Below are 42,526 nucleotides of genomic sequence, written 5' to 3'. Positions count from 1 at the left end.
AGTTTTGTAATTTATTTTTTCTTTTTCATCATTAAGTTTTTTAGGATCAAGTAAAGACGGATAAGGATGGTTTTCTTTTTTGTATTTTTCATTAAAATCATTTGACAATAACCATTCTTCTATAAGGTTAAAATTCTTTATAAAATAATCAAAATTATGAAAGATATTTTCTATAATAGGTTTATAATCTTCATGGGTTTTTAATAGCTTTTCTATTTTTAAAATTTTTTCCAAAAATAAAGATTTGTTGCTTAAAAGATCTTTAGGAATTTCTACATCATATATTTTAAATTGATCAAATGTTTTTTTAAATATTTGAAATTCTTTATTGGCTTTTTTTACATTTTTAGCCAATGTAAAAATACTTCCTTTATACCAAGTTTTAAAAGTTTTGATTAGAACTTCACCTAACATATAAGATAAATGAAATTGATATTTTAAAGCTTGTTTATAATCAGAACATTTTTCTAAATTGGGATATTTTAAAGAAGGAAAGACTTTAACAGTTTCTTGATAGATTAATTTTTCTTTTTTATATTGTTTTATAATGCTATAAAGCTTTTTAAATAAGCTTAAGCACCCCCCCCCATTTTTATTATATTCGATCATAGCTTGACCGAGTTTATAAGCTAAATGGTTTTTAATTCTTTCTGTGGCTGATTTTGGGTTTTGCATGGTGAGGGTCCTTAGATTAGATATAATAAATTTATAAACAAAGATATTATATAAAAATTTAGTTTAAAAAATAGGCAAATAAAAGCCCTTTTTTATAGGACTTTTATTTTTTTAGTTTTTTAAATTGCTCCAATGCATCTAGTTTTTCCCAAGGATAATCCTTTTGACCAACTTGCCCTCTAGCTGCAACATCAGCATATAAAAAAGTTTCTTTACTTGGTTTATCTAAGCCAAATTTATCGCGTATCCAATTAGGTGTTAAAGAGAAATTTTCCATTACAAAATCGCTTAAAACCTCATCACTCACACTTGTATTAGTCCCCATGCAATCCACGCTTACAGAAGTTGGTCTTGCAACACCTATAGCATAACTTAATTGAACAATGCACTTTTTAGCAAGTCCAGCTGCTACAATATTTTTAGCAAGCCATCTACCCGCATAAAGTCCGCTGCGATCAACTTTAGTATAATCTTTACTCGATTGAGCACCTCCACCGATTGGAGAATATCCACCAAAACTATCCACAATAAGCTTTCTTCCTGTTAAGCCACTATCATGCAATGAAGAGTGATTGACATATTTTCCAGTAGGATTGATTAAAATTCTTGTTTTTTCCGGATTAAAAAGTTCTTTTGGCAAATTCGTATCTAAAATAAGTTTCATCACCAAAGATCTTAAATCTTCAATTTTCATGCTTTCCACACAAGGAGCTGAAACAACTATAGTATGAATGCTTTGTGGCATACAATTTTCAAAATTCTCTTTTGTGTCGTAATCAATAGTCACTTGAGTTTTAATATCGACCCCAAGTTCGTGTGGATGAGACTTTGCATAAGCATAAACCTTATCACAAAGCATTCTTGCGTAAGAAATGGCCGCAGGCATATATTCATCAGCTTCACAACTTGCAAAACCAAACATTATACCTTGATCTCCGGCTCCAGTTTCCCCATCTTCTTGATCAACGCCTTGATTGATATCAGGGCTTTGTTCATTTAAAAATACCATAACATCAATTTCATCAGGATGTAGGCATTGTTCTTTGCTAAAATGCCCTGCTCCATCATAACCAATATTTTTCAAAACATCTCTAACTAAATTATCGTAATCAGATTTACTGAGTTTGTGATTTGATTTTACTTCTCCTCCAATCACAATCTTATTTCCTGCGACAAAAACCTCACTCGCCACCCTTGAATTTTTGTCATTTTTCAAGAGTATATCCACTATTGTATCAGCGATTATATCCGCGCATTTATCAGGATGACCTGCGCTTACAACTTCAGAAGTGAATAGATACATAAAAAAATCCTTTAATTTTAAAATAAAGCACATTATTATAACTAAAAATAAATTTACACTACGTTAATTCAATAAAATTTATAAATATTAAGAAAAATTTCGATAAAATTAAGAATATTTTTTAGCTTAAAAATTTTAAAATTTTTGTTGATTTTTAGCGAGGCGAGCATGAGACATCTTATCACAACAAAAGATTTTAGCAATAATGAGGTTATAGAGCTTTTTCAAGAAGCTAAAGAGTTTTTAGATGAAAAACCTAGAGACTTTCTTAAAGAAAAAAGCATTACGACTATTTTTTTTGAAAACTCTACTAGAACCCTTTCATCTTTTGAAAGTGCAGCTAGAAGATTAGGAGCAAGGGTTTTGCGCTTGGATGTTTCAAGATCGAGTTCAAGCAAAGGCGAAACACTTTATGATACTGCTGCAAATTTAGATGCAATGCATCCTCATGCTATTATTGTAAGGCATGCAAATTCTGGAGTACCTCGCATTTTATCTTCATGCGTTCATTGTCCTGTTGTTAATGGTGGAGATGGAAAACACGCTCATCCTACTCAAGCTTTGCTTGATTTATTTACCATTTATGAACATTTTCAAGGAGATATTGAAAATAAAAGAATTTTAATAGTTGGAGATATAAAAAATTCTCGCGTTGCCTCTTCAAATATTGAACTTTTAAGTCGCTTTGGTATAAAAATTACCCTAGTAGCTCCGCCACATTTTATGCCAAATACATCCTTGCCAAAATCTTATCATTTAAACGAAGAATTAATCGAAAACGCAGACATTATCATGAGTTTAAGAACTCAAGTTGAAAGACATGAAAAGATAGTTTATGCATCTCTAAAAGATTATGCTAATGATTTTTGCATCAACCCTAAGCTTATAAAAGATAAAAAACTCATTTTACTTCACCCAGGCCCTGTAAATAGAAATATTGATATCAGCGATGAAGTTATGAAAGATCAAAGAGCTTTGATTTTAAAGCAAGTAAAAAATGGTGTTGCAATTAGAATGGCTGTTTTAAAAAAACTAATTTTAGAAAACTAAGGAAAAATAATGACTCAATGGGATCTTAGTATACTTTTTCAAAATGAAAAAGAATTAGAAAATTACACATCTTGCTGCATTAATGAAACAGAATTATTTAAAGAAAACTATGAAAACAAGTTAGAATCACTCACAGCGCAACATTTTTTAAACGCTCTTAAAGAATATGAAAATTTAAATTTAAAACTTTCCAAAATAATGACCTATGCTTATTTATGTTTTGCAAAAGACACTTCTAGGGGTTCTTTTTATGCTAAATATGAGCAAGAATGTCAAAAAGCAGAAGAAAATTTATTATTTTTTGAGCTTGAATTTTGCACAATTAGCGAAAATAAAAATCAAGAATTCATAACATTTTGTCAAGATTATCATTTTTATCTTACAAATTTAATCAAAAATAAAAAATATAATTTAAGCCAAAAAGAAGAACGGGTGATGCTTTATATGTCTAATACCGGAGCAAGTGCTTTTGGTCGTCTTTTTGATGAGAGTATAAGTTCTTTAAAAATATCTTTTGAGGAGCAAGAATTAAGTGAAGAAGAAATTTTAAGCAAACTCTATGATCATGATAGAAAAATCAGAAAAAAAGCAGCAAAAAAATTTACAAAAGCTTTAAATAAAAACATAAATTTACTTACTTTTATTCTCAATATGGTAAAAACTGAACTCAAAAATATTTGTACTTTGCGTGGCTATGAAGATGCAGAAACACCAAGACATTTAAAAAATCAAATTTCTAAACAAAGCGTTGATTCCCTTATAAAAATAACTCAAAAAAATTTCTCACTTGTAGAACGTTTTTATAAAAAGAAAAAACAAATCTTAGGGTATGATACTTTAAAAGATTACGATCGTTATGCTCCAATCGGAAAAGAAACCAATTTTAGCTTTGAAGAAAGTAAAAAAATTATCTTAGAAGCTTTTTATGATTTCTCACCTATTTTTGGAGATATAGCAAAAGAAGCCTTTGAAAAAGGATGGATTGATGTTTTTCCTCAAGATAAAAAGCAAGGAGGAGCTTTTTCTCACTCCGCTACACCAGATTCTCATCCTTTTATTTTGTTAAATTATACCAACAAAAGAAGAGATCTTTTTACACTTGCTCACGAGCTAGGACATACTATTCATCAAAAATTATCCTATAGCGTATCTTTTTTAAATCAAGATACCCCACTAACAACAGCCGAAACGGCTTCAGTATTTGCAGAAATGCTAGTTTTTGATTATGTTAAAAATAAATTAAAAAAAGAAGAACTCATCGCTCTTTATGCTGCAAAAATCGAAGATATTTTTGCCACACTTTATAGGCAAATTAATTTTACTTGCTTTGAAAGACGTATTCATAATCACAAGCACGAATTAAGCAGTGAAGAAATTTCTAAAATTTGGATGGAAGAATCCCAAAAAATGTTTAAAGAAAGCGTGGATTTAACTAAAAATTATGCACTTTGGTGGAGTTATATCCCACATTTTATCCATACTCCATTTTATTGTTATGCTTATGCATATGCACAACTTTTAGTACTTGCATTTTATGGACTTTACAAAAGAAAAGAAAAGCAAAATTTTAAAGAGCTTTATATCAAAATGCTTTCTTTAGGAGGAAGTGTTAGCCCAAAAGAACTTGTATCAATGTTTGGTTTTGATATAGAAAATGAAAATTTTTGGGAAATTGGTATGGCTGAAATTAAACAAATGATCGATGAATTTATGGAGTTGTGATGCTAGAAACTATTTTAAAAAATGAAAATTTTATCAATTTAATGCAAGATAATTGTTTTCGAGTTATACAGAATTTAATCCAAAATAACATAGAATTTTCAATAGTTGCCAATACTCAATTTCTAGATTTTAATCCTATTTTACCACCTGAATTAGATGTTAAAAAAAATCCTTATGCACTTTTTGTTTTGGGTGGTTATACTTTTAGCTCTATAGAATTAGAAAAAGAATACTTGCAATTTCACGCTGGATTTGGTCCTAATGATTTTGACAGCTATGTTAAAGTTGATCTTGGAGCTATCACTCAAATTCAAGTTGAAAATAGCGTTATCTTTGTTAATTTTAGCCTTTATAAGCGTAAAAATAAGCAGAATTTACAAAATTCTAAAAATATTTTTCTACAAAACCCAAATAATTTAGATCTTTTAAAAAAATGAACTTATTTGAAGGTTTAAATTCTAGCCAAATAGAGGCAGCTTCACATATTGATGGAGCTATGCTTATTTTAGCAGGTGCTGGTAGCGGCAAAACAAAAACCATTACAACTCGCCTAGCCTACCTCATAAAAGAAGTAGGAATTCCAGCCTCAAATACCCTCACCCTAACCTTTACCAACAAAGCAGCAAGCGTAATGAGAACAAGGGCTTTGGCTTTAATTAATAATCATGCTAATCCACTCCTATGCACTTTTCACAAATTTGGACTTATGTTTTTAAGAATGCATATTGAAAAACTTAACCGACAAAATGATTTTATTGTTATAGATAGCGATGATGCAAAAAAAATTTTAAAAGAAATGGTTGATAACTCCAAAGAAAATATTTCTACTATTTTACATTTTATCTCCACTTGTAAAAATATCGCTAAAAATCCTGATGAAATTTTAAAAGATTTAAAAACAATAGAAAATTCAGATAAAACTTATATAAAATATTATCAAAAATATCAAGATTATTTAGCAAAATACAATTTTGTTGATTTTGATGATTTATTACTTTTACCCTATCAAATTTTGGAAAATGATTTAGAATTTGCCAAAGCTCAAAGCAATATTTATCAATACATCACCGTTGATGAATACCAAGATACCAATACTTTACAATATAAAATTCTAAAAAAACTTTGCAGTTCTCATGAAAATATTTGCGTTGTAGGGGACGATGATCAAAGTATTTATGGATGGAGGGGCGCTAAAATAGAAAATATTTTAAATTTTCAAAGCCAATTTGATAATGTCAAATTAGTAAAACTAGAACAAAATTATCGCTCCGTAGGATCGATTTTAAATGCTGCAAATATCTTAATTGAACACAATAAAAAAAGATTAGGCAAAACTTTAGTTTGCACTAAAGATCACGGAGAAGAAATAAAACTTCTTTATAGTGATGATGAAAAAAAAGAAAGCAATAGCATCTGTGAAAAAATCAAAGAATTACTTAGCAACAATACTCCTGCAAATGAAATCGCTGTTTTGTTTCGAGTTAATGCACTCTCACGCGCTATCGAAGAAGCTTTCATGCGTGAAAAAATTGCTTATAAATTACTTAGCGGTATGCGTTTTTACGAAAGATTAGAAATTAAAGATTTAATCGCTTATTTACGCTTTCTTGCTAATACCAATGATGATTTTTCACTAAAACGCATTATCAATCGTCCAAAAAGAGGTATAGGAGAAAGCAGTGTTAAAAAATTTGAAGAATATGCCAAAAAAGAAAAAATTTCTCTTTTTGAAGCATTATGCAATCCCAATATTATCAGCTCAAAAAAAACAAATCGTGAAATACAAAAATTTATCCACGTCATCCATGAATTATTAGAATGTAAAAATTTAAAACAACTCATTGATCAGTTTGAAGAAAAAATTAAATTGAAAGATTTTTATAAAGAACAAATCGATACAGAAGATAGAGTTGCTAATATTTGTGAATTTTATGCCAATCTTAATGATAAAATCAAACAAGATGAAGATCTTAAATTAAATGATTTTTTAAATGAAATTTCGCTTTTGAGTGATCAAGATAATTTGGATGGTAATTGTGTTTATATTATGAGTATTCATGCAAGCAAAGGCTTGGAATTTGATCATGTTTTTATCATAGGCCTTGAAGAAGGTTTTTTTCCGGTAGATAATTCAGATATAGAAGAAGAAAGACGTCTTGCTTATGTTGCTATAACAAGAGCAAAAAAACAACTTCATTTAAGCGTTTCAAACTCAAGATTTTATCGTGGATCGAGAACTAAACTTTTTCCTAGTAGGTTTTTAGAAGAAAGCAAACTTAACCAAAACAAATCTCCTTATTCTATTTCTCAAAAAAATACATCAAATTATCAAAAAGGAGATTTGGTAAAACATAAAATTTTTGGTATAGGGAGAATTACAGGTGTTATTAAAAACGGCAGGGAAGAAAGATTAAAAATCAATTTTGGCGGCATAGAACGCACCATTTTATCAAGTTTTGTAGAAGGTGTAGTGTGAATAGAATTTTTGCCGCATTTAAACCCGCGGAAATAAGCTCTAATCATTTTTTAAATCAACTCAAGAAAAAATACAATAATAAAAAAGCGGGATATTCTGGAACTTTAGATCCTTTTGCTAAAGGTGTTTTAATTGTCGCTTTTGGGCAATACACTAAACTTTTTCAATTTTTAAAAAAAACTCCAAAAATTTATCGAGCAACCTTATGGTTTGGTGTAAAATCTTTAAGTCTTGATAATAAAAACATACAAGAAATAAAGACTTTAAAACCTTTTAATTTATCAGCTCTTGAAAAAATCAGTGAAGAACTTTTAGGCTTGATTGATTACTTCCCACCTCAATTTAGCGCTAAAAAAATTGAAGGAAAAAGGGCCTATGAATTTGCAAAAAAAGGAGAAAATATTGCGTTAAAATCTTGCACAATGGAAATTTTTTCTTGCAAAATTTTACATTATAATCATCCCTTTTTAAGCATAGAAATCAGTGTTAGTGAAGGATCTTATATTAGATCTTATTGCGAAATTTTTGCTAAAAAATTAGGCATTAATGCCACTTTAAGTTCATTAGAGCGCATAAAAGAAGGAAAATTTGTCTATAATAACGAAAAAAAAATTAATGTGTTAGAATATCTTGATTTAAAACCTAATTTCATTTGTGATCTAAGCAAACTTGAAAACGGATCTAAGCTAAGTTTGGATGATCTTAAATATCAAGATAGCGGAAATTATTATATAGAAAGTGAAAAATATTTTAGCATTATTAATATTAATGAAAATAAGGTAAAATATCTTTTAAATAAGGTTGAAAAATGTTAATATTATCAAGAAAAGAAAATGAAAGTATTATTATCGGTGAAGGCATAGAGATTAAAGTGGTTCAAACCGGAAAAGGCTATGCAAAAATAGGTATCGATGCTCCAAAATCACTAATGATTTTAAGAAAAGAATTGATGACTCAAATTAAAGATGAAAACTTGCATTCTGTAGTTAAAAACGATATCAGCTTAGACGATCTAAGTAAAAAACTAATCAAATGAAAGCATACGCTAAAGCAAATATTTTCTTAAAACTTATTGGATTAGATACTAGAAGATACCATCTTTTAAGCTCTCGCTTTATATTACTTAAAGATCTTTATGATGAACTTTATTTAAGCGATGAAAAGACTCAAGAAGGTTTTGAAATCATTAGTGATTTTCACTGTGAAGACAATATTATCAAAAAAGCTTATCATTTATTATGCGACTATGGCTATAAAAATCAACTTGAAGAATTATTTAAAAATAAAAGCTTAAAACTTATAAAAAATATACCAACAGGTGCGGGACTTGGTGGCGGAAGTAGCGATTGTGCGAGTTTTTTAATTTTAACGAATGAAACTTTAAATTTAAAACTATCCACTCAAGAATTAATCAATCTAAGCACAAAACTAGGAAGTGATATTGCCTTTTTTCTAAGCGGATTTCACTCTGCAAATGTTAGCGGATGCGGAGAAATTATCAACGCTTTTGAAGATGAAATTCCGAGCCTCAATTGGACTTTTCCACAAATCTTTTGCGATACAAGCAAGGTTTATAAAGAATTTGATAAAAAAAGACATGATTTTAATCTCAATTTAAAACAAGCTAAAATATATGAAAATTTAAGCACTAAAGAACTTCTTCAAGACTATAAAAACTTAGAACTTAATGATTTATTTACCCCTTGTGCATCTTTATATCCTAAAATGTTAGATTATTTAGAAAATCAATATTTTTTAAGTGGAAGCGGAAGTAGTGTTTTTAAGGTTGATAAGTGAAAATTATCGCTAGAAATAAAAAAGCTTTATTTAACTATAGCATTATAGAACGTTTTGAGGTTGGCATTGTTCTTAAAGGCAGTGAAGTGGTGGCTTTACGTGCTGGAAGGGCTAATCTAAAAGATTCTTTTGTTCGTATTATCAAAGGAGAACTTTTTCTTTTAAACGCTCATATTGCTTTATTAAATACGACTCATGCTTTTTACAAACATGAAGAAAGAGGCGCTAGAAAGCTATTGATGCACAGAAAACAAATCGATAAGCTTTTTGGTAAAGTTAGCATTGAAGGATATACGCTTGTTGCATTAGATCTTTATTTTAACAATAAAAATAAAGTCAAAGCAACCCTAGCTTTAGTTAAGGGTAAAAATTTACACGATAAGCGTGAAACCTTAAAAAAGAAACAAGCTGATTTAGATGCTAGAATGGCTTTAAAAAATATCAACAAAGGGATGATTAAATGAAAAAAATTTTAACTCTGGTTTGCGCAAGTGTTATTTTTTTTCTCAGTGCTTGCTCTCATGAAGAAGATGTGAAAAATGATTATATGTTTGAAGAATATAAAAAAGGCGATGAGATCGTTTTGAAAAATATCAATGGTGGTGCTACTAAAACCCTTATTCGAACTGATAAAGGATTTGTTGTTAAAGGGGAGGAAAATAAGGTTTTAATGATTGATTTTTTTGGCACTTTCTGCACTCCTTGCAAGGAAGAAGCTTTAAATCTTAGCAATCTTTGGAGAAATAATTCAGATAAACTTATTATCATCGGTTTAACACACTTTGAAGATGTTAGCGATGATGCTGTAAAAAAATTTGCTAATGACTATGGAGCTTATTATTTTTTAAGCAATAACTCTCAAAATGATCGCATTATTGCCCAAATCTTAAAAGATATTAATTACCAAAGTATGGAGCAACTACCTTTTAAAGTTGTTATGAAAAATGGAAATTATCAAAATCTTAGCGATTATTGGAATAACAATACTCCTGTGAATTTTTATCTTGGAAAAATTCCAACTCAAATAATTCAAGATGATTTAAATAGAATTTATAAAGAAAAATAATGCCAAAAGTTAAAACTCTAGAGCAAAGCAAACTCCAAGAACCTAAAATGTTTAAGGTTATATTATTAAATGACGATATAACCACGATGGACTTTGTTATAGAAATTTTAATGAGTATTTTTCATCATAATTTTGAAAATGCAAGCAAAATTATGCTAGAAGTTCATTTAAATGGTAGTGGAGTATGCGGAATTTATACGCAAGAAATAGCGCTTTCAAAACAAAAAAAAGTTTTTGAAGCTGCACAACTGGCAAATTTTCCTTTAAGAGTAAAAGTGGAAAAAGAATGAAATATCAAGAAAATTTACAAAAGTATCTCGAACATGCTAGACATTTAAGCTTTATTAATAAGCACGAATTTACAACTTGTGAGCATTTGATTTTTGCTCTAGTTAAATTAAGCGTGGATTTTAAAACCATTTTCAAAGAATGCACCGATAAAGACTTAGAAATTTTCGAAGAAGAGCTTAAAAACCACATAGCAAAAAATAATGAAATATTAAATGAAGAAGTTACACCTACTAATTCTATTATTTTGGATGAAATTTTAGCGGATAATTTTGCCGAAATGAAAATCATTGATTTTCTAGAAAAAATTTTACAGGACGAAAGAACAATATCAAATTATTTATTAAAAAAATACGATATCAATCTAGAAAAAATACAAGAACTCAAACAACACACTCAAGTAGAAATTTTAAATTCTTATACAAATAATCTAACTCTTTTAGCAAAGCAAGGAAAAATCGATCCCTTGATAGGTAGAAAATTTGAACTCGAAAGAATATTACAAATTTTATCTCGTCGCAAAAAAAACAATCCTATTTTAGTTGGCGAAGCCGGAGTTGGCAAAACAGCTATCATTGAAGGACTTGCTCTTGCTATTGTCGAAAAAAAAGTTCCTAAAAAATTACAAAATGCTCAAATTTTTAGCTTAGATATGGCCGGATTACTTTCTGGGACAAAATATCGCGGAGATTTTGAAAAACGTATTAAAGAAATTCTAAATGAACTAGATAAAATACCTAACGCCATTTTATTCATTGATGAAATTCACACTATAGTTGGAACTGGAGCAACGGGAGAATCACACGCTGATTTTTCAAATCTTTTAAAACCATCGCTTAGCAACGGTAACTTAAAATGCATAGGGGCTACCACTTATATGGAATATAAAAATACTTTTGATAAAAACAAGCCTTTGAGTCGTCGTTTTGCTAAAATCAATGTAGATGAACCAAGCCAAGAAGAAGCCTTTCAAATTTTACAAGGATTAAAAACAAAGTATGAAAAATTTCATCAAATCAAACTCGATGATGAAATTCTCAAACAAGCAGTCACTTGGGGTAAAAAATTTTTTAACGACAAGTATTTACCAGATAGTGCCATAGATCTTATTGATGAACTTGGAGCCTCTTTTGCCTTAAATCCAAAAAATAAAAAAAATATCACGCTTAAAGATTTGGAGCTTGTCTTAGCTAAAATGACTCGACATCATAAAATGTTTGAATTTGATCATAATAAAGCTTTGGCTAACTTAAAGACGAATTTAAAAACGAAAATTTTTGGACAAGATGAAGTTATTGATGGGTTGGTATCTACGTTAAAACAAAGTTTTGCTGGATTTAAAAATTCTAATTCTCCAAGAGGAATTTTTTTATTTACAGGATCTAGCGGGGTTGGAAAAACAGAACTTTGTAAAACTTTGGCAGAATTTTTAGGACTCAATTTAGAACGTTTTGATATGAGTGAATACGCAGAAAAACACTCTCTTAGTAAGCTTATAGGCTCTCCTGCTGGCTATGTTGGCTATGAAGACGGTGGGCTTTTAAGTAATGCTATACGAAAAAATCCTTTCAGCTTGGTGCTTTTTGATGAAATAGAAAAAGCCCACCCTGATTTAAGCAATACCTTTTTACAAATATTTGATAATGCCGAACTTACAGACAATAGCGGACTTAAAATAGATTTTAAAAATACTATTATCATAATGACATCAAATCTAGGCTTAAAAGAGAGTAATGAATTGGGATTTTTAAGTAAAAATGAATCAAAAAGTGATCGCGCTATAAAAGATTTTTTTGCTCCTGAATTTATCAATAGAATTGATAAAATATTGCATTTTAATGATTTAAATGATGAGATATTAGCAAAAATTGTACAAAAGGAATTGGATGAAATTTCTGCAAATTTAAAAAATATCAAAATTACCGCCGATGAAAAAACTAAAATTTATTTAGCTAAAAAAGCCTATAATAAAGAATTTGGCGTCAGATTACTTAAACGTATCATTTGCGAAGAAATTGGAGAAAAAATTAGTGATGAAATTCTTTTTGGCAAACTCAAACAAGGCGGAATAGTTAAAATCAAACTCAAAAAAAATGGACAGCTTGAATTTATATTCTAAATTATTAAAAGCTCCTAAAGATGCACCTGTATTTTTAAGTGCAAAATTAGAAGCAAATTTTATCTTAAAAGCTTATCGTTTTGGACTTTTTCCATGGACTAGCAATCCAGTTACTTGGTGGTGTCCTGATCCTAGATGTATATTAGAGCCTAAAGAAATTCATATACAAAAAAATATGAAAAAATTTTTAAATCTTTACGAAGTAAAGCTTGATTATGATTTTTTAAAACTCATCACTTCTTGTAAGAACGCACGTTCTCAAAGCTGGATCGATAATGATTTCATCCGAGCATACAATACTCTTTTTCAATTAGGATATGTTCATACTTTAGAACTCTATGACCATGATGAATTTGTAGGGGGAATTTATGGATTAATCATAGGAAAAGTTTTTTTTGGAGAAAGCATGGTTAGTCTAAGAAAAAATGTTTCAAAAATCGCAATGATAAAACTTTGCGATCTATTATCGCCTTATAATTTCATAATAGATTGTCAAATTTATAACAAACACTTAGAATTTATGGGTGCAAAAAACATCCCTAGAGAAGAATTTCTAAAGATTATTGAAGAAAAATGCTGTCAAGAAAGCGGCTTTGAAAATTTTAAAGATTTAAAAAAATAAAATTTATAAATGAAAAATATCCTTTAGTCCTATTACAATCATCTTAAACCCCATAGCCGCGATAAACACTTGAGCGATACGAGAGAAAATATGCAAAATAAGTTTTCCAACTATTTTTTCTATAGTTGCTGCAAAATGAAACAAAACAAACATAAAAACAAAAGCTATAACCATACCTCCAAGAGCTATATCAATCCCACAATCTCCAGAAATCACAACCACGCTTGCCAAAGCTCCTGGCCCAACAAGCATAGGAAAAGCCATAGGAATTAAACTTTGACGCAAAATTTCTTTATCATCCATTTCTTGATAAAAACTAAAATCTTTCATAATCATTTTTGTAGAAAAAAGTAAATTTTTAATCGCCATGATGATTAAAACCAATCCCCCAGAAACCCTTAATTCATCCAATGAAATTCGAAAAATATATTGCATAAGCAAAGGACCCAAAAATAAAAATACAAGCATAATAACAAGTGCTGTATAAAGTATATATCTAAACAACCTTTTTCTAAGGTTTAAAGGCAAACCATCACTCATAGATAAAAATTGAGTTAAATTCCCAAATGGATTTAAAATAGCAAGCAAGGTTATACTAGAAAAAAACATTAAATAAAATTCAGAACCTAAATTTGATAACACGATCAACCTTTTACAAATTCTAATGAAATTGAATTTACACAATGTCTAATATTTTTCTCAGTAAAACCCTCACCTTCAAAAACATGCCCAAGATGTGCATTGCAATTTGAACACACTATTTCTGTACGCACCCCATCTTTATCGAGGATTCTTTTTACAGCTCCTGAAATTTCATCATCAAAACTTGGCCAACCACATCCTGATTTAAATTTATCCTCTGATTTATAAAGCTTAGAACCGCATTGCTTACAAAGATAAATCCCTTTTTCATAAAAATCATTATACTTTCCACTAAAAGGGGCTTCAGTGCCCTTTAGTAAAATAATTCTTTTTTCTTCTTCGCTTAATATTTTCATTATCATTTTCCAATCTAAAAAATTAAAATTATAACAAAATTTATTTTTTTTAAATATAATTAAAATAAAAATTTAGGATAAAAATGCATCAAGAATTCTTTTCTAATTTGGAAAAAATTTTATACGAACAAGATATTGAAGAAAAATTTAAACAATTTTCTGATTTTTATGATAATTTTAAAAGTCAAAAAATTGTCTTCAATCATGATCAAAATAGCATTTTTAAGGAAAATATATATTCTAATTTAAAACTTATTCATCCAACAAGAATCAGACGTCCAAAATTTGTAAATTCTACCCATTCTTTAGCTAAAATAATCCATTCTATAGCACATATTGAATTTAGTGCTATCAATCTAGCTTTAGATGCAAGTTATCGTTTTAAAAATTTGCCAGAACAATTTTATAAAGATTGGCTAGAGGTTGCTGAAGAAGAAATTAAACATTTTAATTTCTTAAATTCAGCATTAAAAGAACTAGGTTTTAAATATGGAGATTTTAGTGTACATGATAATTTAGAAGCTGCGCTAAAAGTAACCCAAAATTCTTTAAATTTTAGAATGGGTGTAGTTCATCGTGGCTTAGAAGCAAAAGGGCTTGATGCAAATCCTTTTGTAGTTGCAAAACTTGAAAGTTCAAATCATCCTATAAAAAATTTATTAAAAGAAATCTTAGCCATCATTTTAAATGACGAAATCAACCATGTAAAAAAAGGGGATTATTGGTGGAAATTCTCAAATAAAGAACAATATAGCTTTTTAGATATTTGTAATTTATTTCATCAATTTTCCCTTGCTGGAAAAAAACTTAATATAGACGCAAGATTAAAAGCTGGATTTAGCAATGAAGAATGTGAAAACATTGCTAAATTTTACACTTAACTTCTTTTAAATTTAGAATAAATAATCGTATAAAAAGCTCGTATAATTCCATAAAGAACATACAAACTCGCTAAAGTGATTAAACTTCTAAGAGGATAAAGATACAAAAATGAAAATATAATGATTAATATAATTAACACTTTTAAAACACTAGATCGATTAAAATCCAATTTTTTAAAACTTGGATAGCGTATATTACTTACCATCAATAAACCTAAAATTGCTTGCAAAATTAAAAAAGCAATACCGTAGGTTTTTAAAAAATCATAATGATAATAACTATAAGTCCAAATCGAACTAACAACAGCTGCTGTAGGTATAGGAAGACCTATGAAAACAGAGGGCTCGTAAGTTCCGGTTGTTACATTAAATCTTGCCAGACGTATCGCACCAAAAACCACAAAAAAGGCCGCGATCAAAGAACCATATCTTCCATATTCAGAACCTATTACCATGTAAAAAAGTATAGCAGGAGCAACGCCAAAAGCAACCAAATCGGCCAAAGAATCAAATTCGATTCCAAATTTTGAAGTGGTTTTTGTTAGTCTAGCTACCCTTCCATCGAGTCCGTCACAGATTAAAGAAAAAATGATATAAATTAAAGCCTTGTAATAATTTCCTTGTATGGAGCTAATGATAGAAATAACACCCAAAAAAATAGAAGCAGCGGTAAAAAGGTTTGGTAAAATATAAACAAATTGCGGTTTATTGCTATTCATAACAATCTCCTTAAATCAAATAACCCAACAAAGATCCAGATTTTATTTCATCTCCAAGTCCTGCTTGTATCCGTATATTTTTCGGAAGTACCAGTTTTATCTTTCCATCAATTAAAAAACCTAATCTATCCCCAACTTTTAAACCATAAGAAATATTATCAAGTCTTAGTTTTCTTCCTAAATTTCCAGCATAAATTTCCAAAATTATTTTAGATGAATTACTTACAGCATTGATAGAAATTTTTTCTTTTAAAAAATTTAAATTTTGAAATCCTTTATCTATAAAAAGTCCGTATCTATATTTAACTTCATCAATATTCATTTCAAAAGGAGCATAAAAAGAACCTGCATTGCAAAAAGAATTGGCGATACTTATTTCTATACATTCTCCAAAATCTTTTCTAAAAGTATTTTCTATTTGAATAATTTGCCCATTTATAGGAGATAAAATTGCTTTTTTATCATGACAAATTAAAATACGATTTGGATTTCTAAAAATAAATAAAAATATCAATAGTGCCAAAAAAAGCACAAAAGAAAAGCCATTTAAAATCCAAAAAAATATGATTAAAAATACAATCAAACCTATACTAAAATAGCCCTCTTTTGCGATATATTTCATTATTTTTCTTCTTTAGTATTTTCTTCAATGTCTTGCAAACGACTTGAAAGATTATTTTCATTTTCATAATTTTTAATAATCTCTCGCACTTTTGCACCCTCTATTGTTTCTTCCTCATAAAGTGCTGCAACCATAGTTTCAATAGCACCCTTATATGCACTTAGTGTATCTTTAACATCCTTGTAACGTTCATCTAAAGTTTTTTTAACATATTCATCTAAAGACTCTGCTGTTTTCTCAGAATAGTCTTTAATGGTTTGTCCACCACTTAAAAAAGTATTTCTTTGTTTTTCAAGCACCATCAAACCTGCGATTTCACTCATACCATACATAGAGATCATTGCTTTTATGATATCTGTAGCTCTTTCTAAATCATTACTTGCCCCTGTTGAAATTTCTCCTATAAACACTTCTTCAGCTGCTCTACCACCTAAAAGCACATCAACTTCAGCAATGAGTTCATGTTTTTGCATTAAAAATTTATTCTCTTCAGGAGTATTGAGTGTATAACCTAATGCTGCTAAACCTCTTGGGATAACAGATACCTTACTTACTTTTTTTGCACCTTTTGTGGTTTCAGCAATTAAAGCGTGACCACATTCATGATAAGTTACAATTTTTTTCTCTTTATCACTAATACGACGCGATTTCTTTTCAAGTCCAGCTATAGCTCTTTCAACCGCTTCTACAAGATCATTTTGTTCTACATGTTTTTTAGAATCTCTTCCCGCTAATAACGCAGCTTCATTGATAATATTAGCCAAATCAGCACCAGCAAGTCCTGCGGTCAATCTTGCAATATCTTCAACTTTTACTTCAGGAGAAATTTTAACATCTTTCATATGAACTTTTAAAATATCACATCTACCTTTAAAATCCGGCTTATCCACCAAAACTTGTCTGTCAAATCTACCTGGTCTTAAAAGCGCAGCATCTAAAACTTCTGGACGGTTTGTAGCCGCTAAGACAATAACAGGAGAACTTTCCGTTCCAAAACCATCCATCTCTGCCAAAAGCTGATTTAAGGTTTGCTCTCTTTCATCATTTCCACCCATCATACCACTAGCTGCACGACTTTTTCCTATAGCATCAATCTCGTCGATAAATACAATAGCAGGAGCTTCTTTTTTTGCATTTTCAAATAAATCTCTCACGCGAGATGCACCAACACCCACAAACATTTCAATAAAAGAAGAACCAGAGACGCTAAAAAATGGAACATCTGCTTCACCAGCAACTGCTTTTGCAAGTAAAGTTTTACCTGTTCCTGGAGGTCCAACAAGCAATAGTCCTTTCGGGATTTTAGCCCCAAGTTTAATATATCTTTCAGGGTACTTTAGAAAATCAACTATTTCCTTAACCTCTTCTTTAGCCTCTTCAACACCTGCAACATCATTAAATTTTACTTTTGGCTTTTCAGAATTGACTAATTTTTTAGAACTTCCTATACCTAAAATAGATCCCCCCATATTTTTTTGCATACGACTAGCCAAAAACATCCAAATTCCAAAAAATATAAACACAGGTAGCACCCATGAAAACAATATATCAGTAAACCAATTTGTTTCAGAATAAGCTCCATAGGCGATATTTTTACTATCAAGCAAACTCACAAGCTCTGGATCATTAACCTTTTTAGCACTATAAACCGTATTTTGGGAACCTGAAACAGCTTTTATAGTGGTTTGTCCTATGCTGACTTGATTAATCTGACCACTTTCTATTAATTTTTTAAGTTCAGAATAAGGAATATTTTTATGAGTTTCTCCGCCATTTAGCATACCGCTAAATGAGGAATTTCCATCAAATAATCCTTTAAAAATGACTATCATTACAATAGCAAAAACCGCAAAAATAAAAATAGGATTTTTATTAAAAAAACCGTTATTTTGCGGATTGCCTTTATTGTTTGAAGAATTATTCATTAGATTTCCTTTTTATTTTTATATACAAAAGAGCACCATTCATTGATTTTAATTTCATCAATAAGCTCCAAATCTTGAAATTTTTCTTTAATTCTTGTCTGATATTTGTCTAAAATTCCAGACAATATAAGTATAGCATTATCTTTTAAATGTTTTTTAATATCTTTTTCTAAAATCAAAATAACATCTGCAATAATATTTGCTACAATTAAATCATATTTATGTTTTGCCTGATCAATAGAACCTTTCCATGAATTTTCAAAACAAACCTGATTGAGTTTGGCATTTTCTAAAGAACTATGAATAGCTAATTCATCAGTATCACATATTTCAACCTTGCAACCTAGTTTTGACATTGCAATACCTAAAATCCCACTACCACAACCCAAATCTAAAACTAAATCATCTTTTTTTGCAAATTTTTGTAAAAATTTTATACAAGCATAAGTACTCTCATGGTGACCCGAACCAAAAGCCAAAGCAGGATTTATTTTAATATTAATATAATTTTTCTTTTCTTCTTGCCAAGTAGTATGAATATAAATTTGATCAATTAAAATAGGTTTGATATTTTTTTTATATTCTTCTATCCAATTTTTATTTTCTTTTTCTTCGACAGTTTTGTTGTAGAGAATTTCTTCTTTTGTGTTAAATTTTTCTTTCAGTTTTTGAGTAAAAATTTCAAGAGCCCATGAGAGTTCTTCTAAACTCTCATTTGAACGTATATAAATACCTTCATCTTTTTCTTCTATGGCTTCAATACCTAAATCAAAAACAAAATCAAGAAATAAATTTTTATATTGTTTATCTACTTTAAAAAATAATTCATAATAAATTTTTTGCATCATAGTGCCATAAAAAAGGCTTTATTTTTATTCAGCTGAAGCCTCATTAGAACCTGTTCCTAAAACATCTTCAAGTTTTTCTTTTAATACCTGAGGAGTAAAAGGCTTAACAATATAATTATTAACACCAGCTTTTAAAGCGGTAATTACTTCGGCTTTACCACCTTCTGTAGTTACCATAATAATTGGCATATCTTCATATTTTTTTTCAGCACGAACTTTTTTAACAAGCTCTAAGCCATTCATTTCTGGCATATTCCAATCGGTAATTAAAACCTGAACATCTTCATTCTTAACAAGTAAATCCCAAGCCTCAACTCCATGTTCAGCCTCAAGAACATCATTATGTCCAAGTCTTGTTAGGGTATTCTTAATAATCCTTCTCATGGTAGAACTGTCATCAACAACTAACAATTTCACAATTTGTCCTTTCAAAAATTTATTTTGCTATTGATTTTTTAATTTCATTAACCTCGTAAAAAAATAATTATAACATTTTTTTCCTTAATTATTCTTATATTTTACTGCAAATAAATATATACTAAGTCCTATTAAAAGAAGATTAATGCCTCCAATAAGATAAAATACATAAAGCATTTGCGATAAATCACTCGAAACAAGTTTAAAAACAAGCATTAAAGCCTCTATAGCTAACGCTATAATAATAGATCCTAAAAATCTCACCATGGTTTTTTGAATCCCATTAATCTCTTTTTTTGTTTTTCCAAAAACCTCTTCTTCTATAATTGTTTTTGTTAAATCAAAAATAGCCAAGGCTAAAGTTATAGCAATGGTACTTTGAAAAATAACCTGTATGCCAACTTCTCCTTGAGGATGAAATAAACTAAATAAGCCTTTTTGAAATAAAAAACAAGTGATGATAAATAAAACTGCAGCAAAACAAAAATAAACTATACGACTAAAATAGGTAAAAATAGTTTCAGAATAGCCAGTTTCTATCATTTTTAAAATATTTGTTAAGCTGATATCAATGCAAACAACAAATAATAAATTATCCTTGTTATCATAAATAGGCATTGAAGCGGTAACACATAACTCATTGTTTAAAATTGAAGGGTAAGGATCACTAAGAGTGCATCGCTTAAGATTAACAGCTCTATAAAAATAAGCTTTTGAACTCTTATCTTCCCCATCTCCTATTTCAAATTCTTTTTTTAATGCTATAGCGTTTCCAATTTGTCTTCCAGAAGTATCAAGTATATACAAAGCATCAAAAACTGAAATATCATGCTCGATTTTGTCTAAAGCAGCTCGTATGCTTTCAAGACGAATATCGGGAAGTTTATTGGGTAAATTTCTTGTTAGAATATAAGTCATATAAGCTCTAGCTTTATAACGATTATCTTCAAATCTTTGCATGTCTTTAATAAACATGTTTAATTACCTCCAGCATTGTGTTTAAATTCAGGCACTATTTCTTTTAAAAGACTAATTATATCTTTATTTTGCTTAAGCCTCTCAATTTGCACATTTAAAATATTTAAATCGATTTTCTCATTTTTTACCACAAAAATACTTTCATACTTTGTTTTAGCGTCATTTTCATCGATCAAAAGCTCTTCAAAAAGCTTTTCCCCTTTTCTAAGTCCTACGATTTTAATTTCCAAGTCAGGACGATTTGAAAGCAAAAGCATTTTTTTAGCTAAATCCATAATCTTAACAGGTTTTCCCATATCAAGCACAAAAAGTTCTCCACCTTTTGCAATAGCCCCAGCCTGCAAAACAAGTTGCACAGCTTCATTTACAAGCATAAAATAACGCACGATATCAGGATGTGTTAAGGTTAGCGCTTCTCCATTTTCAATTTGAGCTTTAAATTTAGGAATCACACTTCCACTCGATCCTAATACATTACCAAAGCGCACACAAGCAACTTCAAAATCAGAACTCGAAGAACTTAGTGTATAAAGCTCACAAACTCTTTTAGTACATCCCATGACACTTGTTGGACGCACGGCTTTATCTGTGCTAATCATTACAAATTTCTTAACACCGTTGGCCTTAGCACAATCGGTTAAAATTTTTGTTCCTACTATATTATTGATCACAGCAGCATAAGGATTTTGCTCGCAAAGTGGGACATGTTTATAAGCAGCAGCGTGTAAAATCAATTCAGGTTGATATATTTTTAATGCTTTATCAAGAGAATCTTGATCTAAAATGCTCATCATCAAAGGAGTGATTTTTTCTTTGAAATTTTGCAATTCCTCATTGATTTTATAAAGATTAAATTCGCTATGATCAAGCATTATGAGATGCTTTGCACCAAATTTAATGCATTGTTTGCAAAGCTCACTTCCTATAGTACCACCTGCCCCGCTTACCAAAACGACCTTATCTTTTAAAAATGCCGCTACAGCTCCATCATCTAAATCTTTTGGCTTTCTAGCTAAAAGATCTTCTATGCTAATATCTCTAGTTTTATTTTGGGTAAAAGAAAATATTTTAACATCTATAATGCCATAGTCTATTAATTCTTCAAAAAGCTTTTTTAAAGATTCTTGCTCTAGCTTCAATGCAATAATAGCTGTTTTAATGCCATCTTGAATATATTCTTTGATTTTGCTTTTATCTTGAACGATAAATTTGTCACAATAAGTTCCTATAAGCTCTTTTCTCTCATCGATCACCCCAACAGGATAAAATCCTAAACTTCCCTCTCTTGCACCTTTTAACAAATGCAAAGCCTTAGAAGTTGCCCCTATAACGATGCAAGGATTTTCCTGCTCGGCTTTGGAAGATTTAAAATCTACAAGCATTCTTTTGCTGATCCTTAAAGTTCCTATAAACATATAAGATATAACAAAATCAATCCCTACGACACTTCTTGGAAAGGGGTTGAAAAAATCACTAAAAAAATAAAAAATGATTAAAAAACAAAACTCAGCCAAAGCTAAAGCAAAAAAAATTTTTCTTGCCTCACTTAAAGAAAAAAATCTCCAAGCAACCTTATAAATTCTAAAAATAAATAAAAAAGCTATTTTCAAAAAAAGTAAAATAATTCCTGCTTTAAACATGCCTTGATAGAAAATATTTGCAATATCTCCACTAAAACGTAAAGAGAAAGCCAAATATATAGAAAGAGAAAACAAAACAATATCAAAACATAAAAAAAAGATTAATCTTTTGCTTTTATAAAAATCCATATCATTCCTTTATACTTTTAAGGATTAATTCTGAAATTTCTTTTACATCATTTTTTTGCATAGCTGTTCCGCTTGGCAAACAAATTCCTTTTTGAAAAAACAACTCACTATTTCCATTAATATAAGCTTTACAATCTTTAAAAACTGCTTGAGTATGCATAGCCTTCCAAAGTGGGCGTGTTTCAATCTGCTCTTTTTTTAAATCATCTATTAATTTAGAAATTTTTGGATGTAATGGTATATTTTTTTGAGAAATATTGATATTTTTTTCGCAAGAATTAAGCTCTTTCATATCAAAATCAATCAAAGCAGTGCTAAGCCAACGATTACTTCTTGAATCTTTTAATTCATCCAAAAAAGTTAATTTATCTCCTAAAAATTCTTTATACCAATTATAAATTTCTCTTTTTTTAAGTACTCTTTGTTCTAAAACTTCCATTTGTGCTAAACCGATAGCACCTAAGACATTGCTCAATCTATAATTATACCCATAATCTAAATGTTCATAATGCAAACAATCTTCCCTTGCTTGAGTGCTATAAAATCTTGCTTTTTCGACTTTTTCTTTATCTTTGCCAATAAGCATACCACCGCCTGAAGTTGTGATAATTTTATTACCATTATAAGAATAAACTCCAAATTCTCCAAACGTTCCTAAAGCTTTTTCCTTGTAAAAACTTCCTAAAGCTTCAGCAGCATCCTCGATTAAAATAATATTATTTTCACTACAAATTTGCACAATCTCATCCATCTTTGCAGAATTTCCATAAAGATGAGTTAAAATCAAAGCTTTTGGTTTCTTTTCACATTCTTTAATAGCACGTTTTAAAAGACTTACATCAAGATTATAAGTTTCATCACAATCTATAAAAATAGGCTTTGCCTTAAGATAGCAAATAGGTGCTACTGAGGCTATAAAAGTAAAAGATGAAGCTAAAACTATATCATTTTGTTCTACGCCTGCAACCCTTAAAGCTAAATGCAAAGCCGCAGTAGCGGAGTTAAGCGCCAATGCATTTTCACTCTTGCTATATTCTTTAACACTTTTTTCAAAACGATTTACAAATTCACCCAAAGGAGCAATATAATTACTCTTAAAAACTTCTTCAATATATTTTAATTCATTACCACTCATATGAGGAGGAGAAAGAAAAAATCTCATTTTTATCCTTTTTATAAAGAGCTTTGTATTTGTTATGCATTGTATCTAAAATAATTTACCAAAAATCAAACATTAAAAATTCTTTTTGCAGGTAAAATTTATTTTGCACCACTTTTAAAGTTTTTTAAATCTTCTTTTTATACATAACCTTTAAAACACATATTTTTTTATATTTAGTTTTTATAATAAGAGTTGGCGCTTCTTTTTTGCAAAATAATCAAATTTCACCGTTTTATAAATTTCTACATCTTCTCATTTTGCAAAATGCATATAAAAAAGATTAAATTTGCGAGTTATATAAATTCACTTACACAGTGTTTTTAAATTTTTATTTTCCAATTCAGTTGACAAAAGCCTTCGAATTTATATTTAGAGAGTTTTTCAAAGGATATGATATATATTTACTAAATTTATAAAAATCCATCCTAAAAGATGAAAGATTTGTTATATCCTTCTTGCAGGTACTCCTACAAAAACACCTTTTTCATTTTGACTTTTAATCAAAGTTGATCCTCCACCTAAAATACTATCATCAGCTAAACTTAAATTTGGCAAAACACAAGAATTAATCCCCAAAAGACAATTTTTTCCTATTTTTACATTGCCTGCACACTTAGCCCCAACACTAATGTGTGAAAATTCTCCAATTTCACACTCATGTTCAATTACACTTGAGGTATTTAAAACAACCCCTTTTGAAATTTTTGCTCTTGCATTTACCACAACATAAGGCATGATTAAAATTCCAGCATCTTCTTTTATAAAAGCACTAGGACTAATGATCGCACTTGGATGAATGAGATTGACTATTTTAAAACCACTTTGAGAAACTTTTTCAAAAAAATCTTTTCTTAATTGATTATTCCCTATAGCGATAAAAAAATCATATTTTTCTAAATTTGGATCAAAAGGCTTTGCTTTGAAATCATCTAAAAAAATGCATTCTTTATAACCTAAACTCAAAGCAACATCTTTGCAAACTAATCCATGCCCACCCGCGCCATAAATGTAAATTTTTTCAGTTTTTGCCATTGAATTTCTCTGTAGTAACGTGTCCTTCTTTGCTCACTCCGCTTCTTTTTAAAACTTTTAAAGCGGTTAAAAACATAATCTTTAAATCAAAGAAAAAACAAAGATTTTCTACATAATAAACATCAAGCTCAAATTTCTTTTCCCAAGAAATAGCGTTTCTGCCATTTACTTGTGCCCATCCTGTAATACCGGGACGCACACTGTGACGCAATTTTTGTTTTTCATTATAAAGAGGCAAATACTCCACTAATAAAGGACGAGGCCCAACAAAACTCATATCACCTTTTAAAACATTGAAAAGCTGTAAAAGCTCATCCAAACTTAAAGATCTTACAAGTTTTCCAAAAGCCTTTAAACGCTTTTCATCTGGCAAAAGTTCTCCATTTTCATCTCTTTCATCGCTCATTGTTTTAAATTTATAAATTTTAAAAATTTTTTCATTTAAACCTGGTCTATCTTGAGTAAAAATAACACTTCCTTGAGTTAGTTTTAAAAGCAAAGCTGTTATAAAAATAATTGGAGAAAACAATACAAGCAAAAATAAAGCTAAACAAAAATCAAAAATTCTCTTAAAAAAATGATTATACATTACTAATTGCCCTTTTATAAATTTCCAAATAATGCTGCGCTATGATATTTTCATCATATTTTAAAGCATCATTAGCTGCATTTACACCTAAATTATCTCTTAATTTTTCATCATTCAATAAAAGTTCGATCTTATCACTTAAATCTTTAGCATCTCCCGTTTGAAACCAAAGTCCATCATAAGCATTTGAAATCGCCTCCACACATCCTTCACAATCACTCACTACAATAGCTTTTCCACAGGCTTTAGCCTCTAAAACACTCACAGGAAATCCTTCTTTATAGCTTGGCAAAACAAAAATATCGCAATTTTGCAATAATTCTACTATATCATTTCTAGAACCCAAATAATGCACACAACCCGAATTTAAAAAATCCAAACTCGCGCAAGAAGGATTATCATCTCTTCCACCTACTAAAATAAAATTGGCTTGTTCTTTTAACAATCTTGCGCTCTCATAAAATTCTTTAATTCCTTTATGCCACAAAGCCCTTGCTATCATTAAAACGATGGGTTTTTCGTCGATACAAAAATTCTTCCAAAAAATTCTTTTTGACTCGTGATTGATTTTTATAGGTAAAAATTTTTTAAGATTAATACCAACTGATTTAATGATAAAAATTTTTTCTTTCTTAAGTCCTAAATTTCTCATAAATAAAGCATTGCTTTCATTCACAAAGATAAAGCCATTAGCAAGCTTAAAAGAAATTTTATATAATAAATTAATATTCCATCTTATCATCTTACTTTTAAAATTATCATCGATGTAAAAAGAACCAAGGCCTTCTACTAAGCCAAAAATATATTTAATTTTGGCTAATTTAGCAGCCATAATTCCAAAAGTATTGCTTTTGTGTGCAGCGCACTGAATAAGATCTAAATTTAAATTTTTTAATACCTTTTTCAAATGAAAGAAATTTTTAAAAATCACAAAAGGATTTAAACTAGATCTTGAAAAATCATAAATAACAAGATTTAAATCTAATTCTTGAAGTTTTTGCGTGTATTCATCCTTTGGAACTATGATAAAAATCTCATGACCTTGTTTTTTTAAAGCTTTAATAATTGGCATTCTAAAATGATAAATACTCGCCCCAGCATGAGATAAAAAACCTATTTTCATATCAATAAAACCTAAATTTTTAATTTAAAAACTTTAACATCTTGTGTATTAATCACCAAATCAAACAAGCTCTTATCATAATTTCCTAAAAAAAACATTTGCACAAAAGCACTATTAAACATAGTCTTATCCATCAATATAAATTGTATATATGGAATAGGACTATTTTTGATATAAAAAAGATAATATTGTCCGTTTGGATCAATTGGAATTTCTTTATAATCATTTTGCTGCACCGAATTTAACTCTATAAAGCTATGGATCATTGAAACATCATTATCGATTTTTAAACTTCTAAAATCATCACTCAAAGCAACGCCATTGCTTAAAATGATTTCTCCATTTTCCCTACCCAAAGGATAAGCTGTACTGAAAACAAAAGGTTGGTCTAATTTTCCATTATTAAGATTAATCAAAGAAAAACTAGCAATTGTTGAAAAAATAGACGCCATTCTAAAAGGCATATATATATAAACATCTCTTGTTTTTGGAGTATCGATTTTAAAATCCGGCTTAGATAAAGAATATAAAAACAAATCAACATTGCTCTCGTTATAATCCTTCATCATCGCCTGCAAAATATCTTTTCTTAAAAGACTATCATTAGGGGCATAAAAACTTTTTTCCGTATATTCAACGCTCAATCTTGCCATATTAGCCGCAGATCTTTGATCCTTGGTTAAAGCAAATGAAGGAAAGAAATTATCTTTTCCTAAATGCTTACCACCATCAACCAAAGTTTTAACATCACTATAATAACGGATAGGATAGCCATAATCCCACCAAGCCACAACATAATCTTCTCTATTTGCAATCTTTTTTAATTGATCTAATTGTGTTGCTTCATTTTTAGAAAAAACCGTTGGCGCTCTATAAACATAAATGTGAAACAAAGCTGGAGTTAAAGATAAAAAAACAAACAAAATGATAACAAAATTTACTGCCATTGCTTTGTATTTTTTTAAATTTATCTCCCTTAAAGAATAGACCAAATAGCCAAAACCAAAAGCTAAAACAGGAACGGCATAAATTGTAAAACGAAGCCCACTTTTTAAAGCTAAAAAACCTAAAAAAAGCATAGGTAGAGTTAAAATAATACTTTTATGCTTTATAATAAACCAAATAAAACCTATACAAGAAGCAAGAAAAACAATTTCACTAGAACTGATTCTTTTCATAAAAACTCTCGAATCAATACTTTCAACCTCTTGTATAGTTTGATTAACGTTAAAATACATAAAACCATGCGTTAAATTAACGCTTTCATCTGATCTAAAAATATAAAATTTAAGTTGATAAAGTATAGGATCTATTCCGCCACTGATAATTAAAAAAATAAAAGTGAAAATTCCTAACAAAATTAAAAATTTTATTTTAAAGTATTCACTTTTAAGCGCATAAAAGCTAAACAATAAAACAACAATAGAACTTTGATAATACCAAGCAATATTAGGCAAAGTCATCAGCATCAAAATGATACTCATATAAAAAATAGTTTCTTTTCTATGAAAAATTAAAGAATATAATAAGAAAAATCCTATCAAGCTAACATTTAAAGTATAACTTGAAGGGTACCACCAAAGATAAACCCTAACAAAAAATGGCAAACATATCAAAGAAAATAGATCTTTTCTTAAAACCAGTCGTATCATAAAAAATAAAATAAAAAGCGGCAAAACAACGACAAGCATATCTGTATCATAATATCCAGCCATAGTTCTATTATAATAACTATTAGCTATACTTGCTAATAATGCGGCTATAAAACCAGCAAGAGAGCATTTGTATTCATTTGCGATTAAAATAATAGGCACAACAATCAATGAAGATAAAAAAACACTCAAGTATAAAATAATTGTTTCAAAACTAAAAGGAGTGATTTTATAAACCCAATAAGTAAATGCTGATAAAGAAGCATCATAATATGATAAATCATTAGGCTGATGAAATCCTGCTATCATATCTCTTGCACCTTCTGCAAAAGCATAGCCATCGTTTGAAGTTATCATAAGTTGGTTATTGAAAAAGTACTCATTAAACTGACTCGCCCAAAAAATCCAATAAAATCTACAGGCTATACTAAAAATATAAGCACTTAAAATCATTAAAAATAAAATTGTATAAGGGTTTTTAAAATATTCTTTTTTAAACATACATTATCCTATTAAATATTCTAGAGCATTTCGTGCAATTTTAACTTTATCAAAATCAAGAGCTCTATTTTTGGCTTTATTTTTATAAGCTTGTCTTAAATTTTCATCCTCAATCATGGTTTTTAAACCTTGAAACATAGAATTTTCATTATCCACTTCTACCAACAAACCAAACTCATCATTTCCAAAAAGCTCTTTAGCACCACTTTTATGATCGGTGCATACCACAGCACACCCACAAGCCAAACTTTCAATTAAAACATTAGAAAAGCCTTCAAATACCGAAGCAAATGCAAAAAATTCGCATTTACTCATATATTTATAAGGATTATTATCAAAGCCTAAAAGTAAGACTTGATTTTCCAAGCCAAGTTCCTGTATCAAATTTTCTAATTCATTTTTTAAAATTCCCTCGCCTAAAATAACAAGCTTTAAATTTGTTTTAAGTCTTGCATAAGCACGGATAAGCAAAGCGTGATTTTTCCCTGCATCTAATCTCCCAACGCTTAAAATAAATTTATCTTTTAAAACAATTTCCTCTTGAGATTTTTTTTCTATATTTTCTAAATCTATAGCATTATATAAAATTTTACATTGTTCTTTTTGGATTTTAAAATTTTGAACTAGATCTTCTAAATTTCCTTTAGAATTTGGTAAAATCAAATCCGCCTTAGGATACAAACAAGAAATCAAAAATTTATTCGCCCAAGAATTAAAATTCTTTTTTTTATACATCACGCTTGGAGTGGTACATTCATTGATAACAAGGCGGGTTTTATTGCCAAAAATTCTTGCCATTAAAGCTATATAATTTGGACGATTTAAGAATACAAATTCGGTGTTTATATTTAGTTTTTTACACATTTTTTTATATTTTAAAGCCAAAAATGGAAGTTTAATCAATTTTAAAATCGCATTTTCACTAGGCTTGGAATGTTCTAAAAAATGGATATTGCATTTTGGTATCTCATAAGAAATTTTCTCATTCATTAAAATCAAATGCACTTCAAATTTAAGATTTAACATAGGAAGTAAAGTTGCCACAACTCTTTCAGCACCACCACTTCCTAAAGAATAAATAAAAATTGCTAATTTTTGCATAAACTCGTCCGTATTTTAGATAATTTTTTAATCATACTACTTGGAATTATACTTAAAATGAGTAATATTAAAGCAGGTGTATTTATCTTGATGCTCAAACTTTTAAATAAACAACGATAAAGCTCTTTAAATTTTCCTCCAAGTTTTGCATAATATGCCGCCATCTTATAATAACTTGCACACATATTTTTATAATCTTCATCGCCAGTTTGCTCTAACTCATTTTCCAAAATTCTAGCAAGTTCTAAATAACCAAGATAAACCCTAATAGCATTTTTACTTGCCGCTAAAGTTACACTATCGCTTCTATTTAAACGATAAATTCGAAAGGCTTGATGAATATAAAAAGTTTTTTCCTTGTATAGGTGTATCCAAAGTGTTGCTTCATTTCCATAAAATTCTTCATTAAAACGCTGATTTTTTAGTAAAGATTTTTTAAAAATAGAAAAAAACTCTCCATGAAATTTTCCCATCAAAAAATCTTTCTTACAAAGTTCTTGATCTTTATTTAAGCCCTTTCCGCTAAATTCTTGAGTGAGTTTTCCTTCTTTTTCTATAAAACAATTTCCAATAACATGAGAATAGCCCTCATCAATTTTTTGCATTAAAATTTCTAAAGCATGAGGTAAAAGCTCGTCATCATCATCTAAAAAGCTTATAAATTCCCCATTAGCATGATCTAAGCCATTATTTTTGTTTCCATTAGGTCCTGCTTTGTATTTATCGTTTAAAACATATTTTATGCGATTATCTTGCTTTTGCATTTCTTGCACTATATCTTTTGTTTCATCATCTGAATGATCATCGCTAATGATAATTTCTAAATCTTTATAATTTTGCATCTGTATGCTTTTAATGGCTTTTTTGAGTAAATTTGGACGCTTAAAAGTAGGAACGATGATTGAAATTTTAGCCATGAGAAACTTCTTTAATCAATTTTAGCCATTGTTTTTTTATCTCATTAATATCAAAATTGATACATCTTTTTTTGGCATTTTGTATTAAATTTAATCTAAAATCTTCATTTTGTACAATCCATTCAATTTTTTTTGCCAACATTTCTTCATTATCACATTCTACCAAAATACCATCTTTATTATCTTCGATCAAATCTTTAGAGCCATCATGATACAAAGTTGAAATTCGGCACACATTAAAATACAAACTTTCTATAAGCACAGTTGGCAAGCCCTCAACAAAAGAGCAAAGACAAAGTATTTTAGCCTTTTTATAAAGCTCTTTAACATTTTCTACTCTGCCTAAAAATTCCACCCAAATATGCATTTCTTTGGCTTTTTTTTCAAGCATAGATCTTAATTCCCCATCACCTGCTACTACAAAACGATAATTTTTTTGTATATTTTGATCTAATTTAGCGATTGCTTTTAAAAACATCATAGGGTTTTTATTTGTATCCAAGCGACCCACAAAAAGGACTAAATTTTCTTTTTCAAAAGAAGAATCGATCGGAATTTCAGTGCTAAAATGACAAGGGTTTAATAAAAGTTCAACCCTTTTGACAAATTTTTGATAATAAAATTTATCACTACTACCTAAAACACTTAAAGCATCACAATAAGGATAAGTCAAACGCCTTAAAAATCTCCAAATTTTAGATTTTAAATAAGCTTGATTGCTATGCTCACTAATAATAAGCGGGGTATTAAGCCCTATTTTAGCGATAATACAAGCGATATTTGTAGTATCTAAAAAAGAAATAAATACATCGCTTGGAGTTTGTTTTAAAAATTTTCTCAATGTAAAAAATTTCTTAAAACGACTTGCAATTTTATGATAAATCGTATCAAATCTAAACTCTGGCAAGGTTTTAAGATTGATATTATTTTCCAATGGATAAAAAGAATTTCCTTGGTGAAATTTTATGATATTCACCTCATGTTCCTTACAAAGTGCATTTGCTAAGGTTACCAAAACACGCTCTGCGCCACCTGAGTTTAAAGTCGCTATAATAAAAGTAATTCTCACTTAATCTTCCTTAATCAACTCACCATGCTCTAAACGATAAATACTATCACAATTTGTTATAGTAGAAAGACGATGTGCGATGATAATCATCGTTTTATCTTTTGAAATTTTATAAATTTCATCCATAATCTTAGCTTCACTTTTAGTATCAAGTGCTGATGTTGCTTCATCAAGAACTAAAATTTCAGGCTCTAAATACAAAGCTCTAGCAATAGCTATGCGTTGTTTTTGCCCTCCACTTAAATTGCTTCCACCATCTCCAACTTTTGTCCAAATTCCATCAGGAAGATGCTTGATAAAATGCTCCAAATTTGCTTGCTTGATCACTCTAAAAAGCCTTTCTTCATCAATCTCATCTCCAAAGCTAATATTTTTAGCAATGCTGTCATTAAAAAGATAGATATTTTGAGGGATATAGCCTATTTTTTGGCGATATTTTTTAGCGTTTGTAGAATTTAATTCCACCCCATCAACCAAAACTCTTCCTTCTTTTGGACTTAAAAGCCCTAAAATAATATCCACTAAAGTGCTTTTACCACAACCACTCTCCCCTATAAAAGCGATTTTTTCACCTTTTTTTATCTCTAAATTTAAACCATTAAAAAGATTTTTTTTACCTTTATAGCCAAAACTTAAATTTTCAAGTCTAAGTTCTTTTTTAAAAGAAATTTCTTCATCGCCTAAATTTTCTTCTTCTTGTTTAAAAATTTGATAAATAATATCCAAAGAAGAACGATAATAAATCAAATCATGATAACTTGTAATGATACGATTTGCACTTGGCATCAAACGATAAAGCGCTAAGACAAAAATAGAAATTGTAGCCAAAATACTAGAAATATCACTTTCATTTTTTAAAACCAAAAAAATCACGATAAAAACAAGGATGCAAAAACCCACACCCTCTAAATAAATTCTAGGAATGGCACTCATGCTTTCATTAGTAATATTTGCTTTAGCAAAAGCTTCGCTTTGAGCTTTAAAAAGATTTAAAATTCCATCTTCTTTGGTTTTGAGTTTAATGAGTTTAAAATTATTTAAATTAGTGTTTAAAATTTCAAAAAAATTTTTCATTGCTTCTTCGCGTCTAAGCCCTGCTTTTTTGATAATAGGGCTTAAAATTTTAATTAAAATCAATGCATTAAAAACCATAAAAATACTTAAAAATAAAGTAATTTTATAATTAATTAAAAGCATTAAAACATAAAGCAATATCACAACAAAAATTTCACTCATCATCAATAAAAATGAAGAAATCATCGTGCTTAGATTATAAACTTCTCCTGTGATGGATTTTAAAATTTCAGATTGATTTTTTTGAGTAAAATTTTCATAATTAATATTTAAAAATTTTGCAAAAACTTTATAGGCGATATTATGGTATCTTCCTTTGGAAAATTTAGCCAATAAGTGAAAATAATAACTATTTAAAAGAGCCCTTAAAACATAAAAAATAATCAAAACAAAACCAAAATAAACAATGATTTTAAATGTTGGCAAAGCTAAATAATTTTTAATTTCTATCAAATAATGATTACGATCAAAATAAGAAAAATCACTCGCTAAAGTGATAAAAGGCATCACTAAAGAGATTGCAAAACTTTCTATAAAAGAAATTAAAACTGAAAAAAAAAGCAAAGAAAATAAAAATTTTTTATCCTCTTTGCTTAAAATGAAAAATAGTCTTTTTAGCACTGTTTTTCCCAATCATAAGCTGATTTGCAGATTAAATCCAAATCATCAAATTTTGGTTGCCAAGAAGTTAAAGTTCTTATTTTTTGTGCATCAGAGATCAAAACACTTGGATCCCCTTCTCTACGAGAAGCAAGTTCTACTTTAAAATCAACCCCAGTCACTCTTTTCATAGACTCAATCACTTCTTTTACACTAAAACCATGTCCATAACCCACATTAAAAATATCGCTTTCATGATTTTGCAAATACTCTAAAGCAGCCAAATGCGCACTTGAAATATCATCAACATGGATATAATCTCTTATACAAGTTCCATCTTTTGTATCATAATCATCACCAAAAATAAACATTTTTTCGCGTTTTTTTGCCGCACATTCTGCCGCTACTTTTATAAGTAAAGTTGCCTTTGGATAACGTTGGCCTATGTGAAAATCCATACAAGCACCCGCAACATTAAAATATCTTAATATGCAGTACTTAAATTCAGGATGGGCCTTATTGGCATCTTTTAAAACCTCTTCACTCATTAATTTACTTCTACCATAAGGATTAATAGGCGCTAATGGGCTATTTTCACTCACAACCGGAGTTTGAGGTTCTCCATAAGTTGCAGCCGTAGAAGAAAAGATAAATTTATTTACACCCGTTTCTATACAAGTTTTAATCAAATTGGTCGTGTTTATGGTATTGTTCATGTAGTATTTTAAAGGATTTTGAGTGCTCTCAAAAACCTCTATACTTGCCGCAAAATGAACAATGGCATCAAATTTTTCCCTTTCAAATAAAGATTTCACCTCTTTAAAATCACTCAAATCTAATTCAAAAAATTTAAAATCTCTTATGCTTTGCAAATCGTTGATTGCGATTTTTGATCCCTTAGAAAGATTATCTAAGACACAAAGTTCATGATCTGTTTTTAAAAACTGCCTTAAGGTATGAGAACCGATATATCCTGCACCGCCACTAATAAGAATTTTCATCATTTTTCCTTTCTTGATCACTAATAACTTTTTAAATTCTAATATATTTATTTTAACGATTAAATTTGTATTTTAGAAATTTCATTTTCGCACGCTTTACAAAAGACTTCAACATAAGAACGATTAGCCTTTTTTGTTTTTAAAAATTCATTCATGGTATCTAAAAAGCCGACATAATCCTCATCGTTAATATTTGCTTTGATTAGCTCATATTTTAAAAAAAGCATATAGGTGTTTAAAACATCGCTTTCGCAATACTCATGAATTTTTTCAAGCTTATCTTCATAGTATAAACTCATCACCTCATCACCATGCACATCATATTTTCCTGGCAAATCAGCCATAGCACAAAGCACATCAAGCTTCATCCCCCTAAATCCTCCAAAGCTTTCAAATAAATCACAATGTTTAAGCTCTGAAAAACGCGTTTTATAATTATTCCATTTATCACTTTGCGTATCAAGATAATTTGCCGCTTTAATATTGTATTTTAAAGCCCTTAAAACCAACAAAGGCATATCAAAATTTTTTCCATTATAGCTGACTAATTTTGGTTCGTATTTTTCAATAAAAGAAAAAAAATTATGGATCATTTCTTTTTCATTATCACCATCTATTTTATTCACTTTAATAAATTTACCAAAACTATCAGCAATCACTGCACAAATACTCACAATCTTATGATAAGGTAAAGGCAAAAACTCATTTCCACTTTGCTCTTTTTGCCATTCTAAGGCTTTTAAGCTCACCTCCAAATCATTTCCCTTAAAAGCTAAAGTTTTGCGGATCAAATCGACATCAGGTATGCTTTCACAATCAAAAATACAAATATAGCCCTCATTTTTAATCATAGTTTAACCTTCTTTTGTAAAATTATTTGTTAAAATCATAGCAAAAAAATTACAATAGGTTTGAATGAAAATAGCAATCGTTCGTTTATCCGCTTTAGGCGATATTATACAAAGTGCTGTAGTGCTGCAATTTATAAAAAATTTCAAAAAAGATATAGAAATTCATTGGTTTGTAGATGAAAAATTTAAAGGCATACTCAAAAATCATCCACTCATTGACAAACTCTATGCCCTACCCTTAAAAGATAAGCATTTTTTTAAAAGCTTGAAAATTTTGCTTAAGGCTAGAAAAAATAATTATAATGCGGTTATTGATCTACAAGGACTTATAAAATCAGCCCTAGTGAGTCGAATTTTGAGTCGCAATAATTTTGGCTTTGATCAAAACAGCTTAAAAGAAAGTTTTGCGCACAATTTTTACAATCAAAAATTAAATATAGATTATAATGAAAATGTTTTTGTTCGGTATCTAAGCCTTAGTTCTTTTACCCTTAATGAAGATTTTAATCCAAAAGATTTAGCCTTTAAAAAAGATGTTTTTTGTGTGGATGAAAATTTAAAACAGCTTTTGCATAAAAAATTAAAACTTGATCAAAATACAAAAAATATACTCATACATGTTGGATCAAGTGTAGAAAATAAAATTTATCCTAAAACAAAAGTTACCCTTCTTTGCAAACTCATCATTCAAGAATTTCCTGAAGCCAAAATTTTCTTATCTTGGGGAAATGTTAAAGAATTTGAATTTGCTAAGGATGTGATCAATTTAAGTGCCATTGATGAAAAAAATATAGAACTTGCTCCAAAATTCAATCTAGAAGAACTTATGGCCTTTACAAAAATGATGGATTTAGTTATTGGTAATGATAGCGGTCCTACTCATCTTGCTTTTGCTTTAAATAGGCCTTCTATTACCATATTTGGAGCCACTCCAAGCTATAGAAATGCCTATAAAACAAACATCAATAAAATCATAGATGCAGGCAAAAAAATTACAAATTCCAAACATATCGATAAAAGTGATTTTTGCATTATGCGTATAGAAGAAGAGGATATTTTAAAACTGATCAAGGAAATTTTTGATGAAAAGTAAAGACTGGCTTTATCTTTTTGCTTATTATATACTTAAATTTTTAGTGATAATTGTGCCTGATTTTATTCTTGATTTTTTAGCTTTTATCGTTGCAAAAATCGTTTTTAAGATCAACCACAAACATCGAAAAATTATAGATACCAATCTTCAAATTTGCTTTCCTGAAAAAAATCAACTCCAAAGAGATGGACTCTCTTTTCAAATTTATCGAAATTTTGCTAATTTTGGATTAGATTGTATTAAAAATCAAAACACAAGCAAAGAAAAAATTTTAAATAAAGTCGTGATCGACAATGAAGAAATCATAAATGAAGCCTTAAAAAGCCAAAGAGGTATTATATTTACAACTGCACATTATGGAAATTGGGAACTTTTAAGCCTTGCTTATGCTGCTAAGTTTGGAGCTATTTCCATAGTAGGAAGAAAGCTAGAAAGTCAAAAAATGGATTCTATTTTGGCCAAAAATCGGACTCAATTTGATATAGAGCTTATCGATAAACAAGGCGGTTTAAGAAAAATGCTAAATGCAATTAAAAATAAACGAGTATTAGGCATACTCACTGATCAAGACTGCACTGATAATGAAAGTGTCCGACTTGATTTTTTTGGTAAAAAAGTCAATTATCAAATGGGAGCTAGTGTTTTAGCTCAAAGAACAAAGGCTTTAATTTTACCCGCTTTTGTGTATCAAGGCGAGGATAAAAAATTTCATATCCGACTTTTTAAAACTATAGATCCTTTAGAAAAAAGCATCGAAGAACTCACACTTTATCAAGCAAATTGTTGTGAAGAAATGATTAAATTTAAGCCTGATGAGTATTTTTTCTTTCATCGTCGTTTTTCAAGTCATGATGAAGCAATTTATAAGGATATTTAATGAATTTAAAACAAATCAGTGTATTTATCATCGTTAAAAACGCACAAAACACTATACTAAAATGTTTAAATTCCCTAAAAGAATTTGATGAAATTATCTTACTTGACAATGAAAGCACTGATGATACTATAAAAATAGCTCAAGATTTTCAGCTAAAATACAATAATTTAAAAATTTACAAAAGCGAATTTATAGGTTTTGGGCCTTTGAAAAATCTTGCCTTAAGTTATACTAAAAATGATTGGGTTTTAAGTATAGATGCAGATGAAATTTTAGAAAAAGAATGCATAGAAGAATTAAAAAAGCTTGATTTAAAACCAAATAATATCCTTGCATTACCAAGAAAAAACCTTTATCAAGGAGAGTGGGTTAAAGCTTGTGGGTGGTGGCCTGACTTTGTTTGGAGAATTTTTAATAAAACGCATACTCATTTTAATAAAAATTTAGTCCATGAAAGTCTAGAAATCTTTGAAAATACAGAAAAAATTTATCTCAAGCATGGACTTAAACATTATGCTTTTAACAATATAGCTCATTTAATTGAAAAAATGCAATATTACTCCACCTTATGGGCTAACCAAAACTTACACAAAAAAAGCAGCATTTGCAAAGCCAATCTAAGGGCAATTTGGACTTTTATAAGAAATTATTTTTTTAAAAAAGGCTTTGTTTATGGCTATAAAGGCTTTATAATTAGCATTTGCAATGCCTTAGGAGCTTTTTTTAAATATATGAAATTATATGAACTGCAAAACAAAAAACCAAAAAATTGTGCGCTAATCATCACCACTTACAATCAAAAAGAAAGACTGGCTCTAGTTTTAGATAGCATTAAACACCTTAGCTTAATGCCTGATGAAGTTATTATAGCTGATGATGGAAGCAAAAATGATACAGCAGATTTAATCAAAAAATATCAAGAAAACTTTCCTTGTGAATTAAAACACGTTTGGCAAGAAGATTTGGGATTTCGCGCAGCAAAAAGTCGCAACAATGCTATAAAAGCGTCTCATTGTGAATATATCATTTTAATTGATGGGGATATGATTTTAGAAAAAGATTTCATAAAGGATCATTTAAAATTTTCTCAAAAAGGTTTGATTTTACAAGGTTCTAGAACCATTTTAAATGAAAATGAAAGCGATAAAATTTTAGAAAATCAAAATTTTAAACTAGCTTTTAACAAAAAAGGATTTAAAAATCAAAAAAATAATTTCTTAGCTAAGGTAATTTATAAATTTTCAAAAATTGATAAAAAAATCTTTAAAAAAACAACGCTAGTTAAGGGTAGTAAAACATGCAATATGAGTTTTTATAAACAAGATTTTGAAGCTATAGAGGGCTTTAATGAAAATTTTATTGGATGGGGTAGAGAAGATAGTGAATTTGTTGCGAGATTTTTATTTAATAATGGAATTTTTAGAAGAATCAAATTTAGCGCCCTAGCCTATCATATCTATCATCAAGAAAATGATAAAAATATGCTACAAGGCAATCATGAAATTTATCTTGATACTATAAAAAATCAAAAAACCGCTTGGAGAAATTAAATGAATATTTTATTACTCATTGGAGATATCACCATAGGCGGAGGCGCTGAACGCGTTGTGGTTAATCTTGCTAATGCTTTTTTAAAATATGATCACAAAGTAAAAATACTTAGTTTCTACAAAGAAAATGAAAATATAGCTTATGAAATAGACAAAAATATAAAAGTTGATTTTTTAAATTTAAAATCACAAAAACAAATGAAAAAAAATCTTTTTTATAAAGCATTTTACAAATGCTATGAAAGCTATCTTTTAAAGAGAAAGTATAAAGACATGGACATTATGATTTATAATAATTGTCCGCAATTTCCTCTTTTTAAAAATAAAAACACAAAATATATTCATTTTGTACATTCATATTTTAAAAAATACAGAAATAAAAATAACTATTTTGATACCTTAATTGTGCTTTCAAATAAACAAATCCATCTTTGGAAACAACATCATAAAAATGTTTTTACCATTCCTAATTTTTTACCTTTTATCTCATCAAAAAATAGCGATCTCTTTCAAAAAAATGTTCTTAGCGTGGGTAGATTTACTCCCAATGATGAGAAAGGATTTTTAAGACTTATAGAAATTTGGGAAATTGTTCAAAAAAATGACATTTATAAAGATTGGACTTTAACTCTAGTTGGCGATGGAGAGTTAAAAGAAAACATTAAAACCTTAATAAAAGAAAAAAATCTTGAAAATTCTATTATCTTAAAACCTTTTACTAAAGAAATTGAAAAAGAATATCTAAAAGCAAGTATTTACGTAATGACTAGTCATTGGGAAGGTTTTCCTATGGTACTACTGGAAAGCACTTCCTATCAGATTCCTAACATAGCTTTTGATATCGATACAGGACCTAGTGATATTATAGATAATGAAAAAAGTGGATTTTTGATTAAAGATGGAGATTTAAACGAATTTGCTAATAAACTTTGTCTTTTAATGGATGATGAAAATTTAAGAAAAGAATTTGGAAAAAATGCCAAAGCTAAAGTTGAAGAAAATTTCAGCAAAGAAAAAGTAATGGAACAATGGAATGAAATTTTAAATTCTTGATCTAAAATGATATTTTTTAAAATTATAAGTCATCTTTAAGGCTTTTAAATAGACCCCAAAAAAATCTTTCTTATGTTTTCTAGCGTGTAAAACACTTTCACCAAGCATACAACAAAGCCCAAAAATATCATCATTTATTTTAGATGTTTGATCCATATAAAATAAATCTTTTTTTGTGCTTTTTACAAGGCAATAAATCTTAAAAAGATTGACTTTTTGCACACTTCTTAAAAGCTCGTATCCCAAACCGGCATAAAGCAAATAATCCTTAATATCTTGCTTTTCTCTAAGCAATTCTTCACCAAAAACAGGTGTTTTATTTGCCATATCCCACCAATATTCATTTATATTTTTACCCTTGTAATCAAAATAAGATTTTAAAAATCTCCAAGGTTTTTCGCCATAATGAAGAATTTTTGGATTTTTAAGTGCCTCATTAAATTCTACCCTTGTATAGTTGAGACGATTTTTTTTCTCATCTTTGCAAATGGTATAAAAAAGAGTGATAATATTAAAATTATAAGCAAAATCAAGTTTATGTCTTAATCTTGTTTCTATTGTAGCGTTTAATAAGTCTTGATCGGCTGCTTTTATATAATAGCACTTGCTTGCTAGTTCTTCACATTTTTGCTCGATACTATGCTTTTTGTATTCTTCTAAATTGATCAACAATAATCCCGAATTAAAATAATTTTCATCAAAATAAAAAATTTTCTTTTTATCGTTTTCTTTAAATTTTATTTTTGATTTTTTAGAGCCAGGATCCCCTACAACCCCTGCTATTTTATCTTTTAAATTTATAGAAAAAAGTTCCCTTATGTCACACATGCAAAGCATATCAGAGTCTAGATAAAGGCATTTTTTTATACTTTCATCAAAAATAGAACTTAATCTTAAGCGATAATAAGGCAATTTTAAACTATGCGCAGCACCACTCGTAGGAAAATTTTCAAAATCTTCATCATTTTTTATATGTATGATAATTTCACATGGAAAAATTTCATTTAAAGCATTTTGTAAATTTAAAAGTTTTTCTCTAGTTTTATCGCTTACAAAATTACTCAATATATGAAAAAAATACTTTTCATTTTTTATATTTGAATTTTTATCAAAATCTTGAATTTTTTTATTTTTGTCTGTATTTAAGATAATACTTGTTATCAAAACTGATGTGTATTTTATATAATTTTCATCTGCACTAAAGACTAGATGATACATTTTTTTCCTTTAAAATACGACATACTTTCTTTTTCTTTATTTTTACCATCTTTCTTTCAATTCTCAATTTAAATTTATGCAAAAATCTTTTTTCTAAATATTTATAAACCAAATCAAAATAATGCATCTTCAGCCAATAAAATATAGATAAACAATAATAAAATAAAAATTTATTATCAATCTGATTAATAAAGATGGACATAAAATTCATACAATTATCTAAATCTTTAGCATAAGAAATATTCTTTTGAATATCTATAGTTTTTGTACTTGAATTTAAATTACATGTGTTATAATTATATATTTTTTGAGAGATAGTTTGGATATTATTGATATAATTTAAACAAATAACAAAAAATAAAGCATCTTCTGCCATATTAATTCTTAAAAATTTCAATTTTTCATTTTCTTCAAAAATTTTCAAATAAATCTCTTTTTTATAAATTTTAGACCATATATTCCAATTATACTCAGTTAATCTGCTAATTAAAAAAAATACAAACTCTTCTTGATTAAATTTTGCATCAGTAAAAAAATCAAATTTTTCAATATATGTTGGTTTTATATTATTATAATTAAAACATATTAAATCAACATCATTATTGCTATCTAAAATTTTTACACATTCTTCACAAGCATTTAATTCCAAATAATCATCTGGATCTAAAAACATGATATAGGAAGAATTGCTTGCTTTTACACCCTCATATCTTGCCCTTAATAAACCTAAATTTTTTTCATTATGGACAATTTTTATTCTCCTATCTTTTTTAGCATATTCTTTAGCTATATCTATACTTTTATCATTGCCACAATCATCAACTACTATGATTTCTATGTCCTTAAAAGTTTGATTGATAGAACTTTGCAAAGCTTTTTCTATATACGGCTCTACATTATAAGTGGGCAAGATGATTGAGATTTTAGACATGATTCTCCTTAAAAATAGGCATTTTTAACCGTAATATTATAGTATATAAAAATATCAATAAAAACAATATATTATTATTAATTTTTATAAAAAGTTTATTTTTAGAATATTCACAAAATTCAAGCCAAAAAAAATCAATTTTAAAAAAAGATATTTTCATAAAAATTGGAATTTTATCGCATTTTAACATATCCTTATAGACACGATTATAAAAAGAAGGTAAAAACTTTTTTTTAATTAAAAATAATTCACTTTTTTTTAATATTTTTTTATTACTTTCACAATATTGAATTAAAATCATCAACATCTTTAAGCACGAATAAGTGCCTATATGACGTTCTATATTTTTACACTTTCTAAACAAATCATTAAAATATTTAGGATATTTTTGTATTTTAACATTATTATAATTACAAATAGAATTATCTCTGATTCTATAAAAATATAATTCTTGATTTATCATATATATAAAATTAATTTTCAAAAAAAGTATTATCCCAAATATTCGATCTTCCCCAACTATATTATTTTCAAATTTCAAATGAATTGCTTTTAAAAAATTAAAATCAATCATCCCAAAGCATACAAATTGAAAAAAATCATCTTTGTTAAGCTGTTTATCTATCCATTCATATTTTGAAATTATAGTTTTATTGCTATAATATTGCTCGAAAATTGTTTTTGTGGAAATATCAACATGAGTTTCAATCAAAACCTTTTCTTTAAACCAAACCACTTCAACCCCATCCATTCTAGGGACACATTCTTCTATACAGTTTAATTCCCAATAATCATCACTATCTAAAAAGATAATATAATCTATATCAGGGGTTTTAAAATTGAAAAGTTCATCTTTG

41 protein-coding genes and 1 pseudogene are annotated in these 42,526 nt (G+C 28.6%); 17 read left to right on the top strand and 25 right to left on the bottom strand.

Annotated elements, in window-relative coordinates; translation table 11 throughout:
* Positions 1-675 (bottom strand): annotated as a pseudogene (locus H2280_RS06150) (DUF2972 domain-containing protein); the annotation flags it as partial.
* 103 nt (positions 676-778) lie between these two features.
* The gene (gene metK, locus H2280_RS06145) at positions 779-1,978 is read right to left on the bottom strand and encodes a methionine adenosyltransferase (protein ID WP_337215974.1); all 1,200 of its coding nucleotides are present in this window, start codon (positions 1,976-1,978) and stop codon (positions 779-781) included.
* A 168-nt stretch (positions 1,979-2,146) separates the two neighbouring features.
* On the opposite strand from metK, the gene H2280_RS06140 reads away from it, so the two are divergent.
* From H2280_RS06140 to aat, 12 genes are read left to right on the top strand one after another with little or no spacing between them, the layout of a single operon-like run.
* Positions 2,147-3,028, top strand: coding sequence for an aspartate carbamoyltransferase catalytic subunit (locus tag H2280_RS06140; protein ID WP_337215973.1), 882 nt, complete (start codon positions 2,147-2,149; stop codon positions 3,026-3,028).
* Positions 3,029-3,037: 9 nt separating this feature from the next.
* A complete protein-coding gene (locus H2280_RS06135) occupies positions 3,038-4,750 on the top strand; it encodes a M3 family oligoendopeptidase (RefSeq protein WP_337215972.1) in 1,713 nt (570 codons plus the stop codon).
* Positions 4,750-5,187: a hypothetical protein gene (locus tag H2280_RS06130; protein ID WP_337215971.1), complete on the top strand. Its 438-nt coding sequence runs from the start codon at positions 4,750-4,752 to the stop codon at positions 5,185-5,187. Before H2280_RS06135 ends, H2280_RS06130 begins: the two co-directional genes overlap by 1 nt.
* Positions 5,184-7,226 (top strand): ATP-dependent helicase, encoded by a 2,043-nt coding sequence (locus H2280_RS06125; RefSeq protein WP_337215970.1) that lies wholly within the window; start codon positions 5,184-5,186, stop codon positions 7,224-7,226. Before H2280_RS06130 ends, H2280_RS06125 begins: the two co-directional genes overlap by 4 nt.
* Complete coding sequence (gene truB / locus H2280_RS06120) at positions 7,223-8,041, top strand: tRNA pseudouridine(55) synthase TruB (protein ID WP_337215969.1); 819 nt, start codon at positions 7,223-7,225, stop codon at positions 8,039-8,041. The genes H2280_RS06125 and truB overlap by 4 nt, the downstream gene beginning before the upstream one ends.
* Positions 8,035-8,262 (top strand): carbon storage regulator CsrA, encoded by a 228-nt coding sequence (gene csrA / locus H2280_RS06115; protein WP_137623444.1) that lies wholly within the window; start codon positions 8,035-8,037, stop codon positions 8,260-8,262. The genes truB and csrA overlap by 7 nt, the downstream gene beginning before the upstream one ends.
* Positions 8,259-9,023: a 4-(cytidine 5'-diphospho)-2-C-methyl-D-erythritol kinase gene (locus H2280_RS06110; protein ID WP_337215968.1), complete on the top strand. Its 765-nt coding sequence runs from the start codon at positions 8,259-8,261 to the stop codon at positions 9,021-9,023. The genes csrA and H2280_RS06110 overlap by 4 nt, the downstream gene beginning before the upstream one ends.
* Positions 9,020-9,487, top strand: coding sequence for an SsrA-binding protein SmpB (smpB, locus tag H2280_RS06105; protein ID WP_337195275.1), 468 nt, complete (start codon positions 9,020-9,022; stop codon positions 9,485-9,487). The genes H2280_RS06110 and smpB overlap by 4 nt, the downstream gene beginning before the upstream one ends.
* A complete protein-coding gene (locus tag H2280_RS06100; protein WP_337215967.1) occupies positions 9,484-10,089 on the top strand; it encodes a TlpA family protein disulfide reductase in 606 nt (201 codons plus the stop codon). The genes smpB and H2280_RS06100 overlap by 4 nt, the downstream gene beginning before the upstream one ends.
* Positions 10,089-10,379 (top strand): ATP-dependent Clp protease adaptor ClpS, encoded by a 291-nt coding sequence (locus H2280_RS06095; protein ID WP_337215966.1) that lies wholly within the window; start codon positions 10,089-10,091, stop codon positions 10,377-10,379. Before H2280_RS06100 ends, H2280_RS06095 begins: the two co-directional genes overlap by 1 nt.
* Positions 10,376-12,496 (top strand): AAA family ATPase, encoded by a 2,121-nt coding sequence (locus tag H2280_RS06090; RefSeq protein ID WP_337215965.1) that lies wholly within the window; start codon positions 10,376-10,378, stop codon positions 12,494-12,496. The genes H2280_RS06095 and H2280_RS06090 overlap by 4 nt, the downstream gene beginning before the upstream one ends.
* Positions 12,471-13,118, top strand: a complete 648-nt coding sequence (aat, locus tag H2280_RS06085; RefSeq protein WP_337215964.1) for a leucyl/phenylalanyl-tRNA--protein transferase — start codon at positions 12,471-12,473, stop codon at positions 13,116-13,118. Before H2280_RS06090 ends, aat begins: the two co-directional genes overlap by 26 nt.
* Before the next feature lie 3 nt (positions 13,119-13,121).
* Here the strand turns inward: aat and H2280_RS06080 are convergent, their stop codons facing one another.
* Positions 13,122-13,727, bottom strand: a complete 606-nt coding sequence (locus tag H2280_RS06080) for a MarC family protein (RefSeq protein WP_137623480.1) — start codon at positions 13,725-13,727, stop codon at positions 13,122-13,124.
* 35 nt (positions 13,728-13,762) lie between these two features.
* Positions 13,763-14,116, bottom strand: coding sequence for a methionine-R-sulfoxide reductase (locus H2280_RS06075; protein ID WP_337215963.1), 354 nt, complete (start codon positions 14,114-14,116; stop codon positions 13,763-13,765).
* Between the two features lie 83 nt (positions 14,117-14,199).
* On the opposite strand from H2280_RS06075, the gene H2280_RS06070 reads away from it, so the two are divergent.
* Entirely contained in the window at positions 14,200-14,997 is a 798-nt protein-coding gene (locus tag H2280_RS06070; RefSeq protein WP_137623451.1) for a ferritin-like domain-containing protein, read from the top strand.
* Here H2280_RS06070 and pssA read toward each other — a convergent pair.
* From pssA to H2280_RS05980, 18 genes are all read right to left on the bottom strand, one after another.
* Positions 14,994-15,716, bottom strand: a complete 723-nt coding sequence (gene pssA, locus H2280_RS06065) for a CDP-diacylglycerol--serine O-phosphatidyltransferase (protein WP_137623452.1) — start codon at positions 15,714-15,716, stop codon at positions 14,994-14,996. The two genes, H2280_RS06070 and pssA, sit on opposite strands and share 4 nt — an antisense overlap.
* Positions 15,717-15,726: 10 nt before the next feature.
* Positions 15,727-16,338 (bottom strand): phosphatidylserine decarboxylase, encoded by a 612-nt coding sequence (locus tag H2280_RS06060; RefSeq protein ID WP_337215962.1) that lies wholly within the window; start codon positions 16,336-16,338, stop codon positions 15,727-15,729.
* Positions 16,338-18,263 (bottom strand): ATP-dependent zinc metalloprotease FtsH, encoded by a 1,926-nt coding sequence (gene ftsH / locus H2280_RS06055; RefSeq protein WP_337195279.1) that lies wholly within the window; start codon positions 18,261-18,263, stop codon positions 16,338-16,340. Before ftsH ends, H2280_RS06060 begins: the two co-directional genes overlap by 1 nt.
* Positions 18,263-19,108 carry a 50S ribosomal protein L11 methyltransferase gene (locus H2280_RS06050; protein WP_337215961.1) on the bottom strand — a complete coding sequence of 282 codons (846 nt, stop codon included), beginning with the start codon at positions 19,106-19,108 and terminating at the stop codon, positions 18,263-18,265. Before H2280_RS06050 ends, ftsH begins: the two co-directional genes overlap by 1 nt.
* 27 nt (positions 19,109-19,135) lie before the next feature.
* A complete protein-coding gene (locus tag H2280_RS06045; RefSeq protein WP_137623456.1) occupies positions 19,136-19,528 on the bottom strand; it encodes a chemotaxis response regulator CheY in 393 nt (130 codons plus the stop codon).
* 84 nt (positions 19,529-19,612) lie between these two features.
* Positions 19,613-20,503, bottom strand: a complete 891-nt coding sequence (locus tag H2280_RS06040; RefSeq protein WP_137623457.1) for a PDC sensor domain-containing protein — start codon at positions 20,501-20,503, stop codon at positions 19,613-19,615.
* A 2-nt stretch (positions 20,504-20,505) separates the two neighbouring features.
* Positions 20,506-22,275 carry a UDP-N-acetylglucosamine 4,6-dehydratase (configuration-retaining) gene (gene pglF, locus H2280_RS06035; protein ID WP_337215960.1) on the bottom strand — a complete coding sequence of 590 codons (1,770 nt, stop codon included), beginning with the start codon at positions 22,273-22,275 and terminating at the stop codon, positions 20,506-20,508.
* Between the two features lies 1 nt (position 22,276).
* Entirely contained in the window at positions 22,277-23,437 is a 1,161-nt protein-coding gene (gene pglE, locus H2280_RS06030; protein ID WP_137623459.1) for a UDP-N-acetylbacillosamine transaminase, read from the bottom strand.
* A 444-nt stretch (positions 23,438-23,881) separates the two neighbouring features.
* On the bottom strand, positions 23,882-24,469 hold the full coding sequence (locus H2280_RS06025) for an acetyltransferase (protein WP_337215959.1): 588 nt from the start codon (positions 24,467-24,469) through the stop codon (positions 23,882-23,884).
* The gene (pglC, locus tag H2280_RS06020) at positions 24,456-25,058 is read right to left on the bottom strand and encodes an undecaprenyl phosphate N,N'-diacetylbacillosamine 1-phosphate transferase (RefSeq protein ID WP_137623461.1); all 603 of its coding nucleotides are present in this window, start codon (positions 25,056-25,058) and stop codon (positions 24,456-24,458) included. The genes H2280_RS06025 and pglC overlap by 14 nt, the downstream gene beginning before the upstream one ends.
* On the bottom strand, positions 25,051-26,181 hold the full coding sequence (locus tag H2280_RS06015) for a glycosyltransferase family 4 protein (protein ID WP_337215958.1): 1,131 nt from the start codon (positions 26,179-26,181) through the stop codon (positions 25,051-25,053). The genes pglC and H2280_RS06015 overlap by 8 nt, the downstream gene beginning before the upstream one ends.
* An 11-nt stretch (positions 26,182-26,192) precedes the next feature.
* Complete coding sequence (locus tag H2280_RS06010; RefSeq protein ID WP_337215957.1) at positions 26,193-28,334, bottom strand: STT3 domain-containing protein; 2,142 nt, start codon at positions 28,332-28,334, stop codon at positions 26,193-26,195.
* A gap of 3 nt (positions 28,335-28,337) precedes the next feature.
* On the bottom strand, positions 28,338-29,435 hold the full coding sequence (gene pglJ / locus H2280_RS06005) for an N-acetylgalactosamine-N,N'-diacetylbacillosaminyl-diphospho-undecaprenol 4-alpha-N-acetylgalactosaminyltransferase (protein ID WP_337215956.1): 1,098 nt from the start codon (positions 29,433-29,435) through the stop codon (positions 28,338-28,340).
* Entirely contained in the window at positions 29,423-30,352 is a 930-nt protein-coding gene (gene pglI, locus H2280_RS06000) for a GalNAc(5)-diNAcBac-PP-undecaprenol beta-1,3-glucosyltransferase (protein WP_337215955.1), read from the bottom strand. Before pglI ends, pglJ begins: the two co-directional genes overlap by 13 nt.
* The gene (pglH, locus tag H2280_RS05995; RefSeq protein WP_337215954.1) at positions 30,345-31,421 is read right to left on the bottom strand and encodes a GalNAc-alpha-(1->4)-GalNAc-alpha-(1->3)-diNAcBac-PP-undecaprenol alpha-1,4-N-acetyl-D-galactosaminyltransferase; all 1,077 of its coding nucleotides are present in this window, start codon (positions 31,419-31,421) and stop codon (positions 30,345-30,347) included. The genes pglI and pglH overlap by 8 nt, the downstream gene beginning before the upstream one ends.
* Positions 31,422-33,116: a BC-type lipopolysaccharide transporter PglK gene (pglK, locus tag H2280_RS05990; protein WP_337215953.1), complete on the bottom strand. Its 1,695-nt coding sequence runs from the start codon at positions 33,114-33,116 to the stop codon at positions 31,422-31,424.
* Positions 33,110-34,096, bottom strand: coding sequence for a UDP-glucose 4-epimerase GalE (gene galE, locus H2280_RS05985; protein ID WP_137621414.1), 987 nt, complete (start codon positions 34,094-34,096; stop codon positions 33,110-33,112). The genes pglK and galE overlap by 7 nt, the downstream gene beginning before the upstream one ends.
* Positions 34,097-34,155: 59 nt before the next feature.
* A complete protein-coding gene (locus H2280_RS05980; protein ID WP_337215952.1) occupies positions 34,156-34,947 on the bottom strand; it encodes a 3'-5' exonuclease in 792 nt (263 codons plus the stop codon).
* Between the two features lie 64 nt (positions 34,948-35,011).
* Between H2280_RS05980 and waaC the strand changes: the two genes are divergently transcribed.
* The 4 genes from waaC to H2280_RS05960 are packed head-to-tail and all read left to right on the top strand — an operon-like array spanning position 35,012 to position 39,520.
* On the top strand, positions 35,012-36,040 hold the full coding sequence (waaC, locus tag H2280_RS05975; RefSeq protein ID WP_137621412.1) for a lipopolysaccharide heptosyltransferase I: 1,029 nt from the start codon (positions 35,012-35,014) through the stop codon (positions 36,038-36,040).
* Positions 36,030-36,917, top strand: coding sequence for a lipid A biosynthesis lauroyl acyltransferase (locus H2280_RS05970; protein WP_337215951.1), 888 nt, complete (start codon positions 36,030-36,032; stop codon positions 36,915-36,917). The genes waaC and H2280_RS05970 overlap by 11 nt, the downstream gene beginning before the upstream one ends.
* Positions 36,917-38,467, top strand: a complete 1,551-nt coding sequence (locus H2280_RS05965) for a glycosyltransferase family 2 protein (RefSeq protein ID WP_337215950.1) — start codon at positions 36,917-36,919, stop codon at positions 38,465-38,467. Before H2280_RS05970 ends, H2280_RS05965 begins: the two co-directional genes overlap by 1 nt.
* A complete protein-coding gene (locus H2280_RS05960; protein ID WP_337215949.1) occupies positions 38,468-39,520 on the top strand; it encodes a glycosyltransferase family 4 protein in 1,053 nt (350 codons plus the stop codon).
* Here the strand turns inward: H2280_RS05960 and H2280_RS05955 are convergent.
* The 3 genes from H2280_RS05955 to H2280_RS05945 all read right to left on the bottom strand — a co-directional run.
* Positions 39,509-40,738: a glycosyltransferase family 8 protein gene (locus H2280_RS05955; protein ID WP_337215948.1), complete on the bottom strand. Its 1,230-nt coding sequence runs from the start codon at positions 40,736-40,738 to the stop codon at positions 39,509-39,511. The two genes, H2280_RS05960 and H2280_RS05955, sit on opposite strands and share 12 nt — an antisense overlap.
* Entirely contained in the window at positions 40,719-41,669 is a 951-nt protein-coding gene (locus H2280_RS05950) for a glycosyltransferase family 2 protein (protein WP_337215947.1), read from the bottom strand. The genes H2280_RS05955 and H2280_RS05950 overlap by 20 nt, the downstream gene beginning before the upstream one ends.
* Positions 41,662-42,526 (bottom strand): glycosyltransferase family 2 protein (locus H2280_RS05945; RefSeq protein WP_337215946.1); only part of this gene is annotated, 865 nt, incomplete at its 5' end. The genes H2280_RS05945 and H2280_RS05950, both read right to left, overlap by 8 nt.

This window comes from Campylobacter sp. 2457A (assembly GCF_020135895.1).
Classification (GTDB): Bacteria; Campylobacterota; Campylobacteria; order Campylobacterales; family Campylobacteraceae; genus Campylobacter_D; species Campylobacter_D taeniopygiae.
The sequence above is the reverse complement of the archived record's forward strand: the minus strand, read 5'-3'. Positions and strand labels throughout refer to the sequence as shown.

Excerpts from the sequence above, each read along its gene's own strand:
- H2280_RS06040 (WP_137623457.1), bottom strand. The coding sequence starts at position 20,503 with ATGTTTATTAAAGACATGCAAAGATTTGAAGATAATCGTTATAAAGCT.
- H2280_RS05960 (WP_337215949.1), top strand. The coding sequence starts at position 38,468 with ATGAATATTTTATTACTCATTGGAGATATCACCATAGGCGGAGGCGCT.
- pglI (WP_337215955.1), bottom strand. The coding sequence starts at position 30,352 with ATGGCTAAAATTTCAATCATCGTTCCTACTTTTAAGCGTCCAAATTTA.
- H2280_RS06075 (WP_337215963.1), bottom strand. The coding sequence starts at position 14,116 with ATGAAAATATTAAGCGAAGAAGAAAAAAGAATTATTTTACTAAAGGGC.
- H2280_RS06135 (WP_337215972.1), top strand. The coding sequence starts at position 3,038 with ATGACTCAATGGGATCTTAGTATACTTTTTCAAAATGAAAAAGAATTA.
- pglE (WP_137623459.1), bottom strand. The coding sequence starts at position 23,437 with ATGAGATTTTTTCTTTCTCCTCCTCATATGAGTGGTAATGAATTAAAA.
- H2280_RS06140 (WP_337215973.1), top strand. The coding sequence starts at position 2,147 with ATGAGACATCTTATCACAACAAAAGATTTTAGCAATAATGAGGTTATA.
- H2280_RS06060 (WP_337215962.1), bottom strand. The coding sequence starts at position 16,338 with ATGAAATATATCGCAAAAGAGGGCTATTTTAGTATAGGTTTGATTGTA.
- H2280_RS06010 (WP_337215957.1), bottom strand. The coding sequence starts at position 28,334 with ATGTTTAAAAAAGAATATTTTAAAAACCCTTATACAATTTTATTTTTA.
- H2280_RS06110 (WP_337215968.1), top strand. The coding sequence starts at position 8,259 with ATGAAAGCATACGCTAAAGCAAATATTTTCTTAAAACTTATTGGATTA.
- metK (WP_337215974.1), bottom strand. The coding sequence starts at position 1,978 with ATGTATCTATTCACTTCTGAAGTTGTAAGCGCAGGTCATCCTGATAAA.
- H2280_RS06080 (WP_137623480.1), bottom strand. The coding sequence starts at position 13,727 with ATGTTTTTTTCTAGTATAACCTTGCTTGCTATTTTAAATCCATTTGGG.
- csrA (WP_137623444.1), top strand. The coding sequence starts at position 8,035 with ATGTTAATATTATCAAGAAAAGAAAATGAAAGTATTATTATCGGTGAA.
- H2280_RS05955 (WP_337215948.1), bottom strand. The coding sequence starts at position 40,738 with ATGTATCATCTAGTCTTTAGTGCAGATGAAAATTATATAAAATACACA.
- H2280_RS06100 (WP_337215967.1), top strand. The coding sequence starts at position 9,484 with ATGAAAAAAATTTTAACTCTGGTTTGCGCAAGTGTTATTTTTTTTCTC.
- pglC (WP_137623461.1), bottom strand. The coding sequence starts at position 25,058 with ATGTATAATCATTTTTTTAAGAGAATTTTTGATTTTTGTTTAGCTTTA.
- pglF (WP_337215960.1), bottom strand. The coding sequence starts at position 22,275 with ATGGATTTTTATAAAAGCAAAAGATTAATCTTTTTTTTATGTTTTGAT.
- H2280_RS05980 (WP_337215952.1), bottom strand. The coding sequence starts at position 34,947 with ATGATTAAAAATGAGGGCTATATTTGTATTTTTGATTGTGAAAGCATA.
- H2280_RS06025 (WP_337215959.1), bottom strand. The coding sequence starts at position 24,469 with ATGGCAAAAACTGAAAAAATTTACATTTATGGCGCGGGTGGGCATGGA.
- H2280_RS06050 (WP_337215961.1), bottom strand. The coding sequence starts at position 19,108 with ATGCAAAAAATTTATTATGAATTATTTTTTAAAGTAGATAAACAATAT.
- H2280_RS05965 (WP_337215950.1), top strand. The coding sequence starts at position 36,917 with ATGAATTTAAAACAAATCAGTGTATTTATCATCGTTAAAAACGCACAA.
- ftsH (WP_337195279.1), bottom strand. The coding sequence starts at position 18,263 with ATGAATAATTCTTCAAACAATAAAGGCAATCCGCAAAATAACGGTTTT.
- H2280_RS06015 (WP_337215958.1), bottom strand. The coding sequence starts at position 26,181 with ATGAAAATAGGTTTTTTATCTCATGCTGGGGCGAGTATTTATCATTTT.
- H2280_RS06070 (WP_137623451.1), top strand. The coding sequence starts at position 14,200 with ATGCATCAAGAATTCTTTTCTAATTTGGAAAAAATTTTATACGAACAA.
- pssA (WP_137623452.1), bottom strand. The coding sequence starts at position 15,716 with ATGAATAGCAATAAACCGCAATTTGTTTATATTTTACCAAACCTTTTT.
- waaC (WP_137621412.1), top strand. The coding sequence starts at position 35,012 with ATGAAAATAGCAATCGTTCGTTTATCCGCTTTAGGCGATATTATACAA.
- H2280_RS05970 (WP_337215951.1), top strand. The coding sequence starts at position 36,030 with ATGAAAAGTAAAGACTGGCTTTATCTTTTTGCTTATTATATACTTAAA.
- H2280_RS05950 (WP_337215947.1), bottom strand. The coding sequence starts at position 41,669 with ATGTCTAAAATCTCAATCATCTTGCCCACTTATAATGTAGAGCCGTAT.
- pglJ (WP_337215956.1), bottom strand. The coding sequence starts at position 29,435 with ATGCAAAAATTAGCAATTTTTATTTATTCTTTAGGAAGTGGTGGTGCT.
- galE (WP_137621414.1), bottom strand. The coding sequence starts at position 34,096 with ATGAAAATTCTTATTAGTGGCGGTGCAGGATATATCGGTTCTCATACC.
- aat (WP_337215964.1), top strand. The coding sequence starts at position 12,471 with ATGGACAGCTTGAATTTATATTCTAAATTATTAAAAGCTCCTAAAGAT.
- H2280_RS06095 (WP_337215966.1), top strand. The coding sequence starts at position 10,089 with ATGCCAAAAGTTAAAACTCTAGAGCAAAGCAAACTCCAAGAACCTAAA.
- H2280_RS06090 (WP_337215965.1), top strand. The coding sequence starts at position 10,376 with ATGAAATATCAAGAAAATTTACAAAAGTATCTCGAACATGCTAGACAT.
- H2280_RS06125 (WP_337215970.1), top strand. The coding sequence starts at position 5,184 with ATGAACTTATTTGAAGGTTTAAATTCTAGCCAAATAGAGGCAGCTTCA.
- H2280_RS06130 (WP_337215971.1), top strand. The coding sequence starts at position 4,750 with ATGCTAGAAACTATTTTAAAAAATGAAAATTTTATCAATTTAATGCAA.